49 protein-coding genes, 1 tRNA gene and 3 pseudogenes (2 of these 53 cut by a window edge) are annotated in these 56941 nt (G+C 71.9%); 17 read left to right on the top strand and 36 right to left on the bottom strand.

Annotation, left to right across the window (positions count from 1 at the left end):
• The 4 genes from AB0K80_RS11380 to AB0K80_RS11365 form a co-directional block, all read right to left on the bottom strand.
• A protein-coding gene (locus tag AB0K80_RS11380; protein ID WP_365668571.1) for a sensor histidine kinase crosses the window boundary here: on the bottom strand, positions 1 to 865 show its 5' portion. It extends 488 nt beyond the left edge of the window; only the first 865 of its 1353 coding nucleotides appear in the window; its start codon is at positions 863 to 865; the stop codon falls past the left edge of the window.
• Positions 866 to 932: 67 nt separating this feature from the next.
• Positions 933 to 2138 (bottom strand): acyltransferase, encoded by a 1206-nt coding sequence (locus tag AB0K80_RS11375; protein ID WP_365668215.1) that lies wholly within the window; start codon positions 2136 to 2138, stop codon positions 933 to 935.
• A complete protein-coding gene (locus tag AB0K80_RS11370; protein ID WP_365668569.1) occupies positions 2131 to 3060 on the bottom strand; it encodes an alpha/beta hydrolase in 930 nt (309 codons plus the stop codon). The genes AB0K80_RS11375 and AB0K80_RS11370 overlap by 8 nt, the downstream gene beginning before the upstream one ends.
• Before the next feature lie 580 nt (positions 3061 to 3640).
• Complete coding sequence (locus tag AB0K80_RS11365) at positions 3641 to 4507, bottom strand: alpha/beta hydrolase (protein ID WP_365668213.1); 867 nt, start codon at positions 4505 to 4507, stop codon at positions 3641 to 3643.
• A gap of 226 nt (positions 4508 to 4733) precedes the next feature.
• Between AB0K80_RS11365 and AB0K80_RS11360 the strand changes: the two genes are divergently transcribed.
• Positions 4734 to 5348 carry a TetR/AcrR family transcriptional regulator gene (locus AB0K80_RS11360; RefSeq protein WP_365668212.1) on the top strand — a complete coding sequence of 205 codons (615 nt, stop codon included), beginning with the start codon at positions 4734 to 4736 and terminating at the stop codon, positions 5346 to 5348.
• Between the two features lie 149 nt (positions 5349 to 5497).
• Here AB0K80_RS11360 and kynU read toward each other — a convergent pair whose 3' ends face one another.
• From kynU to AB0K80_RS11310, 10 genes are all read right to left on the bottom strand, one after another.
• The gene (gene kynU / locus AB0K80_RS11355; protein WP_365668210.1) at positions 5498 to 6691 is read right to left on the bottom strand and encodes a kynureninase; all 1194 of its coding nucleotides are present in this window, start codon (positions 6689 to 6691) and stop codon (positions 5498 to 5500) included.
• Between the two features lie 4 nt (positions 6692 to 6695).
• Positions 6696 to 7544: a tryptophan 2,3-dioxygenase family protein gene (locus AB0K80_RS11350; RefSeq protein WP_365668208.1), complete on the bottom strand. Its 849-nt coding sequence runs from the start codon at positions 7542 to 7544 to the stop codon at positions 6696 to 6698.
• A gap of 142 nt (positions 7545 to 7686) precedes the next feature.
• On the bottom strand, positions 7687 to 8100 hold the full coding sequence (locus AB0K80_RS11345; RefSeq protein WP_365668206.1) for a DUF3151 domain-containing protein: 414 nt from the start codon (positions 8098 to 8100) through the stop codon (positions 7687 to 7689).
• Between the two features lie 85 nt (positions 8101 to 8185).
• Positions 8186 to 9208 (bottom strand): class II fructose-bisphosphate aldolase, encoded by a 1023-nt coding sequence (gene fbaA, locus AB0K80_RS11340; RefSeq protein ID WP_365668204.1) that lies wholly within the window; start codon positions 9206 to 9208, stop codon positions 8186 to 8188.
• 143 nt (positions 9209 to 9351) lie between these two features.
• Positions 9352 to 9912 carry an orotate phosphoribosyltransferase gene (pyrE, locus tag AB0K80_RS11335; RefSeq protein ID WP_365668202.1) on the bottom strand — a complete coding sequence of 187 codons (561 nt, stop codon included), beginning with the start codon at positions 9910 to 9912 and terminating at the stop codon, positions 9352 to 9354.
• 10 nt (positions 9913 to 9922) lie between these two features.
• On the bottom strand, positions 9923 to 10711 hold the full coding sequence (locus tag AB0K80_RS11330) for an aldose 1-epimerase (RefSeq protein WP_365668200.1): 789 nt from the start codon (positions 10709 to 10711) through the stop codon (positions 9923 to 9925).
• A gap of 253 nt (positions 10712 to 10964) precedes the next feature.
• On the bottom strand, positions 10965 to 12347 hold the full coding sequence (locus AB0K80_RS11325) for an SRPBCC domain-containing protein (protein ID WP_365668198.1): 1383 nt from the start codon (positions 12345 to 12347) through the stop codon (positions 10965 to 10967).
• A gap of 144 nt (positions 12348 to 12491) precedes the next feature.
• A complete protein-coding gene (locus AB0K80_RS11320; protein ID WP_365668196.1) occupies positions 12492 to 14138 on the bottom strand; it encodes a polyamine aminopropyltransferase in 1647 nt (548 codons plus the stop codon).
• 120 nt (positions 14139 to 14258) lie between these two features.
• Positions 14259 to 14777: a DUF2617 family protein gene (locus tag AB0K80_RS11315; protein ID WP_365668195.1), complete on the bottom strand. Its 519-nt coding sequence runs from the start codon at positions 14775 to 14777 to the stop codon at positions 14259 to 14261.
• Positions 14778 to 15223: 446 nt separating this feature from the next.
• Positions 15224 to 15523 (bottom strand): hypothetical protein, encoded by a 300-nt coding sequence (locus AB0K80_RS11310; protein WP_365668193.1) that lies wholly within the window; start codon positions 15521 to 15523, stop codon positions 15224 to 15226.
• Between the two features lie 153 nt (positions 15524 to 15676).
• On the opposite strand from AB0K80_RS11310, the gene AB0K80_RS11305 reads away from it, so the two are divergent.
• On the top strand, positions 15677 to 16867 hold the full coding sequence (locus tag AB0K80_RS11305; protein ID WP_365668192.1) for a pyridoxal phosphate-dependent aminotransferase: 1191 nt from the start codon (positions 15677 to 15679) through the stop codon (positions 16865 to 16867).
• 162 nt (positions 16868 to 17029) lie between these two features.
• Here AB0K80_RS11305 and AB0K80_RS11300 read toward each other — a convergent pair whose 3' ends face one another.
• Both AB0K80_RS11300 and clpB read right to left on the bottom strand, forming a co-directional pair.
• On the bottom strand, positions 17030 to 17560 hold the full coding sequence (locus AB0K80_RS11300; protein ID WP_365668191.1) for a YbjN domain-containing protein: 531 nt from the start codon (positions 17558 to 17560) through the stop codon (positions 17030 to 17032).
• 179 nt (positions 17561 to 17739) lie between these two features.
• Entirely contained in the window at positions 17740 to 20337 is a 2598-nt protein-coding gene (gene clpB, locus AB0K80_RS11295; RefSeq protein ID WP_365668190.1) for an ATP-dependent chaperone ClpB, read from the bottom strand.
• A 120-nt stretch (positions 20338 to 20457) separates the two neighbouring features.
• Here clpB and AB0K80_RS11290 point away from each other — a divergent pair, with 120 nt between their 5' ends.
• A complete protein-coding gene (locus tag AB0K80_RS11290) occupies positions 20458 to 20871 on the top strand; it encodes a TIGR03618 family F420-dependent PPOX class oxidoreductase (RefSeq protein WP_365668188.1) in 414 nt (137 codons plus the stop codon).
• Positions 20872 to 21614: 743 nt separating this feature from the next.
• Here AB0K80_RS11290 and AB0K80_RS11285 read toward each other — a convergent pair.
• Positions 21615 to 21950: a hypothetical protein gene (locus AB0K80_RS11285; protein WP_365668187.1), complete on the bottom strand. Its 336-nt coding sequence runs from the start codon at positions 21948 to 21950 to the stop codon at positions 21615 to 21617.
• A gap of 1 nt (position 21951) precedes the next feature.
• Positions 21952 to 22098: a hypothetical protein gene (locus AB0K80_RS11280; RefSeq protein ID WP_365668186.1), complete on the bottom strand. Its 147-nt coding sequence runs from the start codon at positions 22096 to 22098 to the stop codon at positions 21952 to 21954.
• Between the two features lie 131 nt (positions 22099 to 22229).
• On the opposite strand from AB0K80_RS11280, the gene AB0K80_RS11275 reads away from it, so the two are divergent.
• Complete coding sequence (locus AB0K80_RS11275) at positions 22230 to 23225, top strand: helix-turn-helix transcriptional regulator (RefSeq protein WP_365668185.1); 996 nt, start codon at positions 22230 to 22232, stop codon at positions 23223 to 23225.
• A 33-nt stretch (positions 23226 to 23258) separates the two neighbouring features.
• Here AB0K80_RS11275 and AB0K80_RS11270 read toward each other — a convergent pair whose 3' ends face one another.
• The 7 genes and pseudogenes from AB0K80_RS11270 to AB0K80_RS11240 form a co-directional block, all read right to left on the bottom strand.
• Positions 23259 to 24299: a helix-turn-helix transcriptional regulator gene (locus tag AB0K80_RS11270; protein WP_365668183.1), complete on the bottom strand. Its 1041-nt coding sequence runs from the start codon at positions 24297 to 24299 to the stop codon at positions 23259 to 23261.
• 269 nt (positions 24300 to 24568) lie between these two features.
• Positions 24569 to 25687: a substrate-binding domain-containing protein gene (locus AB0K80_RS11265; RefSeq protein ID WP_365668181.1), complete on the bottom strand. Its 1119-nt coding sequence runs from the start codon at positions 25685 to 25687 to the stop codon at positions 24569 to 24571.
• A 376-nt stretch (positions 25688 to 26063) separates the two neighbouring features.
• The gene (locus AB0K80_RS11260; RefSeq protein ID WP_365668180.1) at positions 26064 to 26522 is read right to left on the bottom strand and encodes a helix-turn-helix domain-containing protein; all 459 of its coding nucleotides are present in this window, start codon (positions 26520 to 26522) and stop codon (positions 26064 to 26066) included.
• A 4-nt stretch (positions 26523 to 26526) separates the two neighbouring features.
• Complete coding sequence (gene dnaJ, locus AB0K80_RS11255) at positions 26527 to 27699, bottom strand: molecular chaperone DnaJ (protein WP_365668179.1); 1173 nt, start codon at positions 27697 to 27699, stop codon at positions 26527 to 26529.
• Positions 27700 to 27735: 36 nt separating this feature from the next.
• Complete coding sequence (grpE, locus tag AB0K80_RS11250; protein ID WP_365668178.1) at positions 27736 to 28443, bottom strand: nucleotide exchange factor GrpE; 708 nt, start codon at positions 28441 to 28443, stop codon at positions 27736 to 27738.
• Positions 28440 to 30281, bottom strand: a complete 1842-nt coding sequence (gene dnaK, locus AB0K80_RS11245) for a molecular chaperone DnaK (protein WP_365668177.1) — start codon at positions 30279 to 30281, stop codon at positions 28440 to 28442. Before dnaK ends, grpE begins: the two co-directional genes overlap by 4 nt.
• 1059 nt (positions 30282 to 31340) lie before the next feature.
• Positions 31341 to 32300: pseudogene (locus tag AB0K80_RS11240) on the bottom strand (MraY family glycosyltransferase); the annotation flags it as partial.
• A 239-nt stretch (positions 32301 to 32539) separates the two neighbouring features.
• On the opposite strand from AB0K80_RS11240, the gene AB0K80_RS11235 reads away from it, so the two are divergent.
• From AB0K80_RS11235 to AB0K80_RS11225, 3 genes are all read left to right on the top strand, one after another.
• Positions 32540 to 34840: a (Fe-S)-binding protein gene (locus AB0K80_RS11235; RefSeq protein ID WP_365668175.1), complete on the top strand. Its 2301-nt coding sequence runs from the start codon at positions 32540 to 32542 to the stop codon at positions 34838 to 34840.
• Positions 34841 to 35040: 200 nt separating this feature from the next.
• On the top strand, positions 35041 to 37425 hold the full coding sequence (locus tag AB0K80_RS11230) for a hypothetical protein (protein WP_365668173.1): 2385 nt from the start codon (positions 35041 to 35043) through the stop codon (positions 37423 to 37425).
• Between the two features lie 10 nt (positions 37426 to 37435).
• Positions 37436 to 37837: a DUF5955 family protein gene (locus tag AB0K80_RS11225; protein WP_365668171.1), complete on the top strand. Its 402-nt coding sequence runs from the start codon at positions 37436 to 37438 to the stop codon at positions 37835 to 37837.
• A 43-nt stretch (positions 37838 to 37880) separates the two neighbouring features.
• Here the strand turns inward: AB0K80_RS11225 and AB0K80_RS11220 are convergent, their stop codons facing one another.
• Positions 37881 to 38207, bottom strand: a complete 327-nt coding sequence (locus AB0K80_RS11220; protein ID WP_365668169.1) for an antibiotic biosynthesis monooxygenase — start codon at positions 38205 to 38207, stop codon at positions 37881 to 37883.
• A 69-nt stretch (positions 38208 to 38276) separates the two neighbouring features.
• The gene (locus AB0K80_RS11215) at positions 38277 to 38684 is read right to left on the bottom strand and encodes a hypothetical protein (protein ID WP_365668167.1); all 408 of its coding nucleotides are present in this window, start codon (positions 38682 to 38684) and stop codon (positions 38277 to 38279) included.
• 267 nt (positions 38685 to 38951) lie between these two features.
• Between AB0K80_RS11215 and AB0K80_RS11210 the strand changes: the two genes are divergently transcribed.
• The 3 genes from AB0K80_RS11210 (at position 38952) to AB0K80_RS11200 (ending at position 43065) form a co-directional block, all read left to right on the top strand.
• Entirely contained in the window at positions 38952 to 40442 is a 1491-nt protein-coding gene (locus AB0K80_RS11210) for a VCBS repeat-containing protein (RefSeq protein WP_365668165.1), read from the top strand.
• A gap of 107 nt (positions 40443 to 40549) precedes the next feature.
• A complete protein-coding gene (locus AB0K80_RS11205) occupies positions 40550 to 41989 on the top strand; it encodes an FG-GAP-like repeat-containing protein (protein WP_365668164.1) in 1440 nt (479 codons plus the stop codon).
• A gap of 68 nt (positions 41990 to 42057) precedes the next feature.
• On the top strand, positions 42058 to 43065 hold the full coding sequence (locus AB0K80_RS11200; protein WP_365668162.1) for a Yip1 family protein: 1008 nt from the start codon (positions 42058 to 42060) through the stop codon (positions 43063 to 43065).
• 107 nt (positions 43066 to 43172) lie between these two features.
• Here the strand turns inward: AB0K80_RS11200 and AB0K80_RS11195 are convergent, their stop codons facing one another.
• From AB0K80_RS11195 to AB0K80_RS11185, 3 genes are all read right to left on the bottom strand, one after another.
• Entirely contained in the window at positions 43173 to 43670 is a 498-nt protein-coding gene (locus AB0K80_RS11195) for a phosphoribosyltransferase (protein WP_365668160.1), read from the bottom strand.
• A gap of 11 nt (positions 43671 to 43681) precedes the next feature.
• Complete coding sequence (gene dcd / locus AB0K80_RS11190) at positions 43682 to 44257, bottom strand: dCTP deaminase (RefSeq protein WP_365668158.1); 576 nt, start codon at positions 44255 to 44257, stop codon at positions 43682 to 43684.
• 119 nt (positions 44258 to 44376) lie between these two features.
• The gene (locus tag AB0K80_RS11185) at positions 44377 to 44535 is read right to left on the bottom strand and encodes a hypothetical protein (RefSeq protein WP_365668157.1); all 159 of its coding nucleotides are present in this window, start codon (positions 44533 to 44535) and stop codon (positions 44377 to 44379) included.
• Between the two features lie 260 nt (positions 44536 to 44795).
• On the opposite strand from AB0K80_RS11185, the gene AB0K80_RS11180 reads away from it, so the two are divergent.
• Positions 44796 to 44866 (top strand) — tRNA-Gly (locus AB0K80_RS11180).
• Positions 44867 to 45397: 531 nt separating this feature from the next.
• Positions 45398 to 45925, top strand: coding sequence for a hypothetical protein (locus AB0K80_RS11175; protein WP_365668155.1), 528 nt, complete (start codon positions 45398 to 45400; stop codon positions 45923 to 45925).
• Positions 45926 to 45983: 58 nt separating this feature from the next.
• Here the strand turns inward: AB0K80_RS11175 and AB0K80_RS11170 are convergent, their stop codons facing one another.
• The 5 genes and pseudogenes from AB0K80_RS11170 to AB0K80_RS11150 form a co-directional block, all read right to left on the bottom strand.
• Positions 45984 to 46463, bottom strand: a complete 480-nt coding sequence (locus AB0K80_RS11170) for an ASCH domain-containing protein (protein WP_365668154.1) — start codon at positions 46461 to 46463, stop codon at positions 45984 to 45986.
• Positions 46460 to 48526, bottom strand: coding sequence for a GNAT family N-acetyltransferase (locus tag AB0K80_RS11165; protein ID WP_365668153.1), 2067 nt, complete (start codon positions 48524 to 48526; stop codon positions 46460 to 46462). The genes AB0K80_RS11170 and AB0K80_RS11165 overlap by 4 nt, the downstream gene beginning before the upstream one ends.
• Positions 48527 to 48720: 194 nt before the next feature.
• Positions 48721 to 49871, bottom strand: a pseudogene (locus AB0K80_RS11160) (site-specific integrase).
• Positions 49871 to 50083, bottom strand: coding sequence for a helix-turn-helix domain-containing protein (locus AB0K80_RS11155; RefSeq protein ID WP_365668151.1), 213 nt, complete (start codon positions 50081 to 50083; stop codon positions 49871 to 49873). Before AB0K80_RS11155 ends, AB0K80_RS11160 begins: the two are co-directional and overlap by 1 nt.
• A gap of 135 nt (positions 50084 to 50218) precedes the next feature.
• A complete protein-coding gene (locus AB0K80_RS11150) occupies positions 50219 to 50476 on the bottom strand; it encodes a helix-turn-helix transcriptional regulator (protein WP_365668149.1) in 258 nt (85 codons plus the stop codon).
• 473 nt (positions 50477 to 50949) lie between these two features.
• Between AB0K80_RS11150 and AB0K80_RS11145 the strand changes: the two genes are divergently transcribed.
• The 4 genes from AB0K80_RS11145 to AB0K80_RS11130 all read left to right on the top strand — a co-directional run bounded on the left by AB0K80_RS11145 (position 50950) and on the right by AB0K80_RS11130 (position 55532).
• Complete coding sequence (locus AB0K80_RS11145) at positions 50950 to 51792, top strand: helix-turn-helix domain-containing protein (protein ID WP_365668147.1); 843 nt, start codon at positions 50950 to 50952, stop codon at positions 51790 to 51792.
• A 13-nt stretch (positions 51793 to 51805) separates the two neighbouring features.
• Positions 51806 to 52495 (top strand): hypothetical protein, encoded by a 690-nt coding sequence (locus AB0K80_RS11140; RefSeq protein ID WP_365668567.1) that lies wholly within the window; start codon positions 51806 to 51808, stop codon positions 52493 to 52495.
• 950 nt (positions 52496 to 53445) lie between these two features.
• Positions 53446 to 53787 carry a plasmid mobilization relaxosome protein MobC gene (locus AB0K80_RS11135; RefSeq protein WP_365668565.1) on the top strand — a complete coding sequence of 114 codons (342 nt, stop codon included), beginning with the start codon at positions 53446 to 53448 and terminating at the stop codon, positions 53785 to 53787.
• On the top strand, positions 53784 to 55532 hold the full coding sequence (locus AB0K80_RS11130) for a mobilization protein (protein WP_365668145.1): 1749 nt from the start codon (positions 53784 to 53786) through the stop codon (positions 55530 to 55532). Before AB0K80_RS11135 ends, AB0K80_RS11130 begins: the two co-directional genes overlap by 4 nt.
• Before the next feature lie 494 nt (positions 55533 to 56026).
• Here the strand turns inward: AB0K80_RS11130 and AB0K80_RS11125 are convergent.
• Positions 56027 to 56146: pseudogene (locus AB0K80_RS11125) on the bottom strand (transposase); the annotation flags it as partial.
• Positions 56147 to 56406: 260 nt separating this feature from the next.
• Here AB0K80_RS11125 and AB0K80_RS11120 point away from each other — a divergent pair.
• A protein-coding gene (locus tag AB0K80_RS11120) for an IS4 family transposase (protein ID WP_365668563.1) crosses the window boundary here: on the top strand, positions 56407 to 56941 show its beginning. The gene runs 824 nt beyond the window's last position; only the first 535 of its 1359 coding nucleotides appear in the window; the start codon lies at positions 56407 to 56409; its stop codon lies beyond the right edge, outside the window.

Below are 56941 nucleotides of genomic sequence, written 5' to 3'. Positions count from 1 at the left end.
GCGGCGCGTCGGGGGCGGCGCCGGTGCCGGGCCCGTCGGGTGTCTCCGGGGCGTCGGGGTGCTCCGAGCGCAGCACCCCCAGCACGCGGCGCAGCTCGGTCAGCGCGTCCAGCGCGTTCTGCCGGATGCCCGCGAGGTTCTCCTTCAGCTCCTCGGGCGGGTCCTTGACCAGGTGCGGGGCGACCTGCGCCTGGATGGAGATGACGGACATGTGGTGGGCCACCACGTCGTGCAGCTCACGCGCGATACGGCTGCGCTCCTCCAGCAGGGTGCGCCGGGCCCGTTCCTCGGCGGTGAGCGTGGTCTGCTCGACGAGTTCGGCGCGGGCCTCACGGCGGCCGCGCAGGGCGGTGCCGAGGATGAAGGCGACGGTGAACAGGCTGACCGCGAGCAGTCCGGTGGACTCGTAGTCCGGCGCGCCCCACAGTCCCTGGACGACGTAGGTGACCAGCGCGGTCACCGCCAGCGCCTCGCCGGAGACCCGGGTCGGCACCCGCAACGCGAGCAGCAGCAGCACGAGCAGGTGCGCGATGATCCCGCCCGTGGTCCAGGGCCAGGTGAACCCGGACGCCTCCCGGCCCAGCAGCATGTGGCGCACACCGACGGCGCCCACCACCGTGGCCCCCAGCGACAGCCACCACGCCGGGACCGGCCGCCACAGACCGAGGACGACCGCACCGCCTTGCGCGAGGCCGACGGAGAAGGCCCACCCGAACGCGAGCCCCGCGTTGTCCTGGAGCTGGGCGATGTCACCGACCGTGATGCCGAACGCGGCCAGGCACAGCACCCCGTGCGGCAGCCACCGCGTCCACAGCGAGGGCGGCAGCGGATCCGCCCGGACGGTCCACAGGTCCTCGCGCAGCATCCTCAGCCAGCGCAGCACACGGGTCGTGACCGCGCTCCCCACCCCCGTTGTCGTCACGCGGCCCAGCCTAGACACGGCGCACCTCCCGCTCCGACCCCCGATCCGACGGCTGGTGCGTCCGCACCACCCGGGAGCGGCCCCGCCGGCCGCCCTGTTCGTAGGCGTGGAAGGCGGCCCAGCAGAGCGCGAGTGCCACGGCGAAGACGGGGAGCCACAGCAGGCGGGCCGCGGCCCAGCCCAGATCGTCGGGGAGGGTGTGCAGCCCGGGCAGCCGGCCCGCGAGGAGGCCGGCGGCGGTGGTCGCCATCATGGCCGTCTGGTGCCAGAGGAAGACCGTCATCGCGGAGAGGTTCACCAGGGCCACCGCCGCCCAGGCCACCGGTCGGCGCATGGCCCGCCGCAGCCGGGCGCGCAGCAGCAGGGCCAGGCCGCACTGGGCCACCCCGAAGGTGACGGCGGCCAGGGTGGGCGGGTTGAGGTTGGAGACGGCGGCGCCCGGGACGCCGACCATCGACGCCGGGTAGCCCGCCCAGGCGACGAGCGCCGCGGTGGCCGCCGTACCGCCGGTGAGCAGGAGCCACCCGGCGCGGGGCCGCTCGAGCTCGCCCCGGGTCCAGGCCACGCCCAGCGTGTAGGGCACCAGCCAGCCCGCGGCCAGGTTGACCCAGCCGAGCCAGTCCGGGCCGCCGAGGCCGTAGCGCAGCAGGTCCACGTGGAGGACGACGGCCAGCGGCCACAGCGGGTGCAGCCGGGTCAGCAGCGGGGTCGCCGCCGTGAGGGCGGCGAAGACCAGCAAGAACCACAACGGCGACAGGGCCAGCTTGACCAGCGTGCGGATCGTGCCGGCCTCGGCGCCGGACAGCAGCAGGGCGAGCGTCACCACGGTCCACAGGGTGAGGACGACGGCGACCGGCCGGAACAGCCGGGCCAGCCGGACCGTCAGCCAGCGGTGGTACGGCACGCCCCGGGCCCGGGCCGAGGCGTACCCCCGGGTGGCCACGTGCCCGCCGACCAGGAAGAACACCGCCAGTGTCTGGAACACCCAGGAGACCGGGGCCAGCCACGGCAGGTGCTGCAGCGGGCTCGCGGTGCGCAGGGCAGGGCCGTCCGCGACCAGGGCGGTGACCAGCCAGTGGCCGAGGACGACCCCGAGGATCGCGGCGGCGCGCAGCGCGTCCACGGCCCGGTCACGGTCGGCGGGGGTGGCCGCCTCCAGGCGGGTCGCGGCGTGCCGCAGGCCGTGCCAGAGGTGTCGCGGTCGTACGTCAGTCACGGGTCACCGCCTTGGTGTCGCCCAGGACGATCCGGGCCAGGTTGGTCAGGGAGGCCGAGCCGGGCGCGAAGTAGGCGCTGTGGCCGCCGTCGCCGGCCGCGAAGACGCGGGCGCCGAAGGCCGGGGAGACGGGGTCGGTGCCGAAGCCGACGGTGGTGCCGAACAGGTCGGCGCTGACGTGCGGCACGTGCGCCACCCAGTCACCGGCGCCCCTTGCCGCCCAGACGCGGGCGCGGGTGCGCAGGTCCGCGACGGAGCCGGCGCCGGTGCCGGGGCTGCCGATCAGGGCGATGTCGTCCACGTCCAGGCCGGCGGCGGCCCGGCCGCACACCACCGAGCCGTAGGAGTGGCACACCAGGGTGATCTTCGGTTCCTGCCCGGCGGCGGCCCGCAGTCCGGCGACGAGGGCGCGCAGGTGCGGGGCGGCCTGTTCGGCGCGGCCCGTCGTGGTCACCGTGGTGCTGACGGTGCCCGGCGTCTCGTAGCCCAGCCAGGCCACCACCGCGGTGCGTGTGCCCGGCGGGGCCTGCCGTGCGAGCCGCTCGTGCAGGGCGACGGCTCCCGCGCGGAACCGGCCGTAGGTGTCGAGGCCGGTGTCGGAGCCGGGGACCAGGACGGCGACGCGGTCGGCGTGGGCGAGGTCGCCGAGGACCTCGGTCGCCTTGCCGGAGCCGCGTCCGTCGAAGAAGAGGAGGTGGCGGGCGGGTCCGGCCAGGGCGCGGTCCGTGGCGGCGCGGTAGTGGTCGCCGTGGGCGTCGGCCATCCGGGCCGCCTCGGCGGCGTTGGCCCGGTTGGCCGCGTAGGCCGCGTCCAGCGTGGACGCGGTGAGCGGGGCGAGGGCGGCCGGGGCCGGGGCGGGGATCTCGGGGCGCGCGGCAGCGGAGAGCGGGATGACGAGAGCGCCGGTGAGGACAGCGGCCAGAGCGGTGCGGACCCCTCTGCCCGTACGGCGCGGTACGGCGAAGCCAGTCTTCCCCGCGGCCGGCACCACATCAGCGCCGGCGGCCAGAGCAGTGCGGAACCCTCTGCCCGTACGGGGCGGTACGGCGAAGCCAGTCTTCCCCGCGGTCGGCACTGCATGGGCGCCGGCGGTCAGGGCGGTGCGGAACCCTCTGCCCGTACGGCGCGGTACGGCGAAGCCGGCCTTCGCCGCGGCCGGCACCGCATCAGCGCCGGCGGCCAGGTCGTCTGCGACCGGCACGACCGCCACCGCATCAGCGCCGGCGGGGCCGCCCGTCCCCGCGCCGGGCGTCGCCGTTGCCTCGCCGTACCGCCGTCGCCCGGTCGCCGCGCGCCTTGCCCGCCCCCACGGCCGCAGCCCCATGTGGTCGTCTCCCCCGCTCCGGTCCGCCCGCCGATCGGGCTTGCCTGAGGGGGAAGTTACGGATCGTGATCCGTCGTCCGCGTCCCGCCAGGGGACTCATGTGCGCGGTAGTTCTCAGGTACTACGGGTACCACCGGGACGGCCCGTCACCGCCCGCCGACAGGAGCGGCCGCTCCTCTCACCAGGCCAGTTGCGCGATCTCCTCCGCCACCACCGCGCAGGCGTCCGCCGCCGGGTCGATCAGCGGGAAGTGCCCGACGTCCTCCAGCAGGGTCAGCCCCACCACCTCGCCGGCTTTCGCCGCCGCGTCCGCGTACGACTCGGCGACCGCCTGCGGCACGTCCAGGTCCGTGCGCCCCTGGACGAGGGTGGTCGCGATGCCGGTGGGCAGCAGCAGCGCCGGGTCGGCGTACGGCTGACGCTCCGCGAACCCCTCGTCCCCGCCGAGGAGTTGCCGTACGGCCCCGCCGCACACGTCCAGCTTGTCGGCGACCGCAAGGTCGGCGATCGGGGCGAGCGCGACGACTCCGCGCAGCGGCGCGGGGCGGTCGGTGTGCCAGGGGGCGTCGGCGGGCAGGACGTGCCGGGCGGCGGCCCACAGCGCGAGATGGCCGCCGGCGGAGTGGCCGGTGACCACGGTGCGCCGCACATCGGCCCGCGGCAGCGCCTCGCGCACCAGCGCGGGCAGCGCGTCCAGCGCGGCGGCGACGTCGTCGAGGGTGTCGGGCCAGCGGCCGGCCACCGACTCCCCGGCGCCGCCGCGCCGGTACTCGACGCTGGCCACCGCGAAGCCCCGGCGGGCCAGGAAGTCCGCGAACGGGCTGACGTGCCGGCGGTCGTACGGGGACCGCCACGCACCGCCGTGCAGCACCACGACCAGCGGGGCGAGATCCCCCGGTCCGGCCTGGACGCGCGGGGCGTAGAAGTCGATCACCTGGTCGGGGTGGTCCCCGTAGGAGGCGGTGGTGTCGGGGTCGACGGGCGGGTGCGAGAAGGCCGACTTCTCCTCCGCGGCGGCCCGGGCTGCTGCGACGTCGTCCGTCATGCTTCAACCTCTCAGCGATCAGACATACTTGGCGGACCAGGCGGGGAATGCGGCCGTTGGCGGGGACGGTATCAGGCAGCTGACGTGCGCTCCCACGGGGATGTCACCCTCGGTGAGGACGAGGCGAGAGCCAAACGGCCCCCTGGTTCCGTTACGCTGGCCGAGCCGTACCCGCCCGCCCCGCCGCCGCCCCGCCCGTGTCCCCCGCACGCCCCCAGGAGGTCCCATGCCGCCCGAACCCGGCACCGTACGCCCCGGAGGGCGCACCGCACGCGTGCGTGCGGCCGTGCTGCGGGCGGCCGGGGACGTGCTGGCCGAGCAGGGCTTCGGCCGGCTCGACCTCGCGGACATCGCCCGGCGCGCGGAGGTCGGCAAGACCACCGTCTACCGGCGGTGGGGCTCGGTACCGGGGCTGGTGGCCGACCTGCTCGCGGACATGGCGGAGCAGTCGCTGCCCCGCACGGAGACCGGCTCCGTCCTCGGCGACCTCAAGGCCAACGCCTCCCTGGTCCAGCGCACCCTCGCCGATCCCCGCCAGGGCGCCCTGTTCCGCGCGATCATCGCGGCGGCGACCTGCGACGCCCGCACGGCCCAGGCGCTCGGCCGGTTCTACGAGGTACGCGTCGCCGAATGGGCACCCTGCGTCGAACAGGGCGTGGCACGCGGCGAGTTGCCGCCCGAGACCGACGCGGCGGCGGTCGTGCGGGCGGTGTCGGCGCCGCTGTACTACACCCTGCTGACGACCGGCACGCCCCCGGACCCCGCCGCCGCCGACCGCGCGGCCCGCGCCGCGTTCGCCGCGGCGGCAGCGGGGGTGTACGTCACGACCGAGGACCGGTGACAGCCAGGCCCGACCTCCCCCGACACCCGAGCCGCACCACCCACGCCGCCTCCGCCACGGCAGCGGCAGCGGCAGCGGCGGGGGCAGCGGCAGCGGCAGCGGCAGCGGCAGCAGCGGGGGTGTACGTCACGTCCGAGGGCGGGTGACCGTCAGGCCAGGACCTCCGCCAGCACCCGGGCCGCCCGTTCCACGTCCGCGAACCCGACGTACAGCGGCGTGAAGCCGAAGCGCAGCACGTCCGGCGCCCGGAAGTCACCGACCACGCCCCGCTCGATCAGCCGCTTCATCACGTCCCCGGCTCCGTCGCAGCGCAGCGCCACCTGACTGCCCCGCTCCGCGTGCGGCACCGGCGTCAGGCACTCGACCCGGCCCGCCGGCACGTACTGCGCGACGCACTCCAGGAAGAAGTCCGTCAGGGCCAGCGACTTGGCGCGCACCGCCTCGACCGACACGCCGTCCCAGACCTCCAGGGCGGCCTCCAGCGCCAGCATCGACAGGATGTCCGGCGTGCCGACCCGGCCGCGCAGGGCGCCGGGGGCCGGCTCGTACGCGGTGCGCATGCCGAACGGCTCCGCGTGCGAGTTCCAGCCGGGCAGCGGCGAGTCGAAACGGTCCTGGAGGTCCCGGCGCACGTACAGGTACGCCGGCGAACCCGGGCCGCCGTTGAGGTACTTGTACGTGCAGCCGACGGCGAGGTCGACGCCGTGCTCGTCGAGGCCCACCGGCAGCGCGCCCGCGCTGTGGCACAGGTCCCACACGACGTACGCGCCCGCCTCGTGCACGGCGGCCGTCAGCGACGGCAGGTCGTGCAGCCGGCCGGTGCGGTAGTCGACGTGGTTGAGCAGCACCGCGGCCGTACGTTCGCTGAGGGCGCCCGGGACCTCGCCCGGCGCCACGGGGCGCAGCGCACAGCCCGTCATCCGGGCCGCCGACTCGGCGATGTACCCGTCCGTGGGGAACGTCGTCGCGTCGACGAGAATCTCGTCCCGGCCCAAGTCGGCACCCCGGGCCAGCCGTACCGCCCCCACCAGCGCCTTGAAGACGTTGACGCTGGTGGAGTCGCCGACCACGATCTGCCCGGCCGCCGCCCCGACCAGCGGGGCGATCCGGTCACCGATCCGCTCGGGCGCGGTCCACCAGCCGCTCTCCTCCCAGGACCGGATGCGCAGCTCGCCCCACTGACGCCGTACGACGTCCTCGACCCGGCCCGGGACCACCGCCGGCAGCGCGCCCAGCGAGTTGCCGTCCAGGTAGACGACGTCGTCGAGGACGAACTCGGCGCGTTTGGCGCCCAGTTCGTCGGTCGCGTCGAGCTTGTGCGCCTGCACCGTCAGTTCGGTCATCGACTCAGACATACGACCGCGCCGTCCACAGCTCGGGGAACACGTTCTTCTGCGCCCGCTTCTCCAGCCAGGCCACCCCGGCGGAGCCGCCCGTGCCGGGCTTGGCGCCCATCGCGCGGCGGGTGGCGACCAGGTGGTCGTTGCGCCAGCGCCACACCAGCTCGGCGACGTCGGTCAACGCCTCGCCGAGCCGGACGAGTTCGCTGTTCTGGTCGCCGGCGTACACGGCCGCCCAGGCCTCCTCCACCGCCTGCGAGGGCTCGTAGCGCCGCGCGACGTCACGGTGCAGCACCTCCTGCGGGACGGCGTACCCGCGCCGCGCCAGCAGCCGCACCACCTCGTCGTACAGGCTCGGCTCGTGCAGGGCCTTCTCCAGCTCGGCGTGCACGCGCGGGGCGCCCCGGTGCGGGACCAGCATGGACGCGGACTTCTCGCCGAGCAGGAACTCCATGCGGCGGTACATCGCCGACTGGAAGCCGGAGCCCTCGCCGAGGGCGGAGCGGTAGGAGTTGAACTGCTGCGGGGTCAGCTGCCCGAGCGGTGTCCAGGAGGCGTTCAGCGCCTCCAGTTCCCGCACGGAGCGTTTCAGCGCGGCGATCGCCGTCGGCAGGTCGTCCTCACGCACCGCGCGCGCCGCGGTCTCCCACTCGTGGACGATGACGGTGAACCACAGCTCCATCACCTGGGTCGTGACCAGGAAGACCATCTCCCCGGGATCGTCGGAGAGGGGATGCTGCAGGTGGGTGAGCACGTCCGCCTTGACGTAGTCCTCGTACGGCGTCGTGCCGGCGAAGTCGAGATGCGGGGTCTCGGGCTCGTGAGCCTGGTCGGACTGGTGAGCCTGTTGGGACATCGCTGTCTCCTGTAGTACTCCGGGTAGCGGTCCGCCCTGCCGTTACCGGCACGGGGCCCCGGTCCCCACCCGCATCCTGCGCAATCCCGGGCGGTGACCGCAAGGCCCGCCTGATCACAGACGGGCCTCGCGTCGCGGGGTGTCAGCCCAGCACCTGCGCCGCCGTGGGCGAGGAGTCCACCAGGAACTGGGTGCAGCGCTCGTACTCCTCCTGCTCGCCGATCGCCCGCGCGGCGCGCGCGAGGGCGTGCAGGGCGCGCAGGAAGCCGCGGTTCGGCTCGTGCTCCCAGGGCACCGGGCCGTGACCCTTCCAGCCGTTGCGGCGCAGCGCGTCCAGACCGCGGTGGTAGCCCGTCCGGGCGTAGGCGTACGACTCCACGACACTGCCCCGCTCGAAGGCCTCGTCGGCGAGCTGGGCCCGGGCCAGCGAGGAGGTCGGGTGCTGGGCGGCGACCTCGGCGGGCGCGGTGCCCTTCGCGAGCAGCTCGCGCGGCTCCGGGTCGTCGGGGAGGTGGGTGGGGGGCGGACCCCCGAGGAGGTTCTCGTGAAGGGACATGAGGTCAGTATCTCCTCCGCCCCCACCACCACGCGGAAGCGCCCGCCCCCACCGGCGGTGGTGGGGACGGGCGCTCCGGGTGGTGCTACTTGATCTTCGTGCCGGTGGAGCGCAGGTGCCGGCAGGCCTCGACGACCCGCTGGGCCATGGACGCCTCGGCCAGCTTGCCCCAGGTGCGCGGGTCGTAGGTCTTCTTGTTGCCGACCTCGCCGTCGACCTTCAGGACGCCGTCGTAGTTGCGGAACATGTGGTCGGCGACCGGACGCGTGAAGGCGTACTGGGTGTCCGTGTCGATGTTCATCTTGACCACGCCGTTCTCCAGCGCGGTGTGGATCTCCTGCTCGGTGGAGCCGGAGCCGCCGTGGAAGACGAAGTCGAACGGGCTCTGCTTGCCGAACTTGGCGGCGACGCCCTCGTTCAGCTCCTTCAGCAGCTCGGGGCGGAGCACCACGTTGCCCGGCTTGTACACGCCGTGCACGTTGCCGAAGGACGCGGCCAGCAGGTAGCGGCCCTTCTCGCCGAGGCCGAGGGCCTCCGCGGTGCGGATCGCGTCGTCGACCGTCGTGTAGAGGGAGTCGTTGATCTCGTGGGAGACGCCGTCCTCCTCGCCGCCGGTCGGGGTGATCTCGACCTCGAGGATGATGTTCGCGGCGCGGGTGCGCTCCAGCAGCTCCTGGGCGATGGCCAGGTTGTCGGCCAGGGTCTCGGCGGAGCCGTCCCACATGTGGGACTGGAACAGCGGGTTGCGGCCGGCCTTGACGCGCTCCTCGGAGATCGCCAGCAGCGGACGTACGTACCCGTCGAGCTTGTCCTTCGGGCAGTGGTCGGTGTGCAGCGCGACGTTGATGTCGTACTTCTCGGCGACGATGTGGGCGAACTCGGCCAGGGCCACCGCGCCGGTCACCATGTCCTTGTTGTGCTGGCCGCCCAGGAACTCGGCGCCACCCGTCGAGATCTGGATGATGCCGTCGCTCTCCGCCTCCGCGAAACCGCGCAGGGCCGCGTGCAGGGTCTGGGAGGAGGTGACGTTGATGGCCGGGTAGGCGAACTTTCCTGCCTTCGCCCGGTCCAGCATCTCGTTGTAGACCTCGGGAGTTGCGATGGGCATCTGTCCGCTCCTCGTATTCGCGGGTTGGTGTGCTGCTTACTCGGCCCTGACCTGGAACCTTGGGTGCGACGTCATCGTCGGCCCCATCTTTCCAGACATGGCCGGAAGGTCCATGCCCGGTCCACGCCCTGGTCAGGCGACGCTCAGTCGAGACCCAGCTCGTCCTTCGAGTACGCGAACAGGTACGGCACGCCCGCGCCCTCCTGGATCTTCTCGGCGGCGCCGGTCGCGCGGTCGACGATCGTCGCCACGGCCACGACCTCGGCCCCGGCCTCCCGCACGGCCTCCACGGCGGTGAGCGGGGAGCCGCCGGTGGTGGAGGTGTCCTCCACGACCAGCACCCGGCGGCCCTTGATGTCCGGCCCCTCGACGCGCTTCTGCAGCCCGTGCGCCTTCGCGGCCTTGCGTACGACGAACGCGTCCAGCCTGCGGCCCCGTGCGGCGGCGGCGTGCAGCATGGCGGCGGCCACCGGGTCGGCGCCCATGGTCAGGCCGCCGACCGCGTCGAAGTCCAGGTCCGCGGTGAGGTCCAGGAGCACCTGGCCGACCAGCGGGGCGGCCTCGCCGTCGAGGGTGACGCGGCGCAGGTCGACGTAGTAGTCGGCCTCCAGACCCGAGGAGAGGGTCACCCTGCCGTACACCACGGCCTTGTCCTTGATCTGCCGCAGCAGCGCCGCGCGTGTCTCTTCGTTGACGTCCGTCATGCCGACCAGCTTAGAGGCGGCGCCAGCGCCAGGTCGTCGTGGCCTCCAGCGGCTCCAGGGGCGTGACCAGGCGCGGGAGGGTGTTGAGCCCGTCGGGCGGGCCGGTCTGCGGCTCCACGCACACGGCCTCGGCCTGCTCGTCGTAGATCACCACCCACTTCTCGGGGCTGGTCACCCTCAGCTCCAGCTGTCCCGGCCAGGTGAGGGTGACGTCCACGCCGTCGGGCATGCCGAAGCAGTCGTCCCAGGGGCCGGGCCCGGGATCGGTCCGCTGCCCGGTGGGCAGGTGGTCCTCGCCGCGCTCCTCCTGCCAGGCGGGCTCGAAGTCCAGGCGTACGTCCTCGCCGCCCAGGTTGCGCCGGAACCAGGGGTGCCAGCCGACCTGCGCCGGGAAGGACGACTCGTACGTCTCCACGGACAGGGTCAGGGTCAGGGCGTCCTCGGCCAGGCCGATCACCTGGGTGACCCGGCCCGGGTAGGGCCAGGGGCCGGTGAGGTCGTAGGTGAGGTGGGCCTCGGTGGCGCCCGCGCGGGCGACGCGCCAGGCGCCGTCGCGGGCCGTGCCGTGGATGGCGTGGGGCGGGGCGTTGAGCGGCATCTGGTGGACGGTGGCACCGTCCCGGAAACGGCCCTCCCGGATCCGGCCGCACCAGGGCACCATCGGGAAACAGCCGAACCGCTCCCCCTGGCGGAGCAGCTCCACCCCGCCGAGCCGCAGCCCTGCGATCCGGCCGCCGTTCCCCGGCCGCACGGTCACCTCCGCGTCGCCCGCGGTCAACGTGATGTCGTCGTCACTCACGCTTCGACCCTACTGGGGTGATCAAGGGGGCGGGGGTCGTCCGGCGGGCATCACCGGCTGTCTGCGGCCGGGCTGCTCCGGGTCGTGGGGCGGGGCGGCGTGCTGTTCGCGGTGGCGGGACGCACGGCACCGCACGGGTACCGGCCTGGTCCGGCCCGGCCGGTGTGGGGGTGCGCCGCGGTGCCGTGCCGGATCGCCAGGGCGCTGCCTGGCCGGTCCGAGCCGGTCCCGGGCCGTCGCAACGGCGCAGCGCTCAGCGCCGGCGGCGCAGGGCGCGGACCGCGACGATCGCCGAGGCCAGGGCCAGGGCAGCGGCCGGGCCGGCCCAGCGCAGGGGGGTGGGCGGGGCGATCGTCTGGGGCGCGGGGACGGGGGCGTAGCGGCCGCGGGGCGGGGCGTGGTCCACCTCCTCGGCGCTGCGGCCGATCATCGTCCGACGAGCATGCGCCGCCTCGGCGACGGGTTCGTCCCCGCGGGTGTCGTCACCCTCCTCGCCGTCTTCCACGCCCGTGCCGGTCTCGCCGACACCCGCGTCGGTCTCGCTGGCCTCCGCGTCACCCTCGTCAAGGCCCGCGTCGGCCGCGTCGAGGCCCGCGTCGGCCGCGTCGACGCCAGCGTCCGCCTGATCGACGCCAGTGTCCGCGTCGCCAACCCCCGCGTCCGCCGCGCTGACGCCGGCGCCCGCCGCGCCAACGCCCGAGTCGCCCGCGTCCGCCCGCTCGGCCCCCGCGTCCACCTCGTCAACGCCCGCATCGGCCGCGTCGAGGCCCGCGTCGCCCTCTTCGACGCCCTCGCCGGCCGCGCTGACGCCCGAGACGCCCTCGTCGACGCCCGCGTCCGCCGCGCCAACGCCCGAGTCGCCCTCGCCAACGCCCGCGTCCGCCGCGCCAACGCCCGAGTCGCCCTCGCCAACGCCCGCGCCCGCCGCGCTGACGCCGGCGCCCGCCTCATCGACGCCCGCGTCCGCCGCGCCAACGCCCGAGTTGCCCTCGCCAACGCCCGCGTCCGCCGCGCTGACGCCCGAGTCGTCCTCGTCACCGCCCGCGTCCGCCCGCTCGGCGTCCGCGGCGGTCTCGTCGTCCCCCTGGGCCCCCGTCGCGGGGGGCGGGCTGTCGTCGGCGTCCGGGGTGGTCTCGAAGTCGTCGGTCGCCCGGGGCTCGAAGTCCCCGGCGGCCAGGTAGTCGTCCGCGTCCGGCTCGGGAGAGGCGCCGCTGTCCGCGGCCTCGGCCAGCTGCTCCGCGAAGCGGTTCAGCAGCCGGCCCGCTGCCGCCTCCACCGCCTCCGCCGGGAACTCCTTGACCCGCCCGTCGGCGTCGGCCGCCCCCTCGAACACCAGGGCCGTCCCGCCCTCCGCGTCCCGCAGGCGCAGCCGCAGCGCGAGGGTCACGGAGCCGGTGCCGCGTGCCTCGGCCGCGTCGCCCTCGACGGCGTACGTCCTCTCGTCCTGCCGGGACAGCCGGACGGACCCCCGGTAGGTGATGGAGTGGCTGCCGATCCGCACCTTCAGCCGCCCGGCGACGGGTTCGGCCCCGGCGTCCTGCTGGAGCCCGGGAACGGCCCGGGCGACCCGCGCGGGATCGTCCAGCACCGCCCTGAGCCGCTCGGCCGCAACCGGAACGAACACCTCGTGCTCCATGTCGACGGAGCCTACCCAGCCGACACCTCGTCGCACCCCCGCCGACCGAAACTGACCACGCGTCCGTGTCGTGTCCCCGCGGCCAAGACCAGTCCGGTGTCCTGGCCGCGATCGGCCGCCTCGGCCGCGTCGGTGTGCGGTCGGTCAGCCGCGGTACCGCGGGTGCACCAGCGTCGACGGCGCCAGGCCCGGCACGCGGGTGCGGGCCGCGGCGCGGGCGCCCGCGCGCAGGGCCGCGCCCGTGAGGGTGCGCGGGCGCGGGCCGTCCGGAGGCAGGCGCAGCTTTGGGTCCGTACGACAGGCCAGGACGAACCCCCAGTCGCGGGGAGCGCGGGAGTCGGAGGTGCGGTCAGGGCCGGCGGCGTGCCCGGTGTGCCGGCCGCCGATGCGGTAGGCGACGGTACGGAAACCGGCCGAGCGTACGGTCGACTCCACCGTCCAGAACACCCGGGGCCGGATCCCGACCGGCCCGGCGTGCACCACGAGCCGCCCGCCCGGCGCCAGGACACGCCGGGCCAGGCCGTAGAACTCCTGCGCGTACAGCTTGGTGCTGGCGGTGATGCCCGGGTCCGGCAGGTTCGAGACCACCACGTCGTACGCCGCGGGGGGCGCCGAGCGCAGCCAGTTGAAGGCGTCCGCGGTGGTGACGCGCACGCGGGGGTCGTCGAGGGCGTGCCGGTTGAGGGCGGCCAGTGCCGGGTCGCGGCGGGCCAGCCGCACCACGCCCGCGTCGCGTTCGACGACGTCGACCCGGTGCACGCCCGGGTACCGCAGCACCTCGCGGACGGCGAGGCCGTCCCCGCCGCCGAGGACGAGCACGCGCGGGTGCGGGCCGGTCATCGCGGGGTGGACGAGGGCCTCGTGGTAGCGGCGTTCGTCGCTGCCGCTGACCCGCAGCCGGCCGTCCAGGAACAGCCCGAGGGGGCGGCCGTGGGTGCCGCCGGTCAGCACGACCTCCTGGACGTCGGTCTTCAGCGCCACGCGTACGTCCTGGCCGTACACGGCGTGCCGAGCGGCCCGCTCGAAGTCGTCGACGAGGACGGCGGCCGAGGCGAGCACCGCCAGCACGGTGACGTTGGCGGCCAGCAGCAGCCAGCGGGCGCGGCCGGTCAGGTCGCGGCGGAACAGGCCGAGGACGAGGCACCCGCCGACGACCGTGTTGACGGCGCCGGTGAGCAGGGCGCCGGTCAACTGGCCCAGGAACGGCAGCAGGAGGAAGGGGAAGGCCAGTCCGCCGGCCAGGCCCCCGACGTAGTCCGCCGCCGACAGGTCGGCCACCGCGCCGCCCGCGTCCTGGCGGCGGATGCGCTGGATCAGCTCCATCAGCAGCGGCACCTCGGCGCCGATGAGCAGGCCGGTGGCGAGGGAGAAGGCGACCAGCAGGCAGCGGGGGCCGTGCGCCCACAGGCCGCCCCAGTCGCCGGTCCAGGCGAACACCGCGTACAGGGCCATCGCGCTGCACCCGCCGACCAGGGCGAGGCAGGCCTCGACGGCGCCGAAGCCGGCGGCGGCGTGCCAGCGCAGCCGTTTCGCGGCCAGGGAGCCGAGGCCCATCGCGAAGACCATGACAGACAACACGACGGAGGCTTCGGTGACCGAGTCGCCCATCAGGTAGGAGGCGAGGGCGACCAGTTCGAGTTCGTAGACCAGTCCGCAGGCCGCGCAGACGAAGACGCACGCGAGGACCAGGAGCCGTCCGGTGCCCGGCCGGACCGGCAGCCGCGCCGGAGCGGCGGGGCCGCCCCAGGGGGGTGGGGAACCGGGCGGGGCGGGCGCGTGCGGTTCGATCACGCTGCGACGTTACGTCACGCCTCGGGTGCGCTTCTTCACCCACACGTGTGGTGTGTGTTCACCTCTGCTCGCAGCTGGTGCCAGCGGGGCCCTCGGCCGGGGCCGGCCGGGCCGTGCGCCTCACAGCGTCGCCGGCACCCGCACCCCGACCGTGGTCCGCGTCGCCACCAGCTGCCCGTCCTGCGGGTAGGCGTGCCAGGTCCGCCAGTGGACGTGGCCGTCGTGGCGCTGGGCGAGCAGGGCCGTGAAGGCGTGCGGGCTGCCCGGGAAGACACCGGCGAGGCCGTGCGGGTGGTCGGAGACCAGGGCCAGCAGCTCCTGGGCGCGGCCCGCGAAGTCCTCGGGCGAGAGGGCCTCGACCCGGGCGGCGAACTCGTACTCCCAGGCACCGATCCGCCGGGTGACGCCCAGCGGCAGGGGTGTGCTGCTGCCCGGCATGCAGGCCACCGTCTCCGAGCAGCTGCCCCGCTCCTCCTCCAGCAGGACCTGGTGGGACGCGCCGAGGAGCCGCAACTGCAGTGTGGCGCCCGACAGTTCGAGGTCGAGGGTGGCCAGTGCGGGAAGCGGCTCGCGCCCCAGCGCCCAGCCGAGGTCGGACGCACGTGTGTCGGTGTAGGGGGTGTTCAGGGTCGTGAGCATGGATCGGCTCCGCAAGCACACAAGGAGAAGGCGTGGATCCCGCGCACCCCGGTCGGGCCGGGGATGCGGCCCGGTCAGCCCGGTCGGCACGGTCACGAAGGTGTCCGCAGGACGTCCGAGGGGCTGCGTTGGTGAGGGAGAGGGAATCATGAACTCTGGCGCCGTCACAGCCGTTTTACCCAACTCCGGACGGTTTCCATCCCTCAGAGGGCCCCTCAGATCACCTGTTCCACCCTGGCGTACGCCCAGGCCGCGGGGCGCACGCGGGAGCACCGTGAGCGGGGGGTCGCGCCGTGCCGGCGGGGCCCGCCCCAGGTGCGAGCCCCGCCCGGTGGGGCGGAGCCGGCAGGTGCGGGCCCCGCTCGGTGGGGCGGAGCCGGCAGGTGCGGGCCCCGTCCGGTGGACGCGGTGCATCGTGTGCGTGTCCGGAGGCCTGCTGCCCCGTGTCAGCTGCCTCCGCCGCATCCACCTCCGCCGCCCCCGCAGGACGACCCGCCTCCGCAGGACGAGCCGCCGCCGCAGGAGTGCCCCCCGTGCCCCCCGCCCGAGTCGCCGGACGAGCCGCAGGACGAGGCGGCCACCCCGCCGCCGGCCCACCAGCTGCTGTCGCCGCTGTCGTGCCGCCGGGAGCCCGTCGCGGCCCGGCCGCGCACCGGGCTCCTGCGGCCGCCGCCCCTGCGGGCGAGCGACACGAACGCCGCCAGGAACAGCACGCAGATCACTGCCAGGATGATGCCGATGACCATGGCGTCACCCTCCTTTCGTTCCCCCCGGGGAATCCCCCGAGATGTCCCCCGAAGCAGCCCCCCGTGGGCGCCTCGCTCGCTGCGTGACCGGGAGATGCCCTCCGCCGGCGCGGCCCAAAGCAGAGTTGAGGAACTCCAGAGCTTCGGCGCAGGATGCCAGGCATGACCTCCAGCGCGCGCCCCCTCCTGAACCGCCGGCTCGCCGAGTTCGGGACGACGATCTTCGCCGAGATGTCCGCCCTGGCCCTGCGGACCGGCTCCCTCAACCTCGGCCAGGGCTTCCCCGACACCGACGGCCCGGAGGAGGTCAGGGAGGCGGCCGTACGGGCCCTGCGGGACAGCCGCGGCAACCAGTACCCGCCGGGCCCCGGCGTCCCCGAGCTGCGTACCGCCGTCGCCGCGCACCAGCAGCGGCGTTACGGCCTGTCCTTCGACCCCGACACCGAGGTGCTGGTCACCGCGGGCGCGACGGAGGCCATCGCGGCCTCGCTGCTGGCCCTGCTGGAACCCGGCGACGAGGTGATCGCCCTCGAGCCGTACTACGACTCGTACGCCGCCTGCATCGCCATGGCGGGCGGGAAGCGGGTGCCGGTCACCCTGCGGCCGCACGACGGCGGCTTCCGGCTGGACCTGGACGAACTGCGCGACGCCGTCACCGACCGCACCCGGCTGCTGCTGATCAACACCCCGCACAACCCGACCGGTACCGTCCTCACCCGCGCGGAGCTGACCGCGATCGCCGAGCTGGCCGTGGAGCGGGACCTGCTGGTGGTGACGGACGAGGTGTACGAGCACCTGGTCTTCGACGACGCCGAGCACCTGCCGCTGGCCACGTTCCCGGGGATGCGGGACCGTACGGTCACCATCGGTTCGGCCGGCAAGACGTTCTCCTTCACCGGCTGGAAGGTCGGCTGGGTCACGGCCTCCCCCGGCCTGGTCACGGCGGTCCGCTCGGCCAAGCAGTTCCTGACGTACGTGGCGTCCGGCCCGTTCCAGTACGCGGTCGCCGAGGCGCTGTCCCTGCCCGAGTCGTACTTCACCGCCCTCCGCGACGACCTGCGGGCCAAACGGGACCTGCTGGCGGCGGGCCTGGCGCAGGCGGGCTTCGGCGTGTTCAGGACCGCCGGCACCTACTTCCTCACCACCGACATCCGCCCCCTCGGCGAGACGGACGGCATCGCCTTCTGCCGCGCCCTGCCGGAGCGGGCCGGGGTGGTCGCCATCCCCCACGCGGTCTTCTACGACCACCGGGAGGAGGGCGCCCCGTTCGTACGGTTCGCGTTCTGCAAGCAGACGGCGGTGCTGGAGGAGGCGGTGCGGCGGCTGAAGGGGGTCGGCCGCTGACCGCTGGGGCCGGCCGCTGACCGCCCGGAAGTCCCGTCCACAGGCTGTGGACAGACGGGGCCCGGTCGACCCGGGCCCCGCCCCCCGAACAGCACAGAGCCCGGCCCGGCACGCGGCCGTGGTGGCCGGTGCCCTGGCCGGGCTCGGGGGCGGCGTGCCGGACTACTCCTCGTCGTCCTCGGGCTTCTCCGCGTCGTTGATCTCCTGCTCCAGACCGAGCTGCTCGACGAGCCACCTGTCGAACTCGATCGCGGCCCGCACCCAGCTGACCGTGGAGGAGACGAAGTGCTCCAGGCTCACGCCCATGCCGATCAGCATCTGGGCCTCGCCGATGAGGCGGACCGTGCCGTCGTCGTGGGTGTGGCTGTACACCTTGGGCCACAGGGTGCGCCGGTTCCAGTCGTCGATGGACTCCAGCAGCTGCGGCTTCTCGTCGATCTGGTGCGGCCGGTCGTAGAACGTGCGCACCGAGAAGACCTGCTGGTCGCCCTCGCCGCGGAACATGAAGTAGGTGCGGAACTGCTCCCACGGCGCCGCGAGGTCACCCTCGTCGTCTACGACGTACTTCAGCTCCATCTGGTCGAGGAGCTGCTTCACGAGGTCCTGATCCGGGACGACGGGGCCCGCCGGTCCTTGGGGCTGCGGCTCGGGCTGGCCCCCGAAGTTCGGAATCGAGGACGGGTCGATGGTCACCGTGTTTTTCCCTTCGTACGGATCCCGCCATCCTCCCCCATGCGGGGAGGGGGGTGGCAAGCCCCGACCGATCCTGTCAGCCGTCGGCTGACAGGATCCGGCCGGTCGGGGTACGGGTTCCCACCCCGCGGTGACGTACGAGTGCGGATCACGGCGACTACGTGCCGGCGGTGGTGGCGTCAGAGTGTCTTCGCCGTCGCCGGGCCCACGATCAGCTCGTCGCCGAAACGGTCCACGCGCACCGTGTCGCCGTCGCGGACCTCGCCGGACAGGATCTCCTTGGCGAGCCGGTCGCCGATGGCGGACTGCACCAGGCGGCGCAGCGGGCGGGCGCCGTACGCCGGGTCCATGCCCTCCTCCGCCAGCCAGGCCAGCGCCTCGGGCGTGATGTCCAGGGTGAGGCGCCGCTCGGCGAGCCGCCTGGCCAGCCGGTCGATCTGGAGCCGGGCGATCTGCTCCAGCTGCGGCTTGGTCAGCGCCTGGAAGACGACGATGTCGTCGAGGCGGTTGAGGAACTCCGGCTTGAAGGACGCCCGGACGACCTCCAGCACCTGCTCCTTCTTCTGCTCCTCGGTGCTCAGCGGGTCCATCAGGAACTGGCTGCCCAGGTTGGAGGTCAGGACCAGGATGGTGTTGCGGAAGTCCACCGTGCGGCCCTGCCCGTCGGTGAGGCGGCCGTCGTCCAGCACCTGGAGCAGGATGTCGAACACCTCGGGGTGGGCCTTCTCCACCTCGTCCAGCAGGACCACGGAGTACGGGCGGCGCCGGACCGCCTCGGTGAGCTGGCCGCCCTCCTCGTAGCCGACGTAGCCGGGCGGGGCGCCGACCAGCCGGGCCACGCTGTGCTTCTCGCTGTACTCCGACATGTCGATGCGGACCATCGCCCGCTCGTCGTCGAAGAGGAAGTCGGCCAGCGCCTTGGCCAGTTCCGTCTTGCCGACACCGGTCGGGCCGAGGAAGAGGAACGAGCCGGTGGGCCGGTCGGGGTCGGAGATGCCCGCGCGGGAGCGGCGTACCGCGTCCGAGACCGCGCGCACGGCCTCGGCCTGGCCGATCAGGCGCCGGCCGATCTCGTCCTCCATGCGCAGCAGCTTCTGCGTCTCGCCCTCCAGCAGGCGGCCGGCCGGGATGCCGGTCCAGGAGGCGACCACGTCGGCGATGTCGTCCGGGCCGACCTCCTCCTTGACCATGGTGTCCCTGGCGACCTCCTCCTCGGCCTCGGAGGCGGCCTCCAGCTCCTTCTCCAGGGCCGGGATCTCGCCGTACAGCAGCTTGGAGGCGGTGTCGAAGTCGCCGTCGCGCTGGGCGCGCTCGGCCTGGCCGCGCAGCTCGTCGAGCTTCTCCTTCAGCTCGCCGACCCGGTTGAGGGACTGCTTCTCCTTCTCCCAGCGGGCGGTCAGGCCGCGCAGCTCCTCCTCCTTGTCGGCGAGGTCGCGGCGCAGCTTCTCCAGGCGTTCGCGGGAGGCCTGGTCGGTCTCCCGGCTCAGCGCCAGCTCCTCCATCTTCAGCCGGTCGACGGCGCGCTGCAGCTCGTCGATCTCGACCGGGGAGGAGTCGATCTCCATGCGCAGCCGGGAGGCCGACTCGTCGACCAGGTCGATGGCCTTGTCGGGCAGGAAGCGGGAGGTGATGTACCGGTCGGAGAGGGTGGCCGCGGCCACCAGCGCCGAGTCGGCGATCTGGACCTTGTGGTGGGCCTCGTAGCGGCCCTTGAGCCCGCGCAGGATGGCGATGGTGTCCTCGACGCTCGGCTCGCCGACGAAGACCTGCTGGAAGCGGCGCTCCAGCGCCGGGTCCTTCTCGATGCGCTCGCGGTACTCGTCCAGCGTGGTCGCGCCGATCATCCGCAGTTCGCCGCGCGCCAGCATCGGCTTGAGCATGTTGCCCGCGTCCATGGCGGAGTCGCCGCCGGCACCGGCGCCGACGACGGTGTGCAGCTCGTCGATGAAGGTGATGATCTGCCCGTCGGAGTCTTTGATCTCGGCCAGGACGGTCTTGAGCCGCTCCTCGAACTCACCGCGGTACTTCGCGCCCGCGACCATCGCGCCGATGTCCAGCGCGACCAGCTTCTTGTCCTTCAGCGACTCGGGCACGTCGCCCTTGACGATCCGCTGCGCGAGCCCCTCCACGACGGCGGTCTTGCCGACGCCGGGCTCACCGATGAGCACCGGGTTGTTCTTCGTGCGGCGGGACAGCACCTGCACCACGCGCCGGATCTCCTGGTCCCGCCCGATGACCGGGTCGAGCTTGCCCTCGCGGGCGGCGGCGGTGAAGTCCGTCCCGAACTTCTCCAGGGCCTTGTACTGGCCCTCCGGGTCGGGAGTGGTCACCCTGCGCCCTCCCCTCGCCTTCTGGAACGCTTCCTGCAGCTTCTTCGCACTGGCCCCCTGCCGCTCCAGCACCTCCCCGGCGGCACCGCCCTCCGCGGCGATGCCGAGCAGCAGGTGCTCGGTGGACAGGTACTCGTCGCCCAGCTCCCCGGCCCGGGCCTGCGCGTCGGCGATGACGGCGAGCAGCTCCCGGTTGGGCTGGGGCGGCGCGACGGTCGACCCGGTGACGCTGGGCAGCCCGGCCAGGATCTTCTCGGCGCCGGACCGTACGGCGGCCAGGTCGGCCTCGACCGCGACGAGCAGGTCGGTGATGTTCTCGTTGTCCTGCCCCTGGAGCAGCGCGAGCAGCAGGTGGGCGGGGGTGAGGTCCGGGTGGCCCTCGGTCACGGCCCGGTTGCTCGCCGCGTTGATCGCGTCCCGGCTCCGGTTGGTCAGCTCGGCGTCCACGTTCCCTGTCTCCTCCTTGCGTCAGCCGTCATCCGCACTGACTAGAGCAACGTACACAAAGTTGAGTCTATTCCACTCAAGGTGTCGCGCGGGAGGCTTGCGGCGGCTAAGTTCCGGCCCATGGCCACGTACCCCCAGGATCCGGGCGCACCCGACGCGCCGTACCTCACCTTCTGGCAGGAGCGGCACCTGTGCACGCTGACGACCCCGCGCCCGGACGGCACGCCGCACGTCGTGCCCGTCGGGGTGACCTACGACCCCGCGGCGCGGCTGGCCCGGGTGATCGCGAACAAGGCGAGCAAGAAGGTGGCCAACGTCCTGGCGGCCGGCCGGGAGGGGGCCGCGGTCGCCGTGTGCCAGGTGGACGGCCGGCGGTGGGCGACGCTGGAGGGCCGGGCCTTCGTACGGACCGAGCGGGACCGGGTGGCAGAGGCGGAACGCCGCTACACGGAGCGCTACGGACGCCGCCCGGCACCGAACCCGGACCGCGTGGTGATCGAGATCGAACTGACACGGGCGATGGGGCGGGGCTGACCGGGTCGGGCTGCCGGCTTCGGGGGTGAGCGCGGCGGACGCGAGCGGCTCGGTGAAACCCGCCCGGGGGTGCGCGGCGGACGCGAGCGGGCCGGTGCACCCCGACGGGGCGCGGGGCGAGTGGGTCAGGGGGCATAGGCCGGAACGCCAGCGGGCGCCGGCTGAGCGCCACGGGCCTGCGGGCCGAGCGAGCGCATTCAGGGGCGCAGGCGCGGGGCAGCGGCCACGAGCGCGCGAGTCTGTGCAGCAGGGGGAGCCCAGCTCGCCAGGGCACACGGATCGAGTACGCCCGAGGTCGCCCGCCGAGCGAGCCACGGGGAGCGAGGTCCGAACACACGAGGGGCGCCGGCCGGGTGCCCCAGGGCCGGCGGGCCGAGCACACGAGGGGACGGGTCCAGTGCGTCCACGAACGCCGGTCGAACGCGTCATAGGCGCGGGGCGCGCGCCGCAGGGAGCGAGGGCCGAGCAGGCCGGCGGTGCGTCAGCCCGGGTGCCCCAGGGCACGCGGGCCGAGCTGCATCAGGCAGTCCTGCCGTAGAGCGTGCCGGGTGGGTGTGTGCAAGGGGGCCGGTTGCGCACCTCGTACATTCCGTACCAACGGTCGACCGTTTCCGGCCACCGCACGATCCGGGACGTGTCGCGACATGTCCCCGGAAACTGCAGCGGCGTCACCGTGTTCAGGTCACGGTGACGCCGCTGCGGGGGGAAGCACCTGAGCGATCTGTTACGACGGGGGAATCGCGTCAGGCACTGCGGGGGGTGGCCGAGATGGTCCGTGGCACAGGGGAGCCGGACTCCACCTGCTGATGGTCTCGCTGGTCCAGGTTGACAAAGATCATTCCGTACCGGATGGCACACCGCACAGGCTGCGGCGCCCCCCGAGGCCGCCGCAGACACCGGTACGCCCGCACGTCTCCGTCCTCGTCGCGCGTGACGACGACCGGCTCACCGAACACGGTCACCATCAGCGAGTCACCGCTGTGGGGGATGGCGGTGACCAGGTCGATGAAGTGCCAGCCGGACCGGTAGGCGGTAGCCATCTCGCGGCGGAAGGACCGGTCGTCGGGTGGAGTGGTCACATCAACGCTCCGAGTCGACGACGATCGACGGCCAGTGGCTGTCCGCCTGGGTGTCGCCCTTCGCGTCGGAGTAACCGCTCAGCGCTCCGAACACCGCGACGGCGGAGAGGGCGGCAGCAAGCACCGAGCGAAGCAGTCTCTTACGCATAGTCGGCTTCGTCCTCACTTGTAAGTCTCCTCTTCCCCCGTCAGGTAAGACGATGGCTCATTCGAACACGTCATGGCCACACAATCGGTGCATCATGTTCCTGCACGTTCAGGACCCTGGGGGGTGGAGGTTTGGTGGCGAATCAAGCAAAAGGGACACATCCCCATGCGGTCACCGAGCTGTGTGAGGAAGGCGGCCGTCTTTATGCGGACGCCCTGCGTGCGGGACGGATCGCCCGTGCGGACGCGGACGCGGCCCCCTGCCTGCTGGAGTTCGCCCTGCTCCACCCGGACCCGGACGACTCGCAGTGGCTGCGCCCGGTGCCTCCGGCGGTCGCCCTCGCCCAGCGTCTGCACCCCATCGAGCGGGACATCGCGGAACGACGACGGCTGTCCATCAAACTCGCCGATGTTTTCGAGCCCTTCATGGTGCTCGGCGCCCAACCGGCGGCCGCCGAGCACTCGATCACGGTGCTGGAGGGCAGCGACCGCATCAACGCCGCCCTCAACCTGGCCACTTCACAGTGCCAGAACGAGATGCTCACCATCCAGCCCAGCGACGACCACTTCTCCGAGCGCAGCCTCGCCCAGGGACTGGAGCGGGACAAGCCCCTGACGGAGCGTGGGGTACGGATCCGCACGCTGTACCAGCACACGGCGCGCTACAGCCCGCAGAAGCTGGCGTACGTCGCCCAGCTCGCGCACGGCAAGGCGGAGTACCGCACGATCGACGAGGTGGTGGAACGTCTCATCGTCTGCGACGAGACCGTGGCGTTCATCCCCACCCGCGACGACCAGAAGGTCGCCCTGGAGCTGCGCCACCCCGGCCTCGTCCGGTACCTCATCAAGGTCTTCGAGTTCATGTGGAGCCGGTCCGTGCCGCTGAGCGCCGGCGCCCCCTACGAGCCCACCGCCGGGGGCATCACGGACATCCAGCACTCCATCGCCAAGCTGCTCGTCGAGGGCCACGTCGACGAGGCCATCGCCCGCCGGCTCGGCATGAACGTGCGCACCTGCCGGGCCCACATCGCCAAGCTGGCGGCGGTCCTGGGCAGTGGCAGCAGGGCACAGCTCGGTTACCTCATCGCGCAGTCCGGGATCCTGGACCGGCAGGGCGCGACCCGGTGACGGGCGGTCAGAGCCGGGCCCGGCTCGGGCCCCTCAGCGCACGCTGCGGGAGCCCCGGGCGGGAACGCCCAGCGAGGCCCCGGCCCGGCGCGGCGGCCCGTCCAGGCCGGCCTGGGCGATGCGCACGCCCAGCTGCGTACGGCTGGCCGCGCCCAGCGTCTCCGAGAGCCGGGCGATGTGCGCCCGGCAGGTACGGACGCTGATCCCCAGCCGCTCCGCGATCACCGCGTCCTGGTGGCCCTCCGCGAGCAGCGCGGCGATGGACTGCTCCCGGTGCGAGATGCCCTCGATGCCCGTGTCCGGCAGCGGCGCGGTCAGCGGGATGGCCAGGCGCCACAGCCGCTCGAACACCGTCACCAGGTACTCCACCAGCGCCGGGTGCCGCAGCTCCAGCGCCATCGTGCGGTCGGCGTTGGCGGGGATGAAGGCCACCGTACGGTCGAACAGGATCAGCCGGTCGATGACCTCGTCCAGGGTCCGGGCCTCCACCGCGTCGCCCATCAGCTCCAGGTAGGTGAGCAACCCCTGCCCGTGCCGGGCGACATGGGTGTACAGGTCCCGCATCCGTACGCCCCGGCCGCGCAGCGCCAGCGCCCGGTGCAGGCCCTCGGACAGCTCCGCCTCGCGCCGGATGCCGCCGGGCTGCACGGTGAGCACCTCGGTCGTGCACGCCTCGGTCGCCTCGTCCATCGCGGCCTGGATCCGGGCCAGCCCGTCCAGCACCCGGATCGCCGAGCCCTCCGTCGCCGGCGGGACCGGACGCACCTGACGGCCCAGCCCGGCGTACCACTCGAAGGCCTCCACGGCCGTGCCCACCCGGCGCTGGCTGGCGCTGATCTCCTGGTACATCCCGCGCAGCAGCCGGGTCATGACCTCCTGCGGGGAGGTCGGCACCAGCCAGTCCATGTCGTCGGGGTCGGGGTGCAGCAGCGCCAACTCCAGCAGGCAGGGCACCGGTTCCGCGTCCCGGCGCGGCACCCGGCCCCGCCGTACGGCACGGGAGTACACGCGGTCCCCCGCCTCGCACAGTCGGTCAGCACCATGCGGATGCTCGTCCGTACCGTGCCCGGCCATCGCCGATCCCCACCCCCGGTCGCAGCGTCGTTCCGCAGCGCAACTATGCGCGGACCGGACCTGCTCCGCAACACGGCTCCTGTCGCCGCGAGGGTGGGACGGCCGGTACGCGCCGTGACCCCCCGGCCCCGCACAGGTGACGGACGGCCCGGCTGCACGCGGCGGTTCCCCTCTTCACAGCAAGCCCTGACAACTGGCCGGATCTCCACACCGGGCGACGGCGAAGGGCGTGGCCGGTGTCCCGGCCACGCCCCGTCAACGGTCCTGCGTCACTTCAGGCCGGCCGCCGCGCAGGCCGCCTTGTACTTCGTGGTGCAGATGTCGGAGACGCTGTAGATGCCGTCGGCGACGACGGTCTCCTTGATGTTGGACTTCGTCAGCGCGACGACGGGCACCAGCTGCGCGGGGATGTCCTTGTGCGTGGGGCTGTCGACCTTGTCCCGGGCGAGCGCGTCGAACTGGATGTCCCGGCCCTGGACCTTCGCCACGGCCATCTCCGCGGCGTTCTCGGCCTCCTGCGGGTAGGACTTGTAGACGCTCATGTACTGCTCGCCGGCGAGGATCCGCTGCACCGCCTCCAGTTCGGCGTCCTGCCCGGTGATGGGCGGCAGGTCGGTCACCCCGGCGGCCTTCAGGGCCTTGACGATGCCGCCCGCCATGCCGTCGTTGGCGGAGTAGACGGCGGCGATGTCGTCCTTGCCGATCGCGGCGATCGCCTCGGCCATGTTGGCCTGGGCGTTCTCCGGCTTCCAGTCCTTGGTGTCGTAGGACTTGGCGATCGTCACCTTGCCGTTCAGCTCGGAGAGCGCACCGGCCTTGAACTGCTTGGCGTTGGGGTCGGTGGGCGAGCCGTTCATCATGACGATCTTGTCGGAGGTGGAGGCGTCCGACCCGAGGGACTCCAGCAGGGTGCGGCCCTGGACCTCGCCGACGAGCTCGTTGTCGAAGGAGATGTACGCGTCGATCGGGCCCTCGGCCAGCCGGTCGTAGGCGATGACGGGGATCCCGGCGTCCTTGGCCTTCTTCACGCCGGAGGCGATGGCGTGCGCGTCGACGGCGTCCAGCAGGATCACGTCGACCCGCTCGTCGATCATCTGCCGGAGCTGCTCGGCCTGCCGGCCCGCGTCGGCCTCGGCGTTGGCGTACTGGACCCGGCCCTGGTTGTGGGTGAGGGACTCGACCTTCCGCTTGATGATGGGGTAGTCGAAGTTCTCGTAGCGGGTGTTGGCCTTCTCCGGGAGCAGCAGGCCCACCGTGATGTCGTTGCCCTTGGTCGGGCTCGCCTCGTCGCTGCTCCCGGTCGCGTTGAGCACGCCGCAACCGGCGAGCGTGACGGACATCGAGGCAGCGGCAACGGATATGGCGATACGACGCATTCGGGGACTCACTTCTGAGGCGTTCCGGACGTGGGTGCGACTTTGCGACCCATGTGACTGAAAAGCCAACGCGGCGGCGGTCCCCGGCGTCAAGCGGAACCACTTAACGAGATGGCAACACCACGCTCCGCAGCGCCGGTGAAGGGAAGGCGGAATCGCCTCCAAACACTCTTTACGGACCGTCCACGTCGTGGAAACCCCGGCGCCGTGAGAAACCGCACAACCATGGCCGTTCCCCACAAGTCAGGATCACGGCGGCCCTCCCCAGGCCCCCTTGATTCGATCAGAGGACCGAACAATCTCAGCCAGCCACACGACGCGTGCATACGCGGCCGCACGCGAAAGGGGCCCGGAGTGCTCTCCGGGCCCCTCAGCGACGCTCACACGGTCAGTCGGACTGCTGCTGCCTGCGCTTGGGCGGCCGCCACACCACCAGCGCGCTGGTCTGCTGGACCTCCTGGTAGGGCACCAGGTCGCGGCGGTACGACGCGTGCACCGCCGCCTCGCGCTGGCGCATCGCCGCCGCGGCCCCGTCGAGGGCGTCCTCCAGTTCGGCCACGCGGGCCTGGAGCGCGGCGACCTGGTTCTCCAGTTCGATGATGCGCTTGATACCCGCCAGGTTGATGCCCTCGTCCTGCGACAACTGCTGCACCTGCCGGAGCAGTTCGATGTCGCGGGCCGAGTAGCGCCGGCCCCGGCCGGCCGTGCGGTCCGGCGAAACGAGCCCCAGACGGTCGTACTGGCGCAGGGTCTGCGGATGCAGACCGGAGAGCTGGGCCGCCACCGAGATGACGTAGACCGGGGTGTCCTCGGTCAGTTCATACGGGTTGCGTCGACGGCCGTCCATCTCATCAAGCTCCCTTCGCGGCCTGGAACAGCTCCGCCCGCGGGTCCTCACCCGCGGTGGCTTCGCGATACGCCTCGAGCGCCTCACGAGCCTTCCCCGACAGGTCCTTCGGGACACTCACCTCCACGGTGACCAGCAGGTCGCCGCGGGTGCCGTCCTTACGGACCGCGCCCTTGCCCCGAGCCCGCATCGTACGGCCGTTCGGCGTGCCCGGGGGCAGCTTCAGGGTGACGGGCGGTCCGCCCAGGGTCGGGACCCGGACCTCGCCGCCGAGCGCCGCCTCGGTGAACGTGACCGGCACCGTGACGGTGAGGTTGTCGCCCTTGCGGCCGAAGACGGGGTGCTCCTTGACGTGGACCACCACGTACAGGTCGCCCGCCGGGCCGCCCCGCTCGCCCGGGGCGCCCTTGCCGCGCAGCCGGATGCGCTGCCCGTCCAGGACGCCGGCCGGGATGCGGACCTGCATCGTCCGGGACGACTTGGCCCGGCCGCTGCCCTTGCAGATGTCGCAGGGGTTCTCCGCGATCAGGCCGCGGCCCTTGCAGTCCGGGCACGGGTCGGTGAGGGAGAAGCCGCCGCCGGAGCCGCGCGCCACCTGCCCGGTGCCGACGCAGGTCGGGCACACGCGCGGTGTGCCGTTCTTGTCGCCGGTGCCGGAGCAGGCCTTGCAGGGCTGCTGGCTGGACATCCGCAGCGGGACGGTCGCGCCCTCGATCGCCTCGGTGAAGCTCAAGGTGACCTCGGACTCGATGTCCTGGCCGCGGCGCGGCTGGGTGCGCGTGGTGCCCGTGCCACCACGGCCGAACAGGCCCCCGAAGACGTCACCGAGTCCGCCGCCGAAGCCGCCGGCACCGCCGCCGGCCTGGCCCCCGAACAGGTCGCTCAGGTCGAAGTTGAACGATCCGCCACCCGCGCCGGGCCCCGGGCGGAAGCCGCCGTTGCCGAACAGGGCGCGTGCCTCGTCGTACTCCTTGCGCTTCTTGGGGTCACCGAGGACGTCGTTCGCCTCGGAGATCTCCTTGAAACGCTCCTCCGCCTTGGCGTTGCCCTTGTTGGCGTCCGGGTGGAACTCGCGGGCGAGCTTCCGGTACGCCTTCTTGATCTCGGCCTCGGTGGCGTCCTTGGGGACGCCGAGGACCTTGTAGTAGTCCTTCTCGATGAAGTCCTTGGTGCTCATCCTCGACGCCCCTCCTCTCCTGCGTCAGTTCCAACGTCAGCCCTCGTCCGGGCCACCGTTCTCCTTGCTCTCCGCGGAGTCGGACTGCTCCGCCGCCTTGTCCTCCTCGGCCGGCTTGACCGTCTGCGCGCCGGGCTGCGGCTCGGCGACGGCCACCCGCGCGGGGCGGATGGTGCGCTCGCCGATCCGGTACCCGGGCTGGAGAATCGCCACGCACGTCGTCTCGGTGACGTCCGGCGCGTAGGAGTGCATCAGGGCCTCGTGGATCGTCGGGTCGAAGGGCTCGCCCTCCTTGCCGAACTGCTGCAGGCCCATCTTCGCGACGGTCGTCTCCAGCGACTCGGCGACGGACTTGAAGCCGCCCACCAGTTCGCCGTGTTCCCGCGCGCGGCCGATGTCGTCGAGCACGGGCAGGAGCTCGGTCAGGAGGTTCGCCACGGCGATCTCCTTGACCGCGATCCGGTCGCGCTCGACCCGGCGGCGGTAGTTCTGGTACTCGGCCTGGAGCCGCTGGAGGTCCGCGGTGCGCTCGCCCAGCGCGGTGCGCACCTGGTCCAGCTGGGCCACCAGGCCCGCGGTCTGGCCCGCGTCCCCGGCCGGGGCCGCCCCCTCCTCCTGCTGCGGAGCGGAGGCGGCCTTCGGCTCGGCGTCGTCGGAGGCGGCGCCGGAGGGGACGTCGGGCTGCTGCGGCTGGCCCTGCTGAGCCTGCTGCTGCTCGTCGAAGCCCGGGGTCTCCTCCGTCACGCGGCACCGTCCTTCCGCTCGTCGTCGACGATCTCGGCGTCGACGACGTCGTCGTCGGCCTTGCCGTCGGAGGCGGTGGCACCGCCGGCGGTGGCCTGGGCACCCTGGGCGTCGGCGTACATCGCCTGGCCGAGCTTCTGGGAGACGGCCGCGACCTTCTCCGTGGCGGAGCGGATCTCAGCGGTGTCCTCGCCCTTGAGCTTCTCCTTCAGCTCGGCGACGGCGGCCTCGACCTCGGTCTTGATCTCGCCGGGGACCTTGTCCTCGTTGTCCTTGAGGAACTTCTCGGTCTGGTAGACGAGCTGCTCGCCCTGGTTGCGGGCCTCGGCGGCCTCGCGGCGCTTGTGGTCCTCCTCCGCGTAGCGCTCGGCCTCCTCGCGCATGCGGTCGACCTCTTCCTTCGGGAGCGAGGAGCCGCCGGTGACGGTCATCTTCTGCTCCTTGCCGGTGCCGAGGTCCTTCGCCGTGACGTGCATGATGCCGTTGGCGTCGATGTCGAAGGAGACCTCGATCTGCGGGACGCCGCGCGGCGCCGGGGGCAGACCGGTCAGCTCGAACATGCCGAGCTTCTTGTTGTACGCCGCGATCTCGCGCTCGCCCTGGTAGACCTGGATCTGCACCGACGGCTGGTTGTCCTCGGCCGTGGTGAAGATCTCCGAGCGCTTGGTCGGGATGGTCGTGTTGCGCTCGATCAGCTTGGTCATGATGCCGCCCTTGGTCTCGATACCGAGGGACAGCGGGGTGACGTCCAGCAGCAGGACGTCCTTGACCTCGCCCTTGAGGACACCGGCCTGGAGCGAGGCGCCGACGGCGACGACCTCGTCCGGGTTCACGCCCTTGTTGGCCTCCTTGCCGCCGGTCAGCTCCTTGACGAGCTCGGCGACGGCGGGCATACGGGTCGAGCCGCCGACCAGGACGACGTGGTCGATGTCGTTGATGGAGACGCCGGCGTCCTTGATGACGTTGTGGAACGGCACCTTGCAGCGCTCCAGCAGGTCGCTGGTGAGCTGCTGGAACTGGGCGCGGGTGAGCTTCTCGTCGAGGTGCAGGGGGCCCTCGGCGGAGGCGGTGATGTACGGCAGGTTGATCGAGGTCTCGGTCGAGGAGGAGAGCTCGATCTTCGCCTTCTCGGCGGCCTCGCGCAGACGCTGCAGCGCCATCTTGTCCTTGGACAGGTCCACGCCGTGGCCGGCCTGGAACTGCTTGACCAGGTAGTCGACGATGCGCTGGTCCCAGTCGTCACCACCGAGGTGGTTGTCGCCGTTGGTGGCCTTCACCTCGACGACACCGTCACCGATCTCCAGGAGGGACACGTCGAAGGTGCCGCCGCCGAGGTCGAAGACGAGGATGGTCTGGTCCTCCTTCTCCAGACCGTAGGCCAGCGCCGCCGCCGTCGGCTCGTTGACGATCCGCAGCACGTTGAGGCCCGCGATCTCGCCGGCCTCCTTGGTGGCCTGGCGCTCGGCGTCGTTGAAGTACGCCGGGACGGTGATGACCGCGTCGGTGACCTTCTCGCCCAGGTAGGCCTCGGCGTCCCGCTTCAGCTTCTGCAGGATGAACGCGGAGATCTGCTGCGGGTTGAAGGGCTTCCCGTCGAGCTCGATCTTCCAGTCGGTGCCCATGTGACGCTTGACCGACCGGATCGTCCGGTCCACGTTGGTGACCGCCTGGCGCTTGGCCACCTCACCCACGAGCACTTCGCCGTTCTTGGCAAAGGCGACGACGGACGGCGTGGTCCTGGCGCCCTCGGCGTTGGTGATGACGGTGGGCTCGCCGCCCTCCAGAACGCTGACGACGGAGTTAGTCGTGCCCAGGTCGATGCCGACCGCACGTGCCATTGTGATTCCTCCAGCTGACTTGAGTGGAACGGACTCAAGTGTGCCTGACGCTCGACCCGGGGTCAACAGAGCTGAGTCGGCTGGGCTCAACTCTTATCCATCCCTTACACGCAAGTGGGCGCTGACCTGCGTGTACGCGCACCAGGGCTGGTGGCCGGCCTCACGCACAGGGCGTGGCGGGCCGACCGGCCGGGCGCCGGGAGCATCCACCTGGCAGGGCGCGCTACGGCACAGCCGGCCGACACGGCCCAATCTCCTGCGCGGCCTGACTGGGTGGGCCGTCGTTTGTCCAAGTGGGCGTCCCCGCTGGACACCTGGCCCAGGTGCACCACCGTCTGGTCGCTCGAACGCCCCGAGAGCCGTCCTCACTCACCGGATGCCCGCCCCGACACCCCCTCGGCCGCCGACCGGACCGGCTGTCCGGCCCCTGCAACGGGCATCCGACCGGACGCCTCCACAGAAACCCGGCTGGTCGCTCCGCCCGACGCCGTACCCGGCACCGGCCAGCCACCCGGCCGCACCCCCTCACTCACCGGATGCCCGCCGGGACGCCCCCTCGGCCGCCGACCGAGCCGACTGCCCGGCCCCCGCAACGGGCACCCGACCGGACGCCGCCACAGGAACCCGGCCGGTGGCTCCGCCAGACGCCCCACCCGGCACCCGGCCGGCCGTCAAGCCCGTCGCCCTGCCGGGCACCCCACCGGCCGCCAGGCCGGGCCCGCGCCCGGGCGTCCCCGCGACCGCTCCGCCCGGCACCCGCCCGGCAGACCTGCCGCGCACCCAGCCCGGCACCAGACCACGCGCCCCGTCGACCACTCCGCCCGGCTCCATGCCACGCGCCCCGCCAGGCACCCGCCCCGGCACCCCACCAGCACCCCGACCAGACCCCCCGGTCGACACCCCACCAGCACCCCGACCAGACCCCCCGGTCGACACCACCCCAGCACCCCGACCAGACCCCCCGGCCGACACCACCCCAGCAGCCCGACCAGGCCCCCCACCCCGCCTCCGCCCCGCCCGCCGGCCAGGCGCCCCGCCCGCCCCCCGAGCCCCCCGCTCGTACACCGGCACCCGCAGGAGTGCCACCACCGTCAGCGACGCTCCCGCCGCCACCCACAGGGGCGTGCTCCCGTTCGCCCAGCCGGTGTGGGTCAGGACGCCGGTGAGGACCGCGGCGAGCGCCGCGAGGCCCAGGAGTGCGGCCGCGCCCTGGGGGGTCAGGCCGAGGCGGCGGAGGCGGTGGGCGAGGTGGTCGGGGGCGCTGTGCCCCAGGAGGCGGCCGGACGCGCGGCGGGAGACCGTCACCAGGAGTGCGTCGGCGCAGGCTACGGCGGTGAGGGCGAACAGGACGCCCGTACTGGAGGCGAGCCCGTGGCCGGCCCGGGTGAGGACCGCCGCCGCGGCGAGCAGGAACCCGGTGAACAGCGAGCCGCACGCACCGAGCCCGATCCGCGCCGGATGCCAGTTGTGCAGGAGGAAGCCGGCCAGCGCGGCGGCCAGCACGCTCATCAGCACCGCGACCCCGTCCATCAGCTCCGCCGCCGCGCACGCCCCCAGCCCGAAGGCGGTCACGACCCCGACCGTGCCCGCCAGCCCGTCGGCGTGGTCCAGCCCGAGGAAGGCAAGGGTGACCAGGACGATCCAGCAGGCCGCGAGCAGGCCGCCCGGCATCCCGGTCTCCCCGTACGGCACGACCAGCACGGCGGCGACGGCCGTCCCGGCCGCCAGGACCCGGCGCCGCAGCCGCCCCGCGTCGGCGACGAGCCCGAGCGCCCCGAGCGCCGTCCCGGCGAGGAGCAGCCTGCCGACCCCGCCGTCCAGGGGCACGACGCCGGCCCGGTCGCCGACCGCGGCGAGCAGCCCGGTGGCGGTCAGCACGGCCACGCCCCCGAACAGCGGTACGGCCCGGGGCCGTCGCCGGTCGAGCGCGCCGGCCCGCAACGCGAGGGGCCGGAGCAGGGGCGTGAGGACGGCGGAGAGGAGCAGGGCGGCGGTGGCGGCGGCGATCCCGTAGAGCACGGATATAAGTTAGGGGCGAAAAGTCCGATTTCTCGTGAATAACACGAGGCAACGCCGGCCGCCCTCAGGCAACCCTCAGCGATTCAGATCACCCCGCACCCGGCTACAGTGCGGCGGAGGATAGGGGTAGTCTCAGACGGACTGCATAAGTTACCGCTTAGTAATCTCGGGGAACCCTTCAGAGAGCCATCCGAAGAAGGCGTCCCCCGACGACCCCCTCGCAGGCCCGAGGAGCCCCCATGCAACTCGCCGCGATCATCGTGTCGCTGGTCCTGACCGTGGTCGGCGTTGCGCTGCTCGCACGCGCGATCGGCCAGTTCGTCCGGTACTTCAAGCTGGGCCAGCCGGTCCCGGCCGGCACCCGGACCGACAACCCCTACCAGCGCAGCGTGACGCTGGTGAAGGAGTTCCTCGGCCACACGCGCATGAACCGCTGGGGCATCGTCGGCATCGCCCACTGGTTCGTCGCGATCGGCTTCCTCACGCTGCCGCCGACGATCATCACCGCGTACGGCCAGCTGTTCCAGGCCGACTGGACGCTGCCGGTGCTCGGCGGCTTCCTGCCGTACGAGCTGTACATCGAGTTCATCAGCGCGATGACGACCCTGGGCATCCTCGTCCTGATCGTCATCCGCCTGCTGAGCCTGCCGTCCCGGCCGGGCCGCAAGTCGCGGTTCGCGGGCTCGAAGATGGGCCAGGCGTACTTCGTCGAGTACGTCATCCTCACCATCGGCCTGGCCATCTACGTGCTGCGCGGCCTGGAGGGCGCGCTGCACCACGTGGACCACTACGAGGCCGCGTACTTCGCCTCGTACCCGCTGGTGCTCGCCTTCAAGGGCCTGAGCGTGGCGACGCTGCAGAACCTCGTCTACCTGTTCGCGATGATCAAGCTGGGCACGACCATGATCTGGATGATCACGGTCTCGCTCAACACCAACATGGGTGTGGCCTGGCACCGCTTCCTCGCGTTCCCGAACATCTGGTTCAAGCGCAACGCCACCGGTGAGACCGCCCTCGGCGCGCTCCAGCCCATGACCTCCGGCGGCAAGCCGATCGACTTCGCGGACCCGGGCGAGGACGACGTCTTCGGTGTCTCGCAGGTCGAGCACTTCTCCTGGAAGGGCCTGCTGGACTTCTCCACCTGCACCGAGTGCGGCCGCTGCCAGTCGCAGTGCCCGGCCTGGAACACCGGCAAGCCGCTGTCCCCGAAGCTGCTGATCATGTCGCTGCGCGACCACGCGCACGCCAAGGCGCCGTACCTGCTGGCCGGCGGCGGCAAGACCATGGAGGGCGAGGAGAAGGCCTCCGAGGAGCAGCTGAAGGACGTCCCCGCCGCCGCCCTGGCCGAGGCCGAGCGCCCGCTGGTCGGCACGCTGGAGGAGAACGGCGTCATCGACCCGGACGTGCTGTGGTCCTGCACCACCTGCGGCGCCTGCGTCGAGCAGTGCCCCGTCGACATCGAGCACGTCGACCACATCGTCGACATGCGCCGCTACCAGGTGATGATCGAGTCCAGCTTCCCCTCGGAGGCGGGCACGATGCTCAAGAACCTGGAGAAGAAGGGCAACCCCTGGGGCCTGGCGAAGAAGCAGCGCCTGGAGTGGACCAAGGAGGTCGACTTCGAGGTCCCGGTCGTCGGCAAGGACATCGAGGACCTGTCCGAGGTCGAGTACCTGTACTGGGTCGGCTGCGCCGGCGCCCTGGAGGACCGCGCCAAGAAGACCACCAAGGCCTTCGCCGAGCTGCTGCACATCGCGGGCGTGAAGTTCGCGATCATGGGCGGCGACGAGAAGTGCACCGGTGACTCCGCCCGCCGCCTGGGCAACGAGCCCCTCTTCCAGGAGCTCGGCATGGAGAACGTGATGGCCCTGAACACGGCGTTCGGCGAGGAGCTGGACGACGAGGGCAAGGTCACCGAGGAGTCCCGCAAGCCGAAGTCGGCCAAGAAGATCGTCGCCACCTGCCCGCACTGCCTCAACACGCTCGGCAACGAGTACCCGCAGCTCGGCGGCGACTACGAGGTCATCCACCACACCCAGCTGCTCCAGCACCTGGTGGACGAGGGCAAGCTCATCCCGGTCACCCCGGTCGAGGGCATCATCACGTACCACGACCCGTGCTACCTGGGCCGCCACAACAAGATCTACACGCCGCCGCGCGAGATCATCGGCAAGGTCCCGGGCCTGCGCAACGAGGAGATGCACCGCCACAAGGAGCGCGGCTTCTGCTGCGGCGCCGGTGGCGCCCGGATGTGGATGGAGGAGCGGATCGGCAAGCGCATCAACAACGAGCGGGTGGACGAGGCGCTGTCGCTGAACCCCGACATCGTCTCCACGGCCTGCCCGTTCTGCCTGGTGATGCTGACCGACTCGGTCAACGGCAAGAAGAACGACGGCAAGGCCAAGGAGTCCATCCAGGTCGTCGACGTCGCCCAGCTGCTGCTGGACTCCGTCAAGACCCCGGCCGCCCAGGACGAGGACGAGCCCCCGGCGGGTTCGGCCGAGTCGCAGGACGCGCCGGAGCCGGAGCCGGTGAAGTAGCGTCCCCCGCCCCTTCCCTCGACACCCCCTGGCCCATGCGGGCCGGGGGGTGTCGTCGTCCCCGGGGTCGGTGACATCCGGCCATTGTCCTCAACCCGCCGTCGCCCCACGCGTCTTCAGGGTTCACGGCTGTCGCGAACGGGGAAGCACCCTGTGCGGCGCCGGATGCCGGGGATCGACGACGGGGGACCCCAGTGCTCTTGCCCAGACGCATGACGCCCGAGGCGCGGCTCTCCCCACGGGGACGGGCCGCTGTGCTGTGTCTGCTGGTGCTCCTGCTGGGCAGCCCCTGGGTTCAGGGACCCCTGGTGAACCTGTACTGGGACCTCGCCGCGAGCCCCTACAACAGCAGCAGCGCGCGGTGGCTGATCGAAGGGGCCCTCTTCCCCGGCTGGTCGCTGTCGCCGGACGGGAGCCACCGCGGGATGGTGCTGGGGCTGAACGACGCCGGCTGGCTGTTCCTGGAGGCCGGCCGCGACGGGGCGGTGCCGGTCGTCAACAACGTCAGCATCGTGGTGCTGCTCGTGGCGCTCGCCTTCGTCGCCGCCCGGATGCCGGGCCCGGGCGCCCGGAGCCGGCTCGGCTGCCTCGTCACGGGCGTGCTGCTGTCACAACTGGTGGCCGTGCTGTGGTGGTGCCTGCTCATGGTCTTCGTCGACACGTTCCGCCCGCGGGCCGACGGGTTGCTCCGCTACCTGCTGAGCGCTCCCCTCTCCTTCGGCCTCGCGCTCGGCGCGCTCCTCGCCATCCTGTCCCCCGCGGCGAGCCGGGCCCCCGCCTCCGCCGTGGGCGTACGGATCTCCGGGGCGGTCGGCGCGGCGCAGGCGTCGCTCCGTCACAGGAAGGTCCGGCACGGAAAGGAAGGAGTCGGTATGGCGAACCCGCAGCTGCACATGCCGGTCGGGCGCGTACCGGGGGACGTGACCCGGTATCTGTGTGCCGCGGCCTACCTCGACGAGCGGTTCGCCGACCGGGTGGTGGAGGAGGTCCTGGCCGACGAGCCCGGCGCCGTGGCGCCCTCGCCCGGTACCGACCTGGTGGCGGTGGTCCACCACAGCCTGGCGGCCAGGGAGCTCCGGTACCGGCGTGACCTGCGGCTGGCGACGGCGTTCGGCGTCGTGGCCCTGCTCGCCCCGCTGTGGCTGCTGTTCGCCGCGACGGTGCTGTCGGTCCTCGCGGGAGGGGGCCGCGCCCGGCCGACGCTGGCCACCCGCGGCCGTCCCGAGCCGCGCGGCACGGTGCTGGTGAGCACCGGGATCACGGCCGGGGTGCTGCTGCTGTGCGCCTTCCCGCTCGCCGCCCTCGTCGGGTCCTGGCCCGTCTCCGGGTTCCCGGCCTGGCTGTGCGGCGCCTACCTGGGCGGGGTGCCGGCCGGGCTCGCCTCCATCGGCGCGGTGGTGTTCGCGTACGTGACGGTCGTCGACGACGCCCTGGACACCGACCGGCTGCTGCGCACCACCCTGACCCGCGAGGCGTTCGCCGGGCAGGACCTGCCGCCCGTACCGCGGCGGGAATGGATCGCGGAACGGCTGGAGGCCGTCGAGGAGGCACGGGACGGCAACGTCACCGTCTACAGCGGGTTCTCCCCGTTCATCGGGTACGCCGACGCCCTCTCCACCTGGTCGCTGTCCGTGCCGCTGCTGCCCGCCGACGACCCGGTGGACCGGGCCGCGCGGCCCGCCGAGCCGGAGCCGTTCACCGTCCCCGACCTCGTCGAGCACGTCCGCGCACGGCTCCGCGCGGCCGCCGCGCGCGGCAGCGCCGACGCCGAGGCCCTGCGGTCCCTCACCGTCGAGGACCGGATCTTCGCGAGCGGTACGGCCATCCGTGACGACAGCCGTTTCCTGCTGCCCACCCGCCTGTCCCCGGCCGCCCGGCTGTCGCCCGAGGCGGTCGAGGAGATCATGCTGCGTCCGACCGGCACCGTACGCCACTGCCTGGCCGTCCATGTGCCGCTGTGGGGCGGGGACGTGGTGCCGAGCGTGTTCCTGCACTTCTCGACCGCGGGCACGACGCTGCACCTGTACTGCGACAACCACGTGCTCGGTCCGGTGGACGCCGCCTACCACGTCGTGGACCGCCTGCCCGACCCGCTCACGCCCGAGCGGCGGCGCGGGGTGCTGGCCGCCGCGCTGGCCCACACCGGCCCGGCGTTCCTCGGCGCGCCGTTCCGGGCGCTGCGCCACGCCCGCTTCGAGGCCCGGCACAGCCGGCGCATGGGGGACGAACGGACCGCGATGGAACAGGACCCGTGCTTCGACTACGGTGCCCGGCTGAGCATCCGGGAGATCGCGATGAGCCCCCGGTACCACAACTACTTCCAGGTCGTGGACGCCGGACGGATCACGGCCGCGGTCGAACGCCACACCCTCGCCGCGATCCGCGAGTTCCTCGACACGCGCGGCTACGACACCACCGACTTCCGCGCCCAGCAGCAGACCATCCTCAACCAGGGCCTCATCCAGCAGGGCGGCATGAGCATCATCGGCAACCAGGCGATCGGCGCCGGGGCCAGTGCCACGCAGCACGTCACCCGGCCGTCGGGACCGGCCGCCGCGGGTGCCGCCGCCGGTTCCCAGCAGTAAGGAGTCCTCCATGGGCCACGACGACGTCCGTCCCGACCCGCCCGTCAACAACGGCCTGGTGATCAAGGGCGGGACCCACTACGTGGGCAACCAGGCGATCGGCCACCGCGCCCAGGCGTTCTCGAACTCGGTCGGCTTCCACCAGCAGGGGCCGCACCTGGACGCCCGTACGGCCGAACTCCTCGCGTACGTCGAGCGGTTGCTGGAGGAACACCGCGAGGAGCTGGCCGACCCGGACGCGACAGGCCGGGAGCTGCGGCGGCTGCGCGAGGAGCTCGAGGAGGAGGAGCCGCAGCAGCCGGTCCTGCGGCGCGCGCTGGACCGGCTGACCGCGTTCGTGCAGCCCGTAACCCCGCTGGCGGTCGCGGTCGGGGAACTGGCGCAGGTGGTGCGGGGAGCCCTGGGGGCCTGACACGGCCTCCCCGGCCGCCCCGCCACCGGCTTCACCGCCGTGGTTACTCCGCCTTCGGCCCGGACTGCTGCACCACCTCGAAGGACCACAGCGTCGAGTCCGAGGCGGCGGGCTTGGGCCGCTCCCCGCCCTCGCCGCCGCCCTGGTGGGCCGCCTTCATCGGGCCCTCCAGCCAGGCCTGGAAGGACTCCTCGTCCCGCCAGCGCGTGTAGACCAGGTACTTGTCGGTGCCGTCGACGGGGCGCAGGAGCTCGAACCACTCGAACCCGTCGGAGCTCTCCACGGCGTGGGCGCGGTGGGCGAACCGCTTCTCCAGGATCTCCCGCTGCTCGGCGGGAACGGTCAGCACATTGATCTTGACTACGCTCATGCCCCCATCCTGCCCGCTGCCGGGGCGGGGCCGGGCACCGGCTCGGTGGCGCGGACAGCCGATCCCCGCTCACAGCAGATTGACGATCCCCAGACCCGCCGTCCCACTGCCGAGGACCCCCGCGGCCAGTGCGACGGGCCAGAGGCGGGCTCGTGGGTACTTCCCGGCCGGATAGAAGAACAACGGATAGCCGGGATCGAAGTCGATCCGCACCCGGTCGCCCTCCGAGAAATCCAGGTCGTCGAATTCCTGTGGCGTACCGGCGTATTCCCTGGACGGCTCGCCGGTCGTCGAACTGACCGGAGTGAACCGGTAGGAGCGGCCCGTCGGCAGTGTGAAGGAGCCCTGGATCTCGACTTCTGCCGTGACTTTACGCCGGTGTTCACGCAGCCCGCTCACAAAGATGTACGCCGCCCACGCCAGGGCGCCCGCACCCGCACACACCTCGAAAAGAGCCGCTGTCACCCCCAGATCCACGCAGCGACCTTAACAAGAGCACGGGACAGGAGGGCCCGGGTCATGGCCCTGCCGGAGGTGGACCGGGGAGACGGTCACGTCCCATCCGGCTCCCAGATTTACCGAACTCACGTACAACCCTTACGTCCCACCAGCGGTCTCCTGATCGCCGACCGCCCCGTGAACGCCCGGCCGACCCCCGGTGAACGGCGGACACGGACGCGGGCCCGGCACCTCATCGTCTGCGGATGCCCCCGGGCATCCCCGCATGCCGCAGGAGAACCCCGCATGCACCAGCACCCGCGCCCGCACCGGCGCGCCCACCTGCGACTCGCCCTCGCGACGGCCACCGCGGCCGCGCTGACGGGCGGTCTGCTCACGTTCGCGGCCTCGCCGGCGACGGCCGCCGACTCCACCCACGTCCCGCAGGCCGACTTCAACGGCGACGGCATCGGCGACGTGGCCTTCTCGGCCTCCGGCGCGTACGTCAACGGCAAGAAGGACGCCGGCCAGCTCGTCGTCCTGTACGGCACCGGCACCGGCGTCTCCTCCGCCAAGCGGTCCGTGATCAGCCAGAACACCGCCGGCAACCCGGGCACGGCCGAGACCGGCGACGTGTTCGGCGCCGAGACCGCCTACGCCGACTTCAACGGCGACGGCTACGACGACATCGCCGTCTCCTCCCCGCTGGAGGACGTCGGCAGCGACGTCGACGGCGGCGGCGTCGCCCTGCTGTGGGGCTCGGCCAACGGCATCACCGGCACCGGCGTCACCCTCGCCGACCCCGCCCCGAGCTCGCACGACCGCTGGGGCAAGAGCCTGGCGGCCGGCGACTTCGACGGCGACGGCACGGCGGACCTGGCGGTCGGCAACACCTCCACCGCCATCTACGTGTACAAGGGCGGCTTCACCGCCTCCGGCACCGCCGTCAAGGGCCGCTACACCATCAAGCCCGACATCCAGTCCGGCGGCCCGCTCAACCTCACCGCGGGCGACGTCAACGGCGACAAGCGCACCGACCTCGTGGTCGACGGCTTCGAGAACGACACCGACCAGGGCTGGAACACCAACTTCCTGGTGCCCGGCACCGACGGCGGCCTGTCCGTCGGCGACGCCCGCCCGCTGAAGGCCGGCGTCATCACCGGCATCGGCGACATCAACGGCGACGGCTACGGCGACATCGTCACCGGCATGTACTGGAACAAGACCGACAGCGACGGCGTGAGCTTCCCGGAGGCCTCCGACGGCGGCAAGGTGTGGATCACCTACGGCGCCCCGAGCGGCGTCGGATCCACCACCAGCGTCACCCAGAACACCGGCAACGTCCCCGGCACCTCCGAGAAGAACGACTACTTCGGCTACGAGCTGGACCTCGGCGACGTCAACGGCGACGGTTTCCAGGACCTGGTGGTCGGCGTCGCCGGCGAGAACATCGGCAGCGTCACCGACGCCGGCGCCCTCACCGTCCTGTACGGCTCGGCCTCCGGCCTGAACACCGCCTCCGGCGCCCAGTCCTTCGCGCAGAGCAGCCCGGGCGTGCCCGGCGAGGACGAGAAGGGCGACATGCTCGGCGCGGACGTCAAGCTCGACGACGTCACCGGCGACGGCCGGGCCGACCTGCTGGCCGGCTCATACGAGAACACCGGCAACGGCGCGGTGCTCTACCTGCCGTCCAACGGCTCGAAGATCACCACGGCCGGTGCGCGGACCGTCTCCCCGAGCGCCTCGGGCGTGTCGACGACGGGCTACCCGAACTTCGGCGCCAACTTCGCCGACTGAGCCCTACCCACCGTTCCACCACGGCCGGGTCCGCCAAGGCCCGGCCCGTCTTCCTGCACGGCCGGGTCCGCCAGGGCCCGGCCCGCCTTCCTGCCTGGAGTCCCGCCTTGCGCAAGCGCGCCCTCCTGCTGGCCGCGGCCCTGACCACCGGCCTGCTCACCACCCTGCCCGCGACGGCCTCCGCCGCCCCCTCGGGCCTGTCCGGCGACTTCAACGGCGACGGTTACCGCGATGTCGCCATCGGGGCCATGGGAGCGGACGCCGGCTCGGTCCGCAACGCCGGCGCCGTGGTCGTCCTGTACGGCTCGTCCTCCGGCGTCTCGGCGTCCCGGAAGACCGTCATCACCCAGAACTCCACCGGCGTGCCCGGCGCCGCCGAGTCCGGCGACCGCTTCGGCGCGGCCCTGGCCTCCGGCGACCTGGACGGCGACCGGTACACGGACCTGGTGGTCGGCTCGCCGTTCGAGTCCATCGGCGACCGCCAGGGCGTCGGCACGGTCACCGTGCTGTGGGGCGGCCCCTCCGGCCTGTCCGGCGGCGCCGCCCTGCCCCAGCCGCCCGCGTCCGAGCTCAACGAGTGGGGCGGCTACGGCTCCGGCGTGGCCGTCGGCGACTTCGACGGCAACGGCAAGCCGGACGTCACGGTCACCGGCCAGAACCACACCCACCTCCACCACGGCCCGTTCACCCGCAGCGGCACCCCGCTCAACCACACCGGCGTCGGGGAACTCGGCACCACCTACGAGGTGGCCGCGGGCGACCTGACCGGCGACGGCGACGCCGAGCGCGTCTACCCCTACCTCGTGGACGGCGACCCCGGCGGCACGATCGCGTACTTCACGTACGACCCCGGCAACTGGGACGCCCACCCCGAGTCGGACTACGCCCTGGCCGGCCTGCCGGCCGCCGACGGCCAGAAGGCCGTCATCGCCGACGTCAACGGCGACCGGTACGGCGACCTGATCCTCGGCGACTACGAGGACCCGCGCAGCGGCAAGCCCGGCGGCCACAAGGGCGGCCAGATCACCGTCTGGTACGGCGGCGCGAACGGCCCGGACCCCGCGCAGCAGCCCACCGTCATCCACCAGGACACCCCAGGCGTGCCCGGCGCCGGCGAGAGCGGCGACCTGTTCGGCTCGGCGCTGTCCGCGGGCGACGTCAACGGCGACGGCTACGCCGACGTGGCGGTCGGCACCTGGGGCGAGGACCTCGGCTCGGTGCAGGACGCGGGCTCGGTGACCCTCCTGTTCGGCTCGGCCTCCGGCCTGAGCGCCGCGGGCGCCACGTCGTACTCGCAGGACACCGCCGGCGTACCCGGCTCCTCCGAGTACCGGGACGCCTTCGGCATGACGGTCCGCCTGGTCGACCTCGACAAGAACGGCAAGGCCGACCTCGTCACCGGCGCCGGCTACGAGAACGGCTACGGCGCCGTCACCGTGCTGCGCGGCACCGCCACGGGCCTGACCACCTCGGGCGCGACGTTCCTCTCGGCCCGCGACGCCGGTGTCAAGGGCGGGGACGCCTTCGGCTGGGCGATCGCCCAGTGACGGATCACGGACCCGTACGGCAGGACCCCGACACCTCACCGGACAACGCCAGTTGCTCCCCTTAGGGGATGTCACAGCTCGGCCGCAAAGCCGGGCCCGGACACCCGGGCCCGGCCCGCCACCCTCCAGGACCAGGTACGTTCGAAGACGTGGCTGGATTCAGGATCGGACGCGGCCGGAACAACGGCGCTCCTCACGCGCGACCGCAGCAACCCCCGTACGGACAGCAGACGCCGCAGGGGCCGTCGTACGGCTACCCGCCGGCGCCGCAGCCGTACCCGCCGCAGCAGCCGCCGTACGGCGCGGGCGGCACCGGCGGCGGCCCGTGGCCGGGCGGTACCGGCGGCGGTGGCTACGGCGGGCGGGACGAGCCGGAGTACTTCGGCGACGGCGGCCACCCGCCGCAGCCCGCCGGCCCCGACCCGTACGCGGCGAACAACCCGGGCCACACCCAGGCCTTCGCGATCGGTGAGGACCCCTACACCCAGGGCGACACCTACCGCGCGGGCGCTGCCGCGCCCCCCGGCCCGATCGGCCCGCGCCTGCACTGGAAGGCCCTGCTGAAGGGGATCTTCCTCTCCCCGAACCAGACGTTCCTGCAGATGCGGGACTACACGATGTGGGGCCCGGCCCTCATCGTGACCTTCCTCTACGGCCTGCTCGCGGTCTTCGGCTTCGACGGCGCCCGCGAGGACGCGATCAACGCGACCCTGTCGAACGCCATCCCGATCGTCCTGACGACGGCCGTCGCGATGGTGCTGAGCGCCTTCGTGCTGGGCGTGGTCACCCACACCCTGGCCCGCCAGCTCGGCGGCGACGGCGCCTGGCAGCCCACGGTCGGCCTGTCCATGCTGATCATGTCCCTCACGGACGCGCCCCGCCTGGTCGTGGCGATGTTCCTCGGCGGCGACGCGACCTTCGTCCAGCTGCTCGGCTGGGCCACCTGGGTCGCGGCCGGCGCCCTGCTGACCCTCATGGTCAGCCGCTCCCACGACCTGCCGTGGCCGAAGGCGCTGGGCGCGTCGGCGATCCAGCTGATCGCGCTGGTGTCGATCGTCAAGCTGGGCACGTTCTAGGCGCCACCGGCACAGCGAGAGGGCCCCGGCGGCAGCCGGGGCCCTCTGTCGTGTCCTGCCCTCAGGCGTCGTCGTGTCCTGCCCTCAGGCATCGTCGCGTCCTGCCCTCAGGCGTCGAGCACCTGCCCGTCGCGCCGCACCACGGGCGGCTCCACGGACCACGGGAAGTTGATCCACTCATCGGTCCGCTTCCACACGTACTCGCACTTCACGAGCGACTGCGACTTCTCGTAGATCACGGCGGACCGCACCTCGGCGACGTGCTCGAGGCAGAAGTCGTGGACCAGCTTGAGCGTCTTGCCGGTGTCGGCGACGTCGTCCGCGATCAGCACCTTCTTGTCGGTGAAGTCGATCGCGTTGGGCACCGGCGCGAGCATGACCGGCATCTCCAGCGTCGTACCCACCCCCGTGTAGAACTCCACGTTCACCAGGTGGATGTTCTTGCAGTCCAGGGCGTAGGCGAGCCCGCCCGCCACGAAGACACCGCCCCGGGCGATGGAGAGCACGACGTCGGGCCGGTACCCGTCGTCGGCGATGGTCTGCGCGAGCTCGCGTACGGCCCGCCCGAACTGCTCGTAGGTCAGGTTCTCGCGGTTGTCGCTCATGCCTGCCCCGCTCACACCTGGGTCCGGTGGAAGTTGAGGTAGGACCGCGAGGCGGTGGGCCCCCGCTGCCCCTGGTAGCGCGACCCGTAGCGCTCACTGCCGTACGGGTGCTCGGCGGGCGAGCTGAGCCGGAACATGCACAGCTGCCCGATCTTCATGCCCGGCCACAGCTTGATCGGCAGCGTCGCGAGATTGGACAGCTCCAGGGTCACGTGCCCGGAGAACCCGGGGTCGATGAACCCGGCGGTGGAGTGCGTCACCAGCCCCAGCCGCCCCAGCGAGCTCTTCCCCTCCAGCCGGGAGGCAAGGTCGTCAGGCAGCGTGATGACCTCGTAGGTGGAGGCGAGGACGAACTCCCCGGGATGCAGGATGAACGGTTCGTCGCCCTCCGGCTCCACGAGCCGCGTCAGGTCCGGCTGCTCGACGGAGGGGTCGATGTGGGGGTACCGGTGATTCTCGAACACCCGGAAGTACCGGTCGAGGCGCACGTCGATACTCGACGGCTGCACCATGGAGTCGTCGTACGGTTCGATCCGCACCCGCCCGGCGTCGATCTCGGCCCGGATGTCCTTGTCTGAGAGAAGCACGCCCCGAGGATACGCAAGGCGCGCGGAGCAGCCACAATCGTGACGGCTCCACGCGCCCGGGTACTGCGGTGGTGCTGGGTGGTGCTGCGGTGGTGCTGGGTGGTGCTGCTGCTCGACCGCTACTGCTTCTCGAGGCTCACCGGCACGACGCTGCGCAGCCGCGCACAGCGCGGACAGCGAACGAGCCGGCCGGGGCCGAGGCGCTCGGCCTGCTGCATCGGGAACGAAGCGGTGGTGAACACGTGCCCATCGGCACAGCGGACGACGGTGCGCTCCATCAAGTCCTTTGAGTCCCTTCCCCAAGAGCCGCGTCTGGCTGCTGCTTGCCTGACGACAAAAGCCACACTACGGGATCAAAGGAACGGCCCTCCAGGCGGCACTCCGCTCCCACCGTACGCCCCAACTCGGTACCCCCGCAGCCGCCTCACATGCCTGCGCAGCAACAGACCCCAGGGGCCGAGCACCTGGGGTCCGGGATGAGGTACAGTGGGCGAGCGTTCGGACACCGAAGCGGGGTTTCCGCAGGTCGGCGTCTTACGCGGGTGTAGTTTAATGGTAGAACATCAGCTTCCCAAGCTGAGAGCGCGAGTTCGATTCTCGTCACCCGCTCTGTGATGAAACCCCAGGTCAGCGGCCTGGGGTTTGTTTGTTGTCTAGTCCAATTTGAGGGTGGCGTGCCCTCTGCGTGCCCTAAGTGCAGGTCAAGCGGCCACCCAGAGGGCCCTGGAGCGCCAGCTCGACCCCAACAGCGCCGGAGTGTCTCGAATAGCGAGACGCATTTTGAGTGACCCCGGTCACAGGTCGAGCAAACGGTGAACAAGTCACTGTCGCAAAGGGCGATTTGAAGGATGGCGCCGGGCCTCGACCGCGCCAGCCCTGCTTCGACCGTTCTACCCCGGCCAGGCGAGCTGGTGGTTCACAATGCGCGACATGTCCCCCAGGTACAGCCGCTCTCGAAGACACCGACCATCGCCGCGGTGCGGGCGCTCCATGCAGAAGGGGACGCCGTGCAAGCTCCCCCAAGAGATCGGCCGGGGCTGCCGCCATCACGCGACACGGGCCGAGCGCGAAGCGGCAAAGGCGGAGGCAGAAGCCCGAGCCGAGAGGGCAAGACTGCGGGCCGAACGAGAACGGCGGAGGATGCACGTCGGCCTCGGCGTCGTCACCCTCGCCCTGCTGGTCGGCCTGGGCTCCTGCGCCTGGGACTCCTGGACGGACGAGCAGCACGAGGCCGCGTGCAACCCGCTCCGCACCAAGGCACGCAGGTTGAGCGACAAGGCGCAGGCGGTACGGGTTCCTCTTGTGCCGGCCATCGACCCGAGCGTTCTCCACCTGCAGCTCGGCCCCGATTTCCCTGACGGCCTCGGAGACATCGACGCGACGTCGGCTACAGAGTCGGACATCGCGGCGGCGTACAGCGAGAAGCGCGACCTCGCCGGGCAGGCCGCGCAAGTCGTGCTCGATCACCGGGAGTGCTTCAGCGATCTCTACATAGGCCAAGCCTCCCGTATACGGCAGGCGCCTTCAGAAGTCAGCCGCGTGGTGATGCCCACGCCCGCGCACTGCCTGGACGGATGGCCCTCTACGTCCATCGGACAGCAGGGAGCGTGCTCCCATCACGGCGGCGTCGTTCCTGGGAGCCAGTGGGCGACGTTGCTCTTCGCCTGACCCAGGTGAGTCAACCGGTCGGCGCCGATGACCGCGCCGTATCGTTCACCTGCTCTCACTACGCGAGCACCAGGCCACCCAACGCCTCGCGAAGGGCAGTGCCCACAACAGGGCCAGCTTCGGCCACCTGCCGGAGATCGCCGCTCTTCATATAGCGGTAGCTCTGCGGAGGATGGAAGGCACCCGTGGCGCGCAGCGCGCTGAGCGGCACGGGTTCGTCGAACGACACGGGATCTTCCAGCGTGAGACCGCTGGCCTGGGCAGCGCCGCTCATGTAGGCGTCGTACTCGCGTTGGGTGATCCCTGTCTGGGCACGATGCGCCGACCAGACCTCCCTGGGGGAAGCCACGTGGACTGAGACGATGCGCGCCATGCCCACCAGGGCCATGGTGGGCGCGGTCGCGTAGAGGAGAACCGGCGTTCCGGGAGGCGCGGCGACGCGTTGGCGGCGGACCTCCACCGTCTTGCTGCCGGCCAGGATCGCGGTGGCGAAGCGCGGGTGGACGGACAGCAGCATCGCGCGTTCCGGATCGCTCACGTCGTTCGGTGCCCCTCTTTGTAGATCGCCTGGAACAGCTCGTTGCTGATCTTCGACAGCGAGATCAGCGAGTTCGACGACCACGGTAGTCCCAGGTCCCTGGCCAGCGAGGTCAATCGCCGCAGCGTCACCGGCTTGGGGAAGATCTCGGTGTCCGAGAACCTCAGCGCCATGGCATGGCCGGAGGCATCAGCGGCTTCTTGAACCTCAGCCCGACCATATACGCCCAGGTGTTCGAATTTCGAGAACAGGGTGTCCGGTGTGTCGATGAGCACCTCGTCGAGTCGCGAACTACCCACCACCATTTGGCCTTCGACTGCGGACTTGCCCTCGCTGACGTACCAGAGCAGGCGCGCGGGGACACTCTCCCCACGACGACCGGAGGAGCGGTAGTAGACATGTTCCCGGCTGATGCCCAGGACGTCACTCCGCGGGACGAGCATGGCGGGGACATTGAACAGCTCGGTCGACCAGCGGGGTTTGATAGGCAGCAGGAAGGACGGCAGCTCGGAGTCGATGACCTTCGCCGGCCACCATGCCCGCTCCACTACGGCGGCCACCTCGGCCGGCATCCCAGCCCGGAGCGTGGTCGTCTCCACGGTCAGCTCGCGGGCGAGCCCACCGGCCACGGCCTCTACCTCGGCGGCCGTCCCGCATACATTCACTAGGAAGGCGACGAGTCTGCCGTCGTGCTCGAAGTACCCGTCGTCCCCTGCCGCGGTCTTGGCGACCTCGGAGGGATGAGGATCGCTGATGCGGATGATCTCGGCGCCGTAGTCGCGCCCAAGGCGCTTGAGCAGGAAGAGGAGTTGTCGTGCCAGTGTCTCTTCCAGTGGGTGGCCGGCCGTGCGGAGGACGGGGACGATCAGGGTTCGTCCGTCCAGGGCCCATGCGTAAAGGGCGACGGGGCGGCCCTCTCCGTCGCGCAGTAGCTCGCGGTGCCATGCGATCGTTCCCTTGTTAAGGGAGCGCAGCCGCTCGGCAAAAGCCGAACCGTCGTCGTGGCCCGACTGGTGGAAGAACGCGACCAGTGTGTCTTCCGCACCCGGCGCCACCTCACTGGACCTGAACTCCGTGCCCATCAGATCGGCTGGGCGGTACATCTGGGCCTGTCGCAGCTCGTCCACGTGCAGCGTCACCGTGGCCGGTGACACGACGCGGACGCGGGCAACCTCCCACGCTACGTCGGCCAAGCGCGCGAGCAATGGGTCTCGCGTCGCCAGGACTTGCAGTCCGGCACACGACGTCTCGGCTATGTACTGCAAACAGCGCCGTAGCTCTGCGTCGACGGTCATGTCCGGCAGCGCCTGCGTGGCGGCTTGGAGCAGTTCAGCGCTTCGCTCGTCTACAGCGGCCGGGACGGGGGACAGCTTGCGCAGGCCCGTGAGGGCCGCCCGCTGGTGCTGGCGCTCGGCCGTGTCCGTGAGGTCCCGGATCTCGTGGACGAGCTGAGGTGTGTAGGCGAGCTCGACCAGATCCGTCATCCAGCCTGCTTCCAGAGCGCGGGACTGCTCAGCCTCGGCCGTGTCGGCGAGTCCGCGCAGATCGGTGAATACGCCGTGGTCGACTGTCACCGCCAGCAGCGCGTCGCTCTCCACTTCGGCGAACAGGTCCGGATGCCCGAGGTCCAGCCACCATCCGTCGAGGATTTCGCCGTCCCGACCGCGCCCTCGGACTTCGCCGTGCGGGACGAAACCCAGGCTCCGCCACATTGCGCTGAGGCCGTAGTCCCGCCGGCACTTGGCCTTGATGCCGAGCCGCTGTGGGTAGCGCGAGGTGATCTCATCTACCAGCATGCGTGCAATGCCCCTGCCGCGCTGTTCTTCCGCCACGCACAGGTGGGCAAGGCGTATGTGCGCACTCCTCTTCGGCAGCCCGAACAGTGCGTACCCGATCACCTCATCCGCTTCAACGGCTGCCAGCAGGCCACCGTCCTCCGCGTGTTTGCGGTAAGCAGGCGGTGTCAGCAGCCCCAGCGTCTTGGTGTAACGATCACCGAGCGCCACCGCCTTGCCGATCAGCTCCTTCTGTCCAGGCGAGACGAACACCAACTTATTCGCCATTGCTCCCCCTCCACTTGGTCGGCCAGTGCCGACCACAGCTCCCCTGACAGCACATACTGGGAAAGCTGATCTCAATCACGGCCGTCCCTCAAGGGGGCACGAGGGGCGCACGGTGCCGTAGAGACCGTTACTGGGCGAGGAAGGCGGCCGGGCCCGGCCAGAACGGGTCCGGCCGGGCCGCGCTCCAGACATCGTCATGCCTCGCGGGAACGCCGTCGGCCAGCAGCTGACTCGCCGAGCTGCTGCCGTACCTCGGTGTCGATTCCCTGCGCGAGCTTGCGCTGGTGCTTCGCCGTCGAGTGCTGGTAGATCAGCTGGGCCCGCTCCGAGGACTGGCCGGCGCGGACCATGAGGTCCTTCAGCTTGGCGCCGGTGTCGGCGGCGAGGGTGTTGCCGGTGTGCCGGAGATCGTAGAAGCGGAAGTTGTCCGGCATCCCGGCCTTGGTCCTCGCCTTGCGCCACTTACGGCCGAAGGTCGACCGGCGGAAGGGGGCGCCCTTCTCGCCAACGAAGAGGAGGCCGTCCGGCTCCTTCTCGGCGAACCACTGGAGGTGGCGGCGGAGGTCCGGGAGCATGAAGTCGGGCAGGTACACGGTGCGCTTGCCCGCGCGGGTCTTGGGGTCGCCGGTGACCCGTCTTCCATTCGTCAGCTCGGGGACGCGTGCGTGACGCGTAGCGAGCATTCGTCGAGATCGACACTGTGACGGCGCAGTTCGGCCAGTTCCTCCGGGCGGAGGGAAGCGAAGGCGCCGAGCAGGACCATCAGGCGCCAGCGTGGGCCCATGGCGTCGGCGAGGTCGAAGACCTGCTCGATGGTGGCGGTGGGGCGTTCGTCGGCTTCCTCCTTGCCTGCGCCCTTGATGCGGCACGCGTTGTTGGGCAGCAGGTCATCGTCGACCGCGGTCTGCAGGATGGCCTTCAGCAGCCGGTACGACTTGGCGACCGTGGTGGCACCGGTCGCCTTCAGGCGCTCGGCTCGCCACGTGCGGACCGTGGGCGGGGTCACCTCGTCCAGGTCTTTGCCGCCGAAGGTCGGCAGGATGTGCAGGCGCAGGAGGCCGTCGTAGCGGTCGACCGTGGTCGGGGCCAGGCCGCGCTCCTCCATCCAACGCAGTGCGTACTTCTCGAAGTTGACCGCACCGGCATCCGGATCGCGCCATACATTGCGCTCGATGTCGGCACGGACGAGGTTGAGCCAGTCCTGGGCGTCGGACCTGGTCTCGAACGTCTCCGGTGCGGTGTACCGCTGACCGTCGGGGCCAATGTAGCGGGCCTGCCACCGGCCGGAGGCGAGCTTGCGTACCGTGCCGAACTCGCGCCGCCGCTGCGGCTTGCGTCGCGCCATCAGGCCGCCTTCCCGTAGTGGGCACGGCTGCGGCGGACCGGCTCGACGGTGCGCGCTTCGACGTACTCGGCGACCGCGCTCTCAGGGATGCGCACCGGGCGGCCGAGCTTGACGTAGCGGATACGGCGCTCGGCGATGAGGCGGCGGACGAAGCGCTCGCCCGTGCCGAGCAGCTCGCCGGCCTCGGCCACGGTCAGGAGGCGGTCAGCCATTCACAATCACCTCCTTCGCGGTGCACTGAGAGCGGGCGTGGGCAGGCGGTATTGCAGGTCGGCGCAAGGGCGATGCGTCCTTTACTCGGGGAAGCGGTTCGGGGCGGCAGCAGTCCGGGCCAGTGGCAGGCGGGCCTACGCGGCTTGAACCCCGTGGAGAAGTGCCAGGGGCGAGACCCGGAGGGCGTGGGCGAGGGCGACGAGGTCGTCGATGTCGCAGCGGCGTTGGGCGCGTTCGATGCGAGACAGCATCGTGTTGGTCATCGGACGGCCGAAAGCGGTGACGCGGGCGGCGAGCTCGCGCTGGGCGAGGCCGCGTTCGGTGCGGAGGATTTCGATGGTGCGGGCGGTCCGTATTCCGGCCGGACCGATTTCCAGGGATCGTGCTGCCATAGCTCCATTTGTAGCTCCGGATCCCCGGTTTGGTTAACCGGCGATCGTCGGCTATGTTGCGCCCGGCTCAGCGGCCGGGACCTACCTGCGGGCTGGGTTTCGAATATCGGGTCATCGGTGTCTTCGTCAGCCCGGATATGTGCTCTGACGTGGGGTGTTGTGTTGTAGCTTGCGCTCGCATCGGGAGTCAACGGGTTCTCGATGTGATGCTTCTGGCTTCATCTGACGGAGCATTATTTCGGCAACCGCCGATTCGAGTTTATAGTTTTGGTCCCTCGCTCGCCGTCTGCGTTCGCCGTCAGCTGTCTGATTTCCCGGCGGAATGCTGGACTTGTGCGGCATGGATGTGGCTGTCTTGGCCATACGACGCCACCAGCCCTCCCCCGCCCCTTCGGGCCGGGGCCGTGTGCCACCCCCTCCCTGTGCGCCGCCCGCCAAGGGCCGCCCGCACCTCACCTAGGAGCCGCCGCCTCATGAGCCACGACGCCCGCGAATGGGTGTGGAACCACAGCCACAGCAAAGGCACCGCCCGTCTGGTCCTCGCTCTGATCGCCGATCGGTGCATCGACCGGCGCTGCATCGCGTACGCGTTCGTGCCCACCCTCATGAAGCGCGCGAACGCCTCCCGCACCGCGGTGCGGGACGCGCTGGCCAAGCTGATCGCCAGCGGGGAGTTGGTCCCGATCCCCGGACGCAAGGGGCCACGGGGAGAGACGTACTACCACCTGCCGGGCGCTGCCCGGTTCCTCGCCGAACAGTCTGCCGAGGGGGATCAGGATCTGCCGTCCCCCAGGGGTCAGAATCCGACCCCTGGGGGACCGGAATCCGACCCTGCCGACGCCTTCGACGGGGGGCCGGAATCTGATCCCCCGGTACGGAATGTGACCCCCAGCAGGGCCGGATTCAGACCCTCAGGGGGTGCGGATTCCGACCCCCAGAACAGAAGAGAACCGAAGGTGAACGGTAGTAACAGCAGCAGCTCTGCCCCACTCATCCCAGCTACCGACTGGCAGATCGACGACGACGCCCGGGCCTGGCTGCAGGACCACGGCCACCTCGCCCGACTCGGCGAGCACGCCCTGCACGCCGCCGACGCGAAGTGGCGCACCTACCGGGCCACCTGGGATCCCCGCACCGCTGCAGCCTGGGCTGCCGACTGGCGCGCGTGGATCGCCCGCGAGCACACCACCGCCGCCGGACGCCCCAACCTCTACGCCCTGCCCGGCGGCACGCCCACCTCGACCACCGGCATGACGCGCTCCGAGGCGCACATGGCCGCCCTGCTCGCCGCCCTCGACGAACCGACCGGATCGTAAGGAGTAACCACCCCTGGAGCGCAACGAAATCGCCGCCATCCTCGCCTACATCGGCCGCCTGGACCCCCGCACCATCCGCACCGACACGGGCGAGGCCCGTGACCAGCTCGCCCAGTGGCAGGAGCTGCTCGACGACATGCCCTTCGCCACCGCCCACGGCTGGCACGTCCGCGAGGCGATACGGTCCCACGTCCTCGACTCGCCGTACCCAATCCTGCCCGTGGACGTCGCCCGCAAGTGGCGCGCCCACCGACGCGACCGCCTCGACCGGCACACCGACCCCACACCAGTTGCCGACCCGGACGATCCGGCCGCCTGGCGAGCCGGGCTGCTCCGGTCCCGCAACGCTGTCGCCGCCGGTCTGGCCGCCCCCTCGACGCACCGGCAGATCACCAGCGGTGGCCGGTCCCGCGACGTCGAGGAACGCCTGCGCGAGATCGGGTCGTGCATCCCGCCGGCTGTCCGCGCCGAGCTGGCCCGCTACCGTCCGACCCGCGCCGCGCGCGAGGCCGCCAGCATCAGCGGCGTCCCCGACGCGCTCAGCGTCCGATGCGAGTGGTGCCACGCACCTGCGGGTGCACCGTGCCGTCAACGGCGGACGAACCCTGACGGCACCGCCAGGGGCAACGCCGTACGTGCGGCTCCCCATCCGTCGCGCATCGATCTCGCCATCGCCCGGCTGGTCCGACAGCGCGCTGCATGACGCAGCCCCGCCTCGCTCCTCTCGCAGCCGCGCCGTCCTACGACCGATCGGTCCCGGACGAGCCGTACGCGTTCGACGAGGCCATCCTGGCAACCGCGTCCCCGGGACCGAGCCCGCGAAGATCGGGGACCGAACCTCGGTCCCCGACGGTCCCCGCGATCACGATCACCTCATGGCGGGGACGGTGGCGCACGGGGACCGCATCGCGGGGACCGTGACGACGACGAACCGGGGACCGAGAGGGGACCGGTCTCCGATGAAACCGCAGTTCAGAGGGCATTTCGTGCCCGTCCCCAGAGCGTCCCCAGGAACGGTGACCGTCCCCGCACCAGCCCGTTCCAGTCCCCCTCGGGGACCGCAACCGTGCAGGGAACGGGACGGTCCCCGTGACGACCTGTCAAGGGGACCGTCCCGTTGACGATGCGTCAGGGGGACCGTCCCCGATGAGCGTCGCGATCCCCGTCCCCAAGGGTTTGGGGACCGTGCACCGCAGCACTGTGGGGACCGGTCCCCGTTGCGCTCTCTGCAGCCATAGCCCCGAACCCGACAGCGCCGGCCTCGGTTGCCCCGGCCAGCACCATCCCACAGCCGCCGAATTGCTCCGGCCATGGCCCTCGTACGCCGTCGGTCGGCGCCCGGCGGCTCAGCTCCCCTTCCGAACACACCTTGGAGAACCACTCGTGCACAACCGACACCACGAACACACCAACCGGCAGGAGACTCCCATCGGCCCAGACAACAGCCCAGCAAGTTGTCCCGGGAGCAATGCTCCCGGAGTTCCGGCCCCGGGGGTGGCGGGAGCAGCCCTGCGCCCGGGGGCACCGGACCGTCAGGCTGCGACCGAGGGCGGACGGCAGCCAGGGGGCAAGCAGGCCGAGTCCCTCGCGAAGAAACGTCAGCGCGCGCGTCAGCCAAAAGAGCGCAAGCGCGTGAAGCAGCCCAGCTGCCGCATGAACGACGACGAGTTCAAGCGCCTCACCGGCGCCGCCGCCCACTGCGACATGAGCATCGCTGCCTTCCTCGCCTACGCCGCGGACAAGGCCGCTCGTGACCTGACTCGCACCGCCGCGGAGATCGCCACCGAACGGGAAGTCATCGACGAGTTGTTCGCCGCCCGCCGGCACCTGGGCCGCATGCACGGCCTGTTCAACCAGGTCGCCAAGGTCCTCAACTCCGGCGCCGACGCACCCCACCTGGACGCTGCGGCCGATGCCGTCCGAAGCGCCGCCCGGCGTATGGAGGATGCCGCTGATGCTCTGCTCGCCCACCGCGAAGGCGGTGCCGCTGCGTGATTCCCAGCATCCACGAGCGCGGCAGCAGGACGATCGGCCTCCTCAACTACCTCTACGGGCCCGGCACCCACGAGGAGCACATCGACCCGCACCTGGTGGCCGCCTTCGATCCGCTCGCCCCTGACCCCGGCCGCGACCCGAAGGCCACCTACGCGCAGCTTCAGCGGCTGCTTGACCAGCCCGTCAACGCCCTGCCCGCCAGCCGACGCCCCAAGAACCATGTCTGGCATCTGTCCGTGCGGGCTGCCCCGGAGGACCCGGTCCTGTCCGACGAGGACTGGGCCGCGATCGCCCGCCGCATGGTCGCCGTCACCGGCATCGCCCCCGACGGCGACGAGCAGGCATGCCGTTGGGCGGCCGTCCGCCACGCCGACGACCACATCCACATCATCGCCACCCTGGTCCGCGACGACGGCCGCCGGCCCCGCCTGCACAACGAGGCCCGCCGCGCCCAGGCCGAATGCCGCCGCATCGAAGCCGACTACAACCTGCGCCGAGTCGCGCCCGGGGACGGCACCGCCGCCAAGCGTCCTACCAGTGCCGAACGCCACAAGGCGGAGCGCCAGGGCCGCGAACGCCCCGCGCGCGAAGAACTGCACAAGACCGTCCGCCAGGCCGTGGCCGGCGCCGCGAGCGAGGCGGAGTTCTTCGCCCGGCTCAAGGCCGCCGGGCTCCTGATCCACCAGCGCGTCGCGCCGTCCGGGGACCTGCTCGGCTACAAGGTGGCCCTGCCCGGCGACGTGAACGACGACGGCGAGCCCATCTACTACGCAGGCTCCACGCTCTCCCCCGACCTGTCCCTGCCCCGCATCCGCGAACGCTTCCCCACCACCGACGACGTCCACCAGGACGAGCAGGAAGCGGCCACACGTCGGCCGGCCGCCCGCCCGCGCGCAGTTGTGTCGGCTCCGGCCGCCGCCCGGCGCTCGGCCACCCGTGCCGCGTGGACCGTCCTGGTCACCTTCGACCAGGACGGCGACGGCGCTGCGGCGGCCCGCATCGCCGCCACCGGCGAGATCCTGGACACCCTCGCCCAGACCAGCGCAGCGCACACTCGCCAGCAACTCCGTGACGCAGCCTGGGCGTTCGAGCGGGCCACGCGCTCTCACACCCGTGCCGAGTACCGGCATGCCCAGGCCCTGCGCCGAGCCGCCCGCGACCTCCGCTACAGCGGCCCGGCGCTGGGCCGCGGGGAGGACGACGCGACCACGGCGATGCTGATCGACACCCTGTTCTTCCTCGCCACCGCCGCCGCTCACTGGCACGCCCAGCGCCACCACGCCCAGCAGGCCGAGGCCGCCCGCCAGGCCGCAGCCCACCTGCGCGCCGCCTACGCTGCCGCAGCCGAGGAGCCCATGGCCCGCCTGCACGCCCAGGGCCTGCGCCTCGTCCAGCCCGTACGCGACTGGGCCGCCGCCCTCCTCCACGCCACAACACCCGAGATCGCCGAGGCGGTAGTGAACGAACCGGGCTGGCCCGCCTTGGCCGCCACCCTCACCCACGCCTACCAGGCCGGCCACAACCCCAAGGAGCTGCTGACCGAAGCCGTCACCCACCGCGAACTGGACACCGCCGGGTCGGTCAGCGACGTCCTCGTCTGGCGCCTGCGCCGCATCGCCGACCTGCCCGCCGACGCGGCCGAAACACCTTCCACTCGGCCCGCGCGCCACAGCACAACGGCCTCGTCTCCGGGCGCCACTCGGCTCGCAGGTCAAGGCGGCGCACCGCAGGGACACCGCAGGTAACCCCGCTGCGGAGGCGCCTTTCGGTCAATGTTCGACCTGGGCGCCTCCGCCCACGCATTGTGCTGGTTTGCGGTGTGGCGGCGCTTCATGTGCCCGAGGACGATGCCCCTCTGCGTCCGCCGCTGATCGTTGTGGCCGACGCCAGAAGACACGGGGGTGGGAACTTGTCATACGCGGAGCACCAGTCGGTGTTCTCCGCCCCCGCAGTGCCCTTGGGGACGGCGGCGACGCCCGGGAGGTGATCCGGGAGGGGGCCTACACCGTAGGCGCACCCGCCGGTTGAGCGCCGCCGCCTTCGCCCGTACGGACTGGCTGGCCGTGCTCCGTGCCGTACTGGCGCAGCTGTGGAAAGACCTGAAGTCAGCCGTACGGAAGCGTCTGCGATGGCTCTTCTCCGCCAAGGAGGCCGAAAAGGCTGCCGGTTCGTCGGAGCCGAAGCCGCCAGAGGTGGTGCTGGGTGAGGACTACGGCAGTTGCGGGCTGACGTCGTTGCAGAGCACGTACAGGAAGCCCTGCAGGCACAACCGGTCATCCACCGGCTTCGGACCGGGAGCCTTCCGCGGCCAGGGCACGAGCAACGGCTCGATCAGCGCCCACAGTTCATCCTCCACGATCCACGGCCGACTCCCCTCACCTCACGAACGGCGGAATCGTCTTACCGGTCACGCCCCACCAGTCCACATCCACAAGATCGTGTTACGAGCTCTACGCCAACACCGTTGCGTTTGGCCCCTGAGCTGTACGTCAAGCCCTGCTGAACAGCGCAACGGGACCACCTGATAGATCAACGATCGGCGAAGACAGTCGATCAAGGTCAGGGGTCCCGTTGCAGGAGAAGTCTGTCATCACGTCCAGGATCGAGACAGCCCGGGGTGTGTTCGCGCCGGGTCATCTGGGGGAGTTGACCCAGATCGTGGACTTCGCGCTGGTGGACGCGGTGCTGGAGGAGACCGGTCGGCGCGAGAAGCGCCTGCGGCTGCTGCCTTCGCGGGTGGTGGTGTACTTCGTGCTCGCTCTCGCGCTGTTCGAGCATCGCTCGTACCGCACGGTGTGGTCCAAACTGACCGCCGCCCTGACCCCTCTGGCCCTGGTGCGTCCCGCGGTCTCCTCGCTGACGCGGGCCAGACGCAGGGTGGGGGCCGCACCTCTGCGGCGTCTGTTCGAGACGCTTGCCGGGCCCGTCGCCCGCCGCGGGCAGGCAGGGTCCTTCTACCGGGGCCTGCGCACGGTGGCCGTCGACGGGACCCTGCTGCACACCCCCGACGACGAGACACTCACCTGGCGCTACCCCAAGCGGGCCGGGGAGAGTCTGGAGTTCGGCTATCCGCTCCTGCGGCTGCTGGCCTTGGTCGAGTGCGGCACCCGCGCGCTCATAGCCGCCGCCTTCGGACCGGAATCCGAGGGGGAAC

This window comes from Streptomyces sp. NPDC052682 (assembly GCF_040678435.1).
GTDB lineage: Bacteria > Actinomycetota > Actinomycetes > Streptomycetales > Streptomycetaceae > Streptomyces.
Note: the sequence above shows the minus strand (reverse complement) of the source record. Positions and strands in the feature narration are given on the sequence as shown.

Excerpts from the sequence above, each read along its gene's own strand:
- AB0K80_RS11235 (WP_365668175.1), top strand. The coding sequence starts at position 32,540 with ATGCAACTCGCCGCGATCATCGTGTCGCTGGTCCTGACCGTGGTCGGC.
- dnaK (WP_365668177.1), bottom strand. The coding sequence starts at position 30,281 with ATGGCACGTGCGGTCGGCATCGACCTGGGCACGACTAACTCCGTCGTC.
- AB0K80_RS11290 (WP_365668188.1), top strand. The coding sequence starts at position 20,458 with ATGGCCACGTACCCCCAGGATCCGGGCGCACCCGACGCGCCGTACCTC.
- AB0K80_RS11305 (WP_365668192.1), top strand. The coding sequence starts at position 15,677 with ATGCCAGGCATGACCTCCAGCGCGCGCCCCCTCCTGAACCGCCGGCTC.
- AB0K80_RS11260 (WP_365668180.1), bottom strand. The coding sequence starts at position 26,522 with ATGGACGGCCGTCGACGCAACCCGTATGAACTGACCGAGGACACCCCG.
- AB0K80_RS11360 (WP_365668212.1), top strand. The coding sequence starts at position 4,734 with ATGCCGCCCGAACCCGGCACCGTACGCCCCGGAGGGCGCACCGCACGC.
- AB0K80_RS11350 (WP_365668208.1), bottom strand. The coding sequence starts at position 7,544 with ATGTCCCAACAGGCTCACCAGTCCGACCAGGCTCACGAGCCCGAGACC.
- AB0K80_RS11225 (WP_365668171.1), top strand. The coding sequence starts at position 37,436 with ATGGGCCACGACGACGTCCGTCCCGACCCGCCCGTCAACAACGGCCTG.
- AB0K80_RS11135 (WP_365668565.1), top strand. The coding sequence starts at position 53,446 with ATGAACGACGACGAGTTCAAGCGCCTCACCGGCGCCGCCGCCCACTGC.
- AB0K80_RS11185 (WP_365668157.1), bottom strand. The coding sequence starts at position 44,535 with ATGGAGCGCACCGTCGTCCGCTGTGCCGATGGGCACGTGTTCACCACC.
- AB0K80_RS11345 (WP_365668206.1), bottom strand. The coding sequence starts at position 8,100 with ATGTCCCTTCACGAGAACCTCCTCGGGGGTCCGCCCCCCACCCACCTC.
- AB0K80_RS11270 (WP_365668183.1), bottom strand. The coding sequence starts at position 24,299 with ATGGCCGGGCACGGTACGGACGAGCATCCGCATGGTGCTGACCGACTG.
- AB0K80_RS11315 (WP_365668195.1), bottom strand. The coding sequence starts at position 14,777 with ATGCTCACGACCCTGAACACCCCCTACACCGACACACGTGCGTCCGAC.
- AB0K80_RS11280 (WP_365668186.1), bottom strand. The coding sequence starts at position 22,098 with ATGCGTAAGAGACTGCTTCGCTCGGTGCTTGCTGCCGCCCTCTCCGCC.
- fbaA (WP_365668204.1), bottom strand. The coding sequence starts at position 9,208 with ATGCCCATCGCAACTCCCGAGGTCTACAACGAGATGCTGGACCGGGCG.
- AB0K80_RS11175 (WP_365668155.1), top strand. The coding sequence starts at position 45,398 with ATGCACGTCGGCCTCGGCGTCGTCACCCTCGCCCTGCTGGTCGGCCTG.
- AB0K80_RS11150 (WP_365668149.1), bottom strand. The coding sequence starts at position 50,476 with ATGGCAGCACGATCCCTGGAAATCGGTCCGGCCGGAATACGGACCGCC.
- AB0K80_RS11220 (WP_365668169.1), bottom strand. The coding sequence starts at position 38,207 with ATGAGCGTAGTCAAGATCAATGTGCTGACCGTTCCCGCCGAGCAGCGG.
- AB0K80_RS11145 (WP_365668147.1), top strand. The coding sequence starts at position 50,950 with ATGAGCCACGACGCCCGCGAATGGGTGTGGAACCACAGCCACAGCAAA.
- AB0K80_RS11210 (WP_365668165.1), top strand. The coding sequence starts at position 38,952 with ATGCACCAGCACCCGCGCCCGCACCGGCGCGCCCACCTGCGACTCGCC.
- AB0K80_RS11195 (WP_365668160.1), bottom strand. The coding sequence starts at position 43,670 with ATGAGCGACAACCGCGAGAACCTGACCTACGAGCAGTTCGGGCGGGCC.
- kynU (WP_365668210.1), bottom strand. The coding sequence starts at position 6,691 with ATGACCGAACTGACGGTGCAGGCGCACAAGCTCGACGCGACCGACGAA.
- dnaJ (WP_365668179.1), bottom strand. The coding sequence starts at position 27,699 with ATGAGCACCAAGGACTTCATCGAGAAGGACTACTACAAGGTCCTCGGC.
- AB0K80_RS11155 (WP_365668151.1), bottom strand. The coding sequence starts at position 50,083 with ATGGCTGACCGCCTCCTGACCGTGGCCGAGGCCGGCGAGCTGCTCGGC.
- pyrE (WP_365668202.1), bottom strand. The coding sequence starts at position 9,912 with ATGACGGACGTCAACGAAGAGACACGCGCGGCGCTGCTGCGGCAGATC.
- AB0K80_RS11325 (WP_365668198.1), bottom strand. The coding sequence starts at position 12,347 with ATGGAGCACGAGGTGTTCGTTCCGGTTGCGGCCGAGCGGCTCAGGGCG.
- AB0K80_RS11165 (WP_365668153.1), bottom strand. The coding sequence starts at position 48,526 with ATGGCGAATAAGTTGGTGTTCGTCTCGCCTGGACAGAAGGAGCTGATC.
- AB0K80_RS11200 (WP_365668162.1), top strand. The coding sequence starts at position 42,058 with ATGTCACAGCTCGGCCGCAAAGCCGGGCCCGGACACCCGGGCCCGGCC.
- AB0K80_RS11310 (WP_365668193.1), bottom strand. The coding sequence starts at position 15,523 with ATGGTCATCGGCATCATCCTGGCAGTGATCTGCGTGCTGTTCCTGGCG.
- AB0K80_RS11365 (WP_365668213.1), bottom strand. The coding sequence starts at position 4,507 with ATGACGGACGACGTCGCAGCAGCCCGGGCCGCCGCGGAGGAGAAGTCG.